The 54,658-nt window shown below is 68.2% G+C and carries 55 protein-coding genes, 1 tRNA gene and 1 other RNA gene; 29 read left to right on the top strand and 28 right to left on the bottom strand.

Annotated features, from left to right (window positions below; translation table 11 throughout):
• The first annotated feature begins 120 nt into the window (after positions 1 to 120).
• The 4 genes from ssrS to EON91_RS04280 all read left to right on the top strand — a co-directional run bounded on the left by ssrS (position 121) and on the right by EON91_RS04280 (position 2,715).
• A non-coding RNA gene (gene ssrS / locus EON91_RS04265) (6S RNA) lies at positions 121 to 281 on the top strand.
• A gap of 133 nt (positions 282 to 414) precedes the next feature.
• A complete protein-coding gene (locus EON91_RS04270; RefSeq protein ID WP_292091838.1) occupies positions 415 to 960 on the top strand; it encodes a 5-formyltetrahydrofolate cyclo-ligase in 546 nt (181 codons plus the stop codon).
• Entirely contained in the window at positions 957 to 1,781 is an 825-nt protein-coding gene (locus EON91_RS04275; protein WP_292091840.1) for a TIGR00282 family metallophosphoesterase, read from the top strand. Before EON91_RS04270 ends, EON91_RS04275 begins: the two co-directional genes overlap by 4 nt.
• An 88-nt stretch (positions 1,782 to 1,869) precedes the next feature.
• On the top strand, positions 1,870 to 2,715 hold the full coding sequence (locus EON91_RS04280) for a DUF5694 domain-containing protein (protein ID WP_292091841.1): 846 nt from the start codon (positions 1,870 to 1,872) through the stop codon (positions 2,713 to 2,715).
• On the opposite strand, the gene EON91_RS04285 is transcribed toward EON91_RS04280, so the two are convergent.
• From EON91_RS04285 to purL, 3 genes are all read right to left on the bottom strand, one after another.
• Positions 2,697 to 3,791 (bottom strand): glycosyltransferase family 4 protein, encoded by a 1,095-nt coding sequence (locus EON91_RS04285; protein ID WP_292091842.1) that lies wholly within the window; start codon positions 3,789 to 3,791, stop codon positions 2,697 to 2,699. The two genes, EON91_RS04280 and EON91_RS04285, sit on opposite strands and share 19 nt — an antisense overlap.
• 96 nt (positions 3,792 to 3,887) lie before the next feature.
• A complete protein-coding gene (locus EON91_RS04290) occupies positions 3,888 to 4,346 on the bottom strand; it encodes a DUF305 domain-containing protein (RefSeq protein WP_292091843.1) in 459 nt (152 codons plus the stop codon).
• Complete coding sequence (gene purL, locus EON91_RS04295) at positions 4,343 to 6,559, bottom strand: phosphoribosylformylglycinamidine synthase subunit PurL (protein WP_292091845.1); 2,217 nt, start codon at positions 6,557 to 6,559, stop codon at positions 4,343 to 4,345. Before purL ends, EON91_RS04290 begins: the two co-directional genes overlap by 4 nt.
• Positions 6,560 to 6,659: 100 nt before the next feature.
• Between purL and EON91_RS04300 the strand changes: the two genes are divergently transcribed.
• The 3 genes from EON91_RS04300 to EON91_RS04310 all read left to right on the top strand — a co-directional run bounded on the left by EON91_RS04300 (position 6,660) and on the right by EON91_RS04310 (position 8,486).
• A complete protein-coding gene (locus EON91_RS04300; protein ID WP_292091848.1) occupies positions 6,660 to 6,815 on the top strand; it encodes a hypothetical protein in 156 nt (51 codons plus the stop codon).
• Entirely contained in the window at positions 6,812 to 7,042 is a 231-nt protein-coding gene (locus EON91_RS04305) for a Tat pathway signal protein (protein ID WP_292091850.1), read from the top strand. Before EON91_RS04300 ends, EON91_RS04305 begins: the two co-directional genes overlap by 4 nt.
• Before the next feature lie 82 nt (positions 7,043 to 7,124).
• Positions 7,125 to 8,486, top strand: coding sequence for an aminotransferase class V-fold PLP-dependent enzyme (locus EON91_RS04310; protein ID WP_292091851.1), 1,362 nt, complete (start codon positions 7,125 to 7,127; stop codon positions 8,484 to 8,486).
• On the opposite strand, the gene EON91_RS04315 is transcribed toward EON91_RS04310, so the two are convergent.
• The gene (locus EON91_RS04315; protein WP_292091853.1) at positions 8,483 to 9,292 is read right to left on the bottom strand and encodes a hypothetical protein; all 810 of its coding nucleotides are present in this window, start codon (positions 9,290 to 9,292) and stop codon (positions 8,483 to 8,485) included. The two genes, EON91_RS04310 and EON91_RS04315, sit on opposite strands and share 4 nt — an antisense overlap.
• Before the next feature lie 119 nt (positions 9,293 to 9,411).
• Here EON91_RS04315 and EON91_RS04320 point away from each other — a divergent pair, with 119 nt between their 5' ends.
• Positions 9,412 to 9,657, top strand: coding sequence for a hypothetical protein (locus EON91_RS04320; protein ID WP_292091855.1), 246 nt, complete (start codon positions 9,412 to 9,414; stop codon positions 9,655 to 9,657).
• A 10-nt stretch (positions 9,658 to 9,667) separates the two neighbouring features.
• Here EON91_RS04320 and purQ read toward each other — a convergent pair whose 3' ends face one another.
• From purQ to EON91_RS04335, 3 genes are all read right to left on the bottom strand, one after another.
• Entirely contained in the window at positions 9,668 to 10,330 is a 663-nt protein-coding gene (gene purQ / locus EON91_RS04325; RefSeq protein WP_292091856.1) for a phosphoribosylformylglycinamidine synthase subunit PurQ, read from the bottom strand.
• 33 nt (positions 10,331 to 10,363) lie between these two features.
• On the bottom strand, positions 10,364 to 11,587 hold the full coding sequence (locus tag EON91_RS04330) for an MFS transporter (RefSeq protein WP_292091857.1): 1,224 nt from the start codon (positions 11,585 to 11,587) through the stop codon (positions 10,364 to 10,366).
• An 81-nt stretch (positions 11,588 to 11,668) separates the two neighbouring features.
• The gene (locus EON91_RS04335) at positions 11,669 to 12,151 is read right to left on the bottom strand and encodes a YbhB/YbcL family Raf kinase inhibitor-like protein (RefSeq protein WP_292091858.1); all 483 of its coding nucleotides are present in this window, start codon (positions 12,149 to 12,151) and stop codon (positions 11,669 to 11,671) included.
• Between the two features lie 129 nt (positions 12,152 to 12,280).
• Here EON91_RS04335 and EON91_RS04340 point away from each other — a divergent pair, with 129 nt between their 5' ends.
• A complete protein-coding gene (locus EON91_RS04340) occupies positions 12,281 to 13,453 on the top strand; it encodes a cyclopropane-fatty-acyl-phospholipid synthase family protein (RefSeq protein WP_292091860.1) in 1,173 nt (390 codons plus the stop codon).
• On the opposite strand, the gene EON91_RS04345 is transcribed toward EON91_RS04340, so the two are convergent.
• From EON91_RS04345 to purC, 3 genes are read right to left on the bottom strand one after another with little or no spacing between them, the layout of a single operon-like run.
• Positions 13,398 to 13,835, bottom strand: a complete 438-nt coding sequence (locus EON91_RS04345) for a hypothetical protein (RefSeq protein ID WP_292091861.1) — start codon at positions 13,833 to 13,835, stop codon at positions 13,398 to 13,400. The two genes, EON91_RS04340 and EON91_RS04345, sit on opposite strands and share 56 nt — an antisense overlap.
• A complete protein-coding gene (gene purS / locus EON91_RS04350; RefSeq protein WP_292091862.1) occupies positions 13,832 to 14,068 on the bottom strand; it encodes a phosphoribosylformylglycinamidine synthase subunit PurS in 237 nt (78 codons plus the stop codon). Before purS ends, EON91_RS04345 begins: the two co-directional genes overlap by 4 nt.
• Positions 14,068 to 14,826 carry a phosphoribosylaminoimidazolesuccinocarboxamide synthase gene (gene purC / locus EON91_RS04355; protein WP_292091863.1) on the bottom strand — a complete coding sequence of 253 codons (759 nt, stop codon included), beginning with the start codon at positions 14,824 to 14,826 and terminating at the stop codon, positions 14,068 to 14,070. The genes purS and purC overlap by 1 nt, the downstream gene beginning before the upstream one ends.
• Positions 14,827 to 15,078: 252 nt before the next feature.
• Here purC and EON91_RS04360 point away from each other — a divergent pair, with 252 nt between their 5' ends.
• The gene (locus EON91_RS04360; protein WP_292091864.1) at positions 15,079 to 15,402 is read left to right on the top strand and encodes a DUF1476 domain-containing protein; all 324 of its coding nucleotides are present in this window, start codon (positions 15,079 to 15,081) and stop codon (positions 15,400 to 15,402) included.
• 69 nt (positions 15,403 to 15,471) lie between these two features.
• Here EON91_RS04360 and EON91_RS04365 read toward each other — a convergent pair whose 3' ends face one another.
• From EON91_RS04365 to purB, 3 genes are all read right to left on the bottom strand, one after another.
• Positions 15,472 to 16,098: a fasciclin domain-containing protein gene (locus tag EON91_RS04365; RefSeq protein WP_292091865.1), complete on the bottom strand. Its 627-nt coding sequence runs from the start codon at positions 16,096 to 16,098 to the stop codon at positions 15,472 to 15,474.
• A 116-nt stretch (positions 16,099 to 16,214) separates the two neighbouring features.
• The gene (locus EON91_RS04370; protein ID WP_292091866.1) at positions 16,215 to 16,715 is read right to left on the bottom strand and encodes a DNA-deoxyinosine glycosylase; all 501 of its coding nucleotides are present in this window, start codon (positions 16,713 to 16,715) and stop codon (positions 16,215 to 16,217) included.
• Positions 16,715 to 18,016, bottom strand: a complete 1,302-nt coding sequence (gene purB / locus EON91_RS04375; protein WP_292091867.1) for an adenylosuccinate lyase — start codon at positions 18,014 to 18,016, stop codon at positions 16,715 to 16,717. Before purB ends, EON91_RS04370 begins: the two co-directional genes overlap by 1 nt.
• A gap of 153 nt (positions 18,017 to 18,169) precedes the next feature.
• Between purB and EON91_RS04380 the strand changes: the two genes are divergently transcribed.
• The 3 genes from EON91_RS04380 (at position 18,170) to EON91_RS04390 (ending at position 19,378) form a co-directional block, all read left to right on the top strand.
• Positions 18,170 to 18,490: a multidrug efflux SMR transporter gene (locus EON91_RS04380; protein WP_292091868.1), complete on the top strand. Its 321-nt coding sequence runs from the start codon at positions 18,170 to 18,172 to the stop codon at positions 18,488 to 18,490.
• A 25-nt stretch (positions 18,491 to 18,515) separates the two neighbouring features.
• Complete coding sequence (locus EON91_RS04385) at positions 18,516 to 19,172, top strand: glutathione S-transferase (protein ID WP_292091869.1); 657 nt, start codon at positions 18,516 to 18,518, stop codon at positions 19,170 to 19,172.
• 80 nt (positions 19,173 to 19,252) lie between these two features.
• Positions 19,253 to 19,378: a hypothetical protein gene (locus EON91_RS04390; RefSeq protein WP_292091870.1), complete on the top strand. Its 126-nt coding sequence runs from the start codon at positions 19,253 to 19,255 to the stop codon at positions 19,376 to 19,378.
• A 3-nt stretch (positions 19,379 to 19,381) separates the two neighbouring features.
• Here EON91_RS04390 and EON91_RS04395 read toward each other — a convergent pair whose 3' ends face one another.
• Together EON91_RS04395 and EON91_RS04400 are read right to left on the bottom strand one after the other, a co-directional pair.
• Positions 19,382 to 21,130: a lytic transglycosylase domain-containing protein gene (locus EON91_RS04395; protein WP_292091872.1), complete on the bottom strand. Its 1,749-nt coding sequence runs from the start codon at positions 21,128 to 21,130 to the stop codon at positions 19,382 to 19,384.
• A gap of 93 nt (positions 21,131 to 21,223) precedes the next feature.
• Positions 21,224 to 22,030, bottom strand: a complete 807-nt coding sequence (locus EON91_RS04400; RefSeq protein WP_292091912.1) for a uracil-DNA glycosylase — start codon at positions 22,028 to 22,030, stop codon at positions 21,224 to 21,226.
• A 187-nt stretch (positions 22,031 to 22,217) separates the two neighbouring features.
• Here EON91_RS04400 and EON91_RS04405 point away from each other — a divergent pair, with 187 nt between their 5' ends.
• From EON91_RS04405 to EON91_RS04435, 7 genes are all read left to right on the top strand, one after another.
• A complete protein-coding gene (locus EON91_RS04405) occupies positions 22,218 to 23,867 on the top strand; it encodes an electron transfer flavoprotein-ubiquinone oxidoreductase (RefSeq protein WP_292091913.1) in 1,650 nt (549 codons plus the stop codon).
• Positions 23,868 to 23,935: 68 nt separating this feature from the next.
• Positions 23,936 to 25,795 (top strand): tetratricopeptide repeat protein, encoded by a 1,860-nt coding sequence (locus EON91_RS04410; protein WP_292091874.1) that lies wholly within the window; start codon positions 23,936 to 23,938, stop codon positions 25,793 to 25,795.
• Positions 25,796 to 25,800: 5 nt separating this feature from the next.
• Positions 25,801 to 26,673, top strand: coding sequence for a 4-(cytidine 5'-diphospho)-2-C-methyl-D-erythritol kinase (locus tag EON91_RS04415; RefSeq protein ID WP_292091875.1), 873 nt, complete (start codon positions 25,801 to 25,803; stop codon positions 26,671 to 26,673).
• 35 nt (positions 26,674 to 26,708) lie between these two features.
• Positions 26,709 to 27,593, top strand: a complete 885-nt coding sequence (locus tag EON91_RS04420; protein ID WP_292091877.1) for a hypothetical protein — start codon at positions 26,709 to 26,711, stop codon at positions 27,591 to 27,593.
• 67 nt (positions 27,594 to 27,660) lie between these two features.
• Positions 27,661 to 29,721, top strand: coding sequence for a capsular polysaccharide biosynthesis protein (locus EON91_RS04425; RefSeq protein ID WP_292091878.1), 2,061 nt, complete (start codon positions 27,661 to 27,663; stop codon positions 29,719 to 29,721).
• 114 nt (positions 29,722 to 29,835) lie between these two features.
• Positions 29,836 to 30,981: a beta-ketoacyl-ACP synthase III gene (locus EON91_RS04430; protein ID WP_292091880.1), complete on the top strand. Its 1,146-nt coding sequence runs from the start codon at positions 29,836 to 29,838 to the stop codon at positions 30,979 to 30,981.
• Positions 30,982 to 31,087: 106 nt separating this feature from the next.
• Positions 31,088 to 31,351 carry a hypothetical protein gene (locus EON91_RS04435; protein ID WP_292091883.1) on the top strand — a complete coding sequence of 88 codons (264 nt, stop codon included), beginning with the start codon at positions 31,088 to 31,090 and terminating at the stop codon, positions 31,349 to 31,351.
• 74 nt (positions 31,352 to 31,425) lie between these two features.
• Here the strand turns inward: EON91_RS04435 and EON91_RS04440 are convergent, their stop codons facing one another.
• The 6 genes from EON91_RS04440 to EON91_RS04465 form a co-directional block, all read right to left on the bottom strand.
• Entirely contained in the window at positions 31,426 to 31,890 is a 465-nt protein-coding gene (locus tag EON91_RS04440) for a porin family protein (RefSeq protein WP_292091884.1), read from the bottom strand.
• A gap of 207 nt (positions 31,891 to 32,097) precedes the next feature.
• The gene (locus tag EON91_RS04445; protein WP_292091885.1) at positions 32,098 to 32,988 is read right to left on the bottom strand and encodes a 2-dehydropantoate 2-reductase; all 891 of its coding nucleotides are present in this window, start codon (positions 32,986 to 32,988) and stop codon (positions 32,098 to 32,100) included.
• The gene (gene ppdK, locus EON91_RS04450) at positions 32,985 to 35,675 is read right to left on the bottom strand and encodes a pyruvate, phosphate dikinase (protein ID WP_292091887.1); all 2,691 of its coding nucleotides are present in this window, start codon (positions 35,673 to 35,675) and stop codon (positions 32,985 to 32,987) included. Before ppdK ends, EON91_RS04445 begins: the two co-directional genes overlap by 4 nt.
• A 172-nt stretch (positions 35,676 to 35,847) precedes the next feature.
• Positions 35,848 to 36,795, bottom strand: a complete 948-nt coding sequence (locus tag EON91_RS04455) for a DMT family transporter (RefSeq protein WP_292091888.1) — start codon at positions 36,793 to 36,795, stop codon at positions 35,848 to 35,850.
• A gap of 181 nt (positions 36,796 to 36,976) precedes the next feature.
• Entirely contained in the window at positions 36,977 to 39,367 is a 2,391-nt protein-coding gene (gene glyS / locus EON91_RS04460) for a glycine--tRNA ligase subunit beta (protein WP_292091889.1), read from the bottom strand.
• A gap of 100 nt (positions 39,368 to 39,467) precedes the next feature.
• The gene (locus EON91_RS04465; RefSeq protein ID WP_292091891.1) at positions 39,468 to 40,358 is read right to left on the bottom strand and encodes a glycine--tRNA ligase subunit alpha; all 891 of its coding nucleotides are present in this window, start codon (positions 40,356 to 40,358) and stop codon (positions 39,468 to 39,470) included.
• Positions 40,359 to 40,470: 112 nt separating this feature from the next.
• Between EON91_RS04465 and EON91_RS04470 the strand changes: the two genes are divergently transcribed.
• Positions 40,471 to 41,226: a polysaccharide deacetylase family protein gene (locus tag EON91_RS04470; protein ID WP_292091892.1), complete on the top strand. Its 756-nt coding sequence runs from the start codon at positions 40,471 to 40,473 to the stop codon at positions 41,224 to 41,226.
• Positions 41,227 to 41,271: 45 nt separating this feature from the next.
• Here EON91_RS04470 and EON91_RS04475 read toward each other — a convergent pair whose 3' ends face one another.
• Genes EON91_RS04475 through EON91_RS04485 form a run of 3 tightly spaced genes read right to left on the bottom strand, consistent with a single transcriptional unit; the run spans position 41,272 to position 43,320 of the window.
• Positions 41,272 to 42,096 carry a CoA ester lyase gene (locus tag EON91_RS04475; RefSeq protein WP_292091893.1) on the bottom strand — a complete coding sequence of 275 codons (825 nt, stop codon included), beginning with the start codon at positions 42,094 to 42,096 and terminating at the stop codon, positions 41,272 to 41,274.
• Positions 42,096 to 42,773, bottom strand: a complete 678-nt coding sequence (locus EON91_RS04480) for an SDR family NAD(P)-dependent oxidoreductase (RefSeq protein ID WP_292091894.1) — start codon at positions 42,771 to 42,773, stop codon at positions 42,096 to 42,098. The genes EON91_RS04475 and EON91_RS04480 overlap by 1 nt, the downstream gene beginning before the upstream one ends.
• A 49-nt stretch (positions 42,774 to 42,822) precedes the next feature.
• On the bottom strand, positions 42,823 to 43,320 hold the full coding sequence (locus EON91_RS04485) for a GAF domain-containing protein (protein WP_292091895.1): 498 nt from the start codon (positions 43,318 to 43,320) through the stop codon (positions 42,823 to 42,825).
• Between the two features lie 262 nt (positions 43,321 to 43,582).
• Between EON91_RS04485 and EON91_RS04490 the strand changes: the two genes are divergently transcribed.
• The 4 genes from EON91_RS04490 to EON91_RS04505 all read left to right on the top strand — a co-directional run bounded on the left by EON91_RS04490 (position 43,583) and on the right by EON91_RS04505 (position 47,775).
• A complete protein-coding gene (locus tag EON91_RS04490; protein WP_292091897.1) occupies positions 43,583 to 45,052 on the top strand; it encodes a tetratricopeptide repeat protein in 1,470 nt (489 codons plus the stop codon).
• Between the two features lie 12 nt (positions 45,053 to 45,064).
• On the top strand, positions 45,065 to 46,522 hold the full coding sequence (locus EON91_RS04495; protein WP_292091899.1) for a hypothetical protein: 1,458 nt from the start codon (positions 45,065 to 45,067) through the stop codon (positions 46,520 to 46,522).
• A gap of 127 nt (positions 46,523 to 46,649) precedes the next feature.
• Positions 46,650 to 47,540: a CPBP family intramembrane glutamic endopeptidase gene (locus EON91_RS04500; RefSeq protein ID WP_292091900.1), complete on the top strand. Its 891-nt coding sequence runs from the start codon at positions 46,650 to 46,652 to the stop codon at positions 47,538 to 47,540.
• Between the two features lie 103 nt (positions 47,541 to 47,643).
• Positions 47,644 to 47,775, top strand: coding sequence for a hypothetical protein (locus EON91_RS04505; RefSeq protein ID WP_292091901.1), 132 nt, complete (start codon positions 47,644 to 47,646; stop codon positions 47,773 to 47,775).
• A gap of 79 nt (positions 47,776 to 47,854) precedes the next feature.
• Here EON91_RS04505 and EON91_RS04510 read toward each other — a convergent pair whose 3' ends face one another.
• Together EON91_RS04510 and EON91_RS04515 are read right to left on the bottom strand one after the other, a co-directional pair.
• Positions 47,855 to 48,682 carry a YadA-like family protein gene (locus EON91_RS04510; RefSeq protein ID WP_292091902.1) on the bottom strand — a complete coding sequence of 276 codons (828 nt, stop codon included), beginning with the start codon at positions 48,680 to 48,682 and terminating at the stop codon, positions 47,855 to 47,857.
• A gap of 152 nt (positions 48,683 to 48,834) precedes the next feature.
• Positions 48,835 to 48,910 (bottom strand) — tRNA-Ile (locus tag EON91_RS04515).
• Positions 48,911 to 49,363: 453 nt separating this feature from the next.
• On the opposite strand from EON91_RS04515, the gene EON91_RS04520 reads away from it, so the two are divergent.
• The gene (locus EON91_RS04520; protein ID WP_292091904.1) at positions 49,364 to 50,119 is read left to right on the top strand and encodes an SIMPL domain-containing protein; all 756 of its coding nucleotides are present in this window, start codon (positions 49,364 to 49,366) and stop codon (positions 50,117 to 50,119) included.
• Here the strand turns inward: EON91_RS04520 and EON91_RS04525 are convergent, their stop codons facing one another.
• Positions 50,120 to 50,857: an SIMPL domain-containing protein gene (locus tag EON91_RS04525; RefSeq protein WP_292091905.1), complete on the bottom strand. Its 738-nt coding sequence runs from the start codon at positions 50,855 to 50,857 to the stop codon at positions 50,120 to 50,122.
• Between the two features lie 48 nt (positions 50,858 to 50,905).
• The gene (panD, locus tag EON91_RS04530) at positions 50,906 to 51,262 is read right to left on the bottom strand and encodes an aspartate 1-decarboxylase (RefSeq protein ID WP_292091907.1); all 357 of its coding nucleotides are present in this window, start codon (positions 51,260 to 51,262) and stop codon (positions 50,906 to 50,908) included.
• Between the two features lie 231 nt (positions 51,263 to 51,493).
• Between panD and sppA the strand changes: the two genes are divergently transcribed.
• The 3 genes from sppA (at position 51,494) to EON91_RS04545 (ending at position 54,493) form a co-directional block, all read left to right on the top strand.
• On the top strand, positions 51,494 to 53,275 hold the full coding sequence (gene sppA / locus EON91_RS04535; RefSeq protein WP_292091909.1) for a signal peptide peptidase SppA: 1,782 nt from the start codon (positions 51,494 to 51,496) through the stop codon (positions 53,273 to 53,275).
• Positions 53,276 to 53,395: 120 nt separating this feature from the next.
• Positions 53,396 to 53,713 carry a hypothetical protein gene (locus EON91_RS04540; protein WP_292091910.1) on the top strand — a complete coding sequence of 106 codons (318 nt, stop codon included), beginning with the start codon at positions 53,396 to 53,398 and terminating at the stop codon, positions 53,711 to 53,713.
• Between the two features lie 15 nt (positions 53,714 to 53,728).
• On the top strand, positions 53,729 to 54,493 hold the full coding sequence (locus tag EON91_RS04545; RefSeq protein WP_292091911.1) for an N-acetylmuramoyl-L-alanine amidase: 765 nt from the start codon (positions 53,729 to 53,731) through the stop codon (positions 54,491 to 54,493).
• Positions 54,494 to 54,658 lie beyond the last annotated feature (165 nt).

A 54,658-nucleotide genomic window follows, 5' to 3' on the forward strand; every position in this document is an offset into this window, starting at 1 on the left:
GCCGAGGGCGTGGCCGAGGCGCTGAACGCCGTCGCTGCGCGTATCGAAAAGATCGCCCACACCATTTGAGCCGGCTCCATTGTTGAACCGGCCGCGACCGCCTATCTTGTCCGGCGGCGGGTCCTGCTGCGGCTCTCGTCGGAGGCGACTTATCCTCGCGACCTTAATTCACTCGAAGGGATCTGTCCCTGTTTGGGCTCGAGGGCCCGGGCACACGGAGCCCACCTGGCTACCCAGGTCGAGAGGATTGAACAGTCCTCCACGGTTCTTGCGGCGCCGCCAACCCTTCTTTCCTTTGAGTGCGCTATCGCTCGGCTCGCGGAGCCTCGCTGCTTGAGCGCGGGCTTGGATCGCCTCCGCAGGCGACGAGACGGAGGGGGCGGCGCAACGCTTTCCGTCTGATATGAACCTCCCATGACCTCCAAACACGAACAGCGCTCGACGATGCGGGCCCTGCGCAAACGACTGGCCGAGGTTGATCCCGATGCGGCCGAACGTGCGGCGTCGCATGCCGGCACCCTGCCATCCGCCGACGCGGTCGCCCTGTATCGCGCCATGGGATCTGAACTCGACACTGACGCCTTGGCCATCGCCTTGCATCGCGCCGGGCGCCGCCTGTGCCTGCCGGTGGTGATTGAGCGGGACGCCGCCATGCTGTTTCGCGCCTGGGCGCCGGGCGAGCCGCTGGAGCTGGACGCCGCCGGCTGCCCCGCGCCCCTGCCGCTTGCCGAGACGGTCACGCCCGATCTGATCCTGACACCACTGCTGGCCTTCGACACCGATGGGGGGCGACTGGGGCAGGGGGGCGGCTATTACGACCGTACCTTCGCGGCGATGCCGGACGCCCTGCGTATCGGTTTCGCCTATGCCGGACAGCATATCGAGCCGCTGCCGCTGGAACCGCATGACGTCCGCCTGCATGGCGTTCTGACCGAGACCGGCTATAGAGCCGTCCCATGAGATTGGCTTTCTTCGGTGATGTGGTCGGCAAGAGCGGGCGTGATGGGCTTTCGGACCATCTGCCGGGGCTGAAGCGCGACCTGAAACTCGATTTCGTCGTGATCAACGCCGAGAACGCCGCGGGCGGTTTCGGTATCACCGAACACACGGCCAACGAACTGTTCATGGCCGGCGCCGATTGCCTGACGCTGGGCAACCACAGCTGGGACCAGCGCGAGGCCCTGACCTATATCGTGCGCGAACCGCGACTGATCCGGCCGCTGAACTATCCGCGCCTGATGGATGCGCCGGGCGCCGGGGCCAATCTGTTCGAGACCCCCTCAGGCCGCACCGTTCTGGTCATGAACGTCCTGGGCCGCATCCACATGGATCCGATGGACGATCCGTTCAGCGCGGTCGAAAAGGAACTGGCCGCCTGCCCTATGGGCATGGCCGCTGACGCGATCATTGTCGATGTCCACGCAGAGGCGACCAGCGAGAAGATGGCCATGGGCCATTTCTGCGACGGCCGCGCGTCGCTGGTGGTCGGCACCCATACCCACGTCCCGACCGCCGATTGCCAGATCCTGCCCGGCGGCACCGCCTATCAGACCGACGCCGGCGGCTGCTGCGACTATGACAGCGTCATCGGCAACGAGAAGGAAGAGCCCTTGCGGCGCTTCACCACCCGCCTGTCCGGCGGCCGCTATTCCCCGGCCCACGGCCCGGCCACGATCTGCGGCGTTTTTGTCGAAACCGACGACCGCACCGGCCTGGCCACCCGCGTCGAACCGATCCGCGTCGGCGGGCGTCTCAGCCAGGCGATCCCGCAGGTCGACTGACGGCCTGTCTTAAACTTAATGTTGCGAGACGCATCCGTTTCGCGTGACGGCGGTCTCTGACTCCCCGAAACTCAACCGGGGATGACCTATGTTCAGAATCCTAGCCGCGGCGGCCGTCTTGCTGCTGCCCGCCACTGCCTTCGCCCAGGCGCCCGCTGCGACACCGCCTGCTCCGGCGCCGATCGAGGTGATGGTGCTGGGCGTCTACCACATGAACAATCCGGGGCGGGACGTGAACAACGCCCGCATCGATCCGGTCACGACGCCCGAGAAACAGGCCCAGATGGTGGAGGCGGCGCAGGCCTTGGCCCGGTTCCAGCCGACGGCCATCGCCATCGAGCGCGTCGCACCCGATCCCTCGACCATGCTGGACGCCGGTTGGCCGGCCTATGATCCCGCAACCCTGACCACCAACGCCGACGAGCGGGTCCAACTGGGCCATCGTCTGGCTGATCTGGCGAACGTGGAGCGCGTCTATGCAGTGGACGAAAAGGATCGCGAGGGCCAGTCCAGCTATTTCCCCTATGGCGATCTGGTCGCTTGGGCGAACGCCAACGGCAAGGCGGACGTGCTTCAGGCCATGAACGGCGAGGTCCAGGCCTTCCTGCGGGACCGTGAAGCCGAGCAGCGCACCAAATCGGTGGGCCAGCTACTGGCGGCCATGAACACGCCGGAAATGGCCCGCTGGAACGGATCGCACTACTACCGTTTCCTGCAGTTCGGCGGCGGCGATGTCCTGCCTGGGGCCGAGCTGAACGGTCGCTGGTACACGCGAAACGCCATGATCTTCGCCAAGCTGATGCAGGTGGCCAAACCGGGTGATCGGATCGTGCTGATGTTCGGCGCCGGCCACGCCTACTGGCTGCGCCATTTCGTCGAGACGACGCCGGGCTTCCGGCTGGTTGAGGCGACCGACTACCTGCCGCCGGCCTGAGCGACTCGCTTGGCATGCACCAGTTGGGCGCGTAGCGCGTCCAACTGGGCGGCGCGAGGACCAGGGACGTGAGTCTCGAAGACATAGGCCTGGGCGCCGCGGGCCAACGCCAGCCGCTCCTCCGGATTGTTGATCAACCGTTCCATGGCGGTTGTCAGATTGGGCGCTGTCAGATCCTCGACATAGAGGGCGTGGGAGCCGCTGGCCTCGCGCAGGCCGCCGCGTCCTGAACTGATCAGCGCCGCGCCCGCCGCATGGGCTTCGAGAGCCGTCAAGCCCAACGGCTCGGCCCAAGTCGAGGGCGTCAGGGCGATGGCCGCCCGCTTGATGACGTCGCGCACCTGACCCAAGGGCGCGGACCGCAAGATCTGGACGCGGTCCCCGTAGCGTTCCAGAGGCGCGACATGCTGTTGGGCCCAGTAGTCGTGATATTCCCAATCGTTCAGCATCAACACCGCGTGCCATTCCGGATGGCGGTCCAGCACGTCAGGCAGGGCCGCACATAAGAGATCGACGCCCTTCTCCGGCATGGCGCGGCCGGCAAAGGCTATGAGCTTGTCGCGATCCTCCACATCGCCGCGCCACAGCTCAGCGTTGATCGGATTGGGAACCGCATGGGCGTGGTGGTCGAGTCCGGGAAAGTCTTTCAGGAAGAGTCGGCGTTCGGATTCGCTGACGAACACCACGCCGGCGACCTTCTGGTAACGCGCCCGGTAGCGCCAGCGATGGATAGGGTTATCCGAGGTCTTGAGCGCATTGTGGCGATACAGGATGGTGGCCGCGCGTGGGTTTCGGGCCGCGATCCATGTGGCCTGGATCGCCTGCTGGTGGACTTCGATCAGGTCCGGTCGGTAGGCGGCCAAAGCCAGATTCAGTGCCTCCAGCCTTATCTTTCTTCCATGAGGGAGGGTCTGGACCGGCAACTCGCCGTGCGCCTCTGCGCCTTCACAACAGAAGACCCTGACCTCGCCTCCCCGTTGACTGGCGGTGGCCAGTGTCCGGACGACGGTTTCCATGGAATTGGGCCGGGTTTCGCAGAAACGGCTGCCGGGCGGCATGACAATGGCGGTCTTCACGCGGCTTCCTGCGTAGGGTGGAGGAAGCTGCTCGTTAATGAGCTATCTGCGGAAACGGCGCTTGCTGCGACGTTCTTGCGATGAAGTGCGTGGCCCCTATTCGCGCGAAGCGGGGCTCCACGCCCTCATTTCGGCGATCTCGCGGGTCTGGGCGTCAATCACCGCCTGGGCCATGCGACGAATTTTCGGGTCGCGACTGCCGCCCAGGGCGACCTCGGCCATCGCCACAGCGCCTTCGTGGTGGGCGATCATCTTTGCGATATAGGCCTGATCGATGGTCTCGCCGGAAGCAGCGGCCATCAGCCGATGCATCTCGGCCTCGGAAGCGGCGAAGGCCCGGTCGCCGGCGGTCGGCGCCTTCGTCTGCGCGGCGCCGTGATCCATGGCGGTGTGATCGATCAGCGCCGGCGGCCCGGACACCTGACCGTCCACGACCGCGGCGGCATGCCGCTGGGCCGAGGCGTCGCGCAGGGCCTGCTGTACCGGATCTCCGCCACCGTCGCAGGCGACCACAAGCATGATAGCCGGCAGGACGGTTAGGGCTCGACGCGTCACGCCCGGCCTTCGATCCAATTCGGCATCCAGCCTTCGTGCCATTCGCGGATGTGGGCCAAGGGGATGCGGAACAGCTCGCCCTTCGGTCCGCTGGAGGCGAAGTCCGCACCCTTGGCCATGCCGACGACCGAGGCGTGCAGGCCGGCTTCCCGGGCCTGCGCCAACAGCGCCTCGGCGTCCGACACGGCGACCAGATAGCGGGCCTGATCCTCGCCGAACAGGAAGGCGTGGGCGTGGGCGGCGCTGGAGGCGTTCAGTTCGATGCCGATGTCCGAGGCCAGGGCGATGTCCGCCGCTGCGCCGATCAGACCGCCGTCCGACAGGTCGTGCACGACCGTCAGATCGCCCGACTCGATCAGACCGCGCACGAAGTCGCCGGTCTTGCGTTCCAGCTTCAGGTCCACCGGCGGCGGCGCGCCGTCTTCGCGGCCCAGCACCTCGCGCAGATAGATGGACGCCCCCAGCTCGCCGTTCGTCTGGCCGATCAGCACCAGGGTATCGCCCTCTGCCACTCCGCCGAAGCCCGTGACGACATCGTAGTTGGTGAGCAGGCCGACCGCCCCGACCGTCGGGGTCGGCGGAATGGCGACGCCGTTGGTCTCGTTATACAGGCTGACGTTGCCGCTCACGACGGGGAAGTCCAGCTCGCGGCAGGCCTCGGCCATGCCGTCGGTGGCGCGCACGATCTGGCCCATGATCTCGGGCCGCTGCGGGTTGCCGAAATTCAGGTTGTCGGTGATGGCGATGGGACGCGAGCCGACGGCGGTCAGGTTGCGCCACGCCTCGGCCACGGCCTGCTTGCCGCCCTCATAGGGATCAGCCTGAACATAGCGCGGAGTGCAGTCGCTGGTGACGGCCAGACCCTTGTCCGTGCCGTGGACGCGGACCACGCCGGCGTCGGCGCCGGTCGAGGAGTCCTGCAGGGTGTCGGCCATGACGTGGCGGTCGTACTGTTCCCAGATCCAGCGCTTGGACGCCATGTCGGGGCAGGTGATGACCTTGATCACCGCGTCATTCCAGCTTTCCGGGGCCGGAACCTCGGACGGCTCCAGGCGCGGCTGAAGTTCGGGCTGGACCCAGGGGCGGTCATACAGGGGCGCGTCATCGAACAGCGGGGCCAGCGGCACGTCGCAGACCACCTCGCCGTGATGCTTCAGCACCAGATGGCCGGAGTCGGTGGTCTTGCCGATGATGGCGAAGTCCAGGCCCCACTTCTGGAAGATGCGATAGCCGACGTCCTCGAAGCCCGGCTTCAGGACCGCCAGCATCCGCTCCTGGCTTTCCGACAGCATCATCTCATAGGCGGTCATGCCCTCTTCGCGCTGGGGCACCTTGTTGAGGTCCAGCTCGACGCCGACGCCGCCCTTGCCCGCCATCTCCACGGACGAAGAGGTCAGACCCGCCGCACCCATGTCCTGAATGGCGGCGACGGCGCCCGAGGCCATCAGCTCCAGCGTGGCCTCGATCAGCAGCTTCTCGGCGAAGGGATCACCGACCTGGACGGTCGGGCGCTTCGATTCCGACTCGTCGTCGAACTCGGTCGAGGACATGGTGGCGCCGTGGATGCCGTCACGGCCGGTCTTGGAACCGAAATAGACCACGTCGTGGCCTGCTTCCGGCGCGGCGGAATAATAGATCTCGTCGGCGCGAGCCACGCCCACGCACATGGCGTTGACCAGGATGTTGCCGTTGTAGCCCTTGTGGAAATTGGTCTCGCCCGCGACCGTCGGCACACCGACGCAGTTGCCATAGCCGCCGATGCCGCTGACCACCCCTTTGACCAGGCGCCGGGTCTTCTCGTGGCCGGGTTCGCCAAAGCGCAAGGCGTTCAGCAGGGCCACCGGGCGGGCGCCCATGGTGAAGACGTCGCGCATGATGCCGCCGACGCCCGTCGCCGCGCCCTGATAGGGCTCGATATACGAGGGGTGGTTGTGGCTCTCCATCTTGAAGATGCAGGCGTCGCCGTCGTCGATGTCGATGACCCCGGCGTTCTCGCCCGGGCCGCAGATGACGCGCGGTCCCGTGACCGGGAATTTCATCAGCTGCTTCTTGGACGATTTGTAGGAGCAGTGCTCCGACCACATCACCGAGAAGACGCCCAGCTCGACATGGTTGGGCTCGCGGCCCAGCCGGTCCAGCAGGACCTGATACTCGTTCGGAGCCAGACCGTATTCAGCGGCCAGTTCAGCGGTGGTCTTTTGCGGAGCGCTCATGGCCGGGGCTTCTAGCCGGACACGGGCCGTCTGTCAGCCCGGGCACGGAACAAGCGGGTTCTGAAGGCGATTGAATCAGCGACAAACCGGAGCCTCCGTCATGACCGACCAGCCCATCGACCCCGCCGCCACCCCCGAAGACGAGGATGCGCCCGAGATCGCCGCCGACGACGCCGGGGCCTCGGCCATGGCCGAACGCGCCCAGAAACAGGCCGCTCATGGCCAGTCGAGCGACGAAATGGAGACGAAATCGTGAGCAAGATCACCCCCGATCACCAGCAGATGGACCGCTCCAACGACCCTGCGGTCACGGCCGAGATGGACGAGGCGGCGGCCGAGGTGGCCATGGAAAGCCGCCGCCAGCGCCTGACAGGCTCGGCCGTCGGCGTCGGCAGCGTCGATTTCGACGACCCCGGCGCCTTCGACGTGGGGGATAGCGAGAGCAGCGAATCCCGGGCCGCAAAGAACTCGCCCGGCGGTTGATCCGTCGATAGCTGGTCGCAGGCTTCCCACGGCGTGACTTTAGTCGACTAGTAGCGTCGCCCTTCCTTCCCCGGGGGCGAACATGGATAGACGTGCATTGCTGCGGGGCGCCCTGGTGGGCGCGTCCGCAGGACTGGCGGCGGGCGCCGCGAAGGCCCAGGTTCCCTATTATTCGTTAGCTCCACGGCCACGTGGACAGGTGGCGTCTGCGGTCTCGCCTGCCTCCCCGCCAGCGCCTGCGGTGTCGGACGACGTCTGGTCGTGGGTGCGGGCCGAGTTCGACCTGGACCCCACCTATGTCGATCTCAGCGCCATGCTGCTGGCCTCGCACCCCCGTGCGGTGCGCGAGGCGGTCGACCGGCACCGCCGCGCCCTGGACCGCCAGCCTGTGGTGGCGTTGAAGGACAATCGCGACTTGCAGAACGCCGGCCGGTCGGCCCTGGCCCGCTATCTGGGCTGCAGCCGCAACGACATCGCCCTGACCGACAGCACGACCTCGGCCGTCGCGCTGGTTTACAACGGGCTGAAGCTGCAGCCGGGCGACGAAATCCTGACGGTGACGCAGGACTACTACGTCACCCACGAGGCCGCCCGCCACACAGCCGCCAAGCGCGGCGCCACGGTGCGCAAGATTTCGATCCACGATGGCCCGGCGCGCAACGCGGACATGGACCAGATGGTCGATCGCGTCATCGGCGCCATCCGACCCGAGACCAAGGTGCTGGGCCTGACCTGGGTGCAGTCGTCGACGGGGCTCAAGATCCCCGCCGGCCGCATCGCCGAACGCCTGAAGGCCGTGAACGCCGACCGCCCGGCCTCGCGACGCATCATCTTCTGCCTGGATGGCGTGCACGGGTTCGGCAATCAGGACGCGGGCATGGCCGAACTGGGCTGCGACTTCCTGATGAGCGGGTGCCACAAATGGCTGTTTGGGCCGCGTGGTACGGGCATGATCGCCGGGACCGCCGCCGGCTGGGCCGCCGTCGATCCGACCATCCCCAGCTTCCTGGATTCCGGCGCCTATTCCGGCTGGATCAGCGGGTCGCCCGCCAGCCGCACGACCGGCAGCCTGATGACCCCCGGCGGCTTCAAGGCTTTTGAGCATCTGTGGGCTCTGCCCCAGGCGTTCGAAATCCACGACCGCGTCGGCCGCGCCGCTGTCGCCGCACGCACGGCCGAATTGGCGGGTCAGCTGAAGACCGAACTGCGCAACATGCGCGGCGTCACAGTTCATACGCCCCAGCTGGCCGACCTGTCGGCGGGCATCGTGTCGTTCGAGGTGGCGGGCGTCACGCCCTCGGCGGCCGTGGACCGGCTGCGGTCACGGCGTATCATGGCCTCGCTGGCGCCCTATGCGCGGCCTTTGATCCGGCTGACGCCCAGCATCCGCAACAACGCCGACGATCTGGATCGCGCACTGGCCGAGGTGCGGGAGCTGGCCTAGCGGCGTGACGCGGGGTCGCGCTCGACGCCGCGCTTCAGGCGAAACACCAGGATCACTGCCGCCACCACGATCAACAGCGCCGCGCCCAGGGCGATGAAACCCAGCGTGGGGTTCCGCTCCTGCTCGGCCACGAAGGCGCCGATCAGGCCCCAGGCGATTGGCAGGGGATAGGCCATCAACCGCAGGCGCGCGGTCACGGCGATCGCCACCAGCGTCACCACGACGATGGCCGCGATGGCCCATCCCGTGGGGGACAGGGCGGCGGGCAGGGCGTCATAGGCCGTCGCCACAGTGATCAGGTTCAGTGGCGAGGCGATGGTCAGCCACCCGGCCAGCGCCGCCAGCGGCCACGCTCCCAGCCACCGGTCCCGCTCGGTCGATCCCAGCGCCCTGATCGTTCCTGACCAGGCCAGAAGCGGCGCCAGCAGGGCGATCAGCGAGGCGAAGATGATGATGACGCTGGCCGCCTTCAGATTCATCGACGCCGCCACGATCCACAGACCGATGCCGATAAAGGTCACGACGGACGGCCAGCCGAACCGGTTCAGAAAGGCGCTCTCGCCCGTTTGTGGCAGGGCCTGACGCACGGCATAGGCCAGCAGGCCCAGATAGATCAGCCCCCAGATGGAAAAGGCGTAGCCCGCCACCCGCAGCGTCTGGTTCCCGTCGGCCGCGAACTCGGCCTGACTCAGGCCCATATCGGCCAGCGACTGGACCATCGGCACGATCACCGCAAAGGCGGCGGCCCCCAGCACGATCATTCGCCGTGTCATCTGACTGGCGGTGGGGCGTTCGATCGAGGGCATGGGGATGTCTCCGGCGCAGCTTCGCCAGCTTTACGCGCGGGAGCGACGATTGGTTCATCCGGAACCGACCGCGGGCCTCACCGCTTGGGACAGCACACCCCATAGATCAGGAGCTGACCATGGCCGACCCGAAACAATCCGACGAAGCGCCGCCCGCCCCCGCCGCTCTCGAAGACGCCGAGATCGAAACCCAGCACGCGCTGGAACAGGGTCTGGGCGTCGGCGCCCGCGAGTTGGCCTCTATCGGCGAGTCCGGCGACCAGGGCACGCTGGAGCGAGGCGAAAACGCGGAAGGCGAGTCCGAAGACGATCTGGAAGTCGACGAACTGGGCCGCAGCGCCAGCGTGCTGGATCGGAAGTTCTGATGAGTGCGGATCAAGCTGCCGCGTAGACGCTCTGGAACAGCACTGCGCCGTCGGCCGAGCCCAACTCGGCCTCGAAGGCGCGGTCCGGGTGGGGCATCATGCCCAGGACGTTGCCACGGGCGTTCTGCAGGCCGGCGATGTCGGCGACCGAGCCGTTGGGGTTGTCGACGTAGCGGAACACCACCTGGCCCTCGCCCTCGATGCGGGCCAGTGTCTCGGCGTCGGCGAAATAGTTCCCGTCGCCATTGCCCTGGGTCATGACGACCTCGCGCTGGCCCTGATAGCCCGAGGTGAAGCGCGTCTGGCCATTGGCGACCGTCAGACTGATCGGCTTGCAGACGTATTTCAGCCCCGCGTTGCGCAGCAGGGCCCCCGGCAGCATTCCGGCCTCGCACAGGATCTGGAAGCCGTTACAGATGCCGACCACGGCCACGCCGTCGTCCGCCGCCTTTTTGACCGCCTGCATGATCGGGGCCTGGGCCGCCATGGCTCCGCAGCGCAGATAGTCGCCGTAGGAGAAGCCGCCCGGCAGGACGATCAGGTCCAGTCCCTTGGGCAGTTCGGTCTCGGCATGCCAGACCATTTCGACCCGCTCGCCGGTGGAGCGTTCGACGGCGACCTTGCAGTCGCGATCACAGTTGGAACCGGGGAAGACGATGACGGCTGCGCTCATGGCCGGGCCTCCTAGCACCCTTCGGCGGCGATGTCAGGACGCCGTCTGAAGGCGCCGACCGGTGATGTACGCCACCACCCAGATCGCGAACCCGCCCAGCGTCAGTCCGACCCCAACCCAGCCGGTCGAGGTCCAGCCCCAACCCGCCGCCACGGCCATGCCGCCCAGCAGCGGGCCGATGGCGTTGGCGGTGTTAAAGGCCGAATGGTTCAGCGCGGCCGCCAGCGTCTGGGCGTCGCCCGCCACATCCATCAGCCGCGTCTGCAGGATCGAGCCCAGACCGCCGCCACAGCCGATCAGCAGCACCACCACCATCATCGCCCACAGGTGCGGCGCGGCGAAGGGATAGAGCGCCAACGCCCCCGCGCTCCACAACAACAGGCCGCCCGCCGCCTTCATCCCGTACCGATCGGCCGCCCAGGCGCCGATCAGATTGCCTGCCGTCATGCCGACGCCGAACACGGCGAAGACCCAGGGCAGAACCTCGGGACCCACGCCGGTCACCGCCATCAGGGTCGAGGCCAGATAGGCATAGACCGCGAACATGCCGCCGAAGCCCACCGCGCCCACGCCCAGCGTCAGCCACACCTGCCCGCGCTTCAGCGCGCCCAGCTCACGCAGGGGGCTGGCGTCCGGATGCGCCGGGTCGCGCGGCGCGAACAGGGCGACCAGCGCCATCGTCAGGACCGCCAGCACGCTGACGATGGCGAACGTCCAGCGCCAGCCAAAGGCGTGGCTGACCGCCGTCGCCACCGGCACGCCGATCACCGTGGCGATGGTCAGGCCCAGCAGGATGGTCGAAACGGCCCGGGTTCTAAGCCGCAGCGGAACCAGCGACGCCGCCACCAGGGCCGCCACCCCGAAATAGGCCCCGTGCGGCACGCCGCTCAGGAACCGGAACACCAGCATCCAGCCATAGGTCGGCGCCAGCGCCGACAGGGCGTTGCCTATGGCGAACAGCGCCATGAACCCGATCAGCAGCGTCCAGCGAGGCAGGCGCGCGCCCAACACCGCCAGAATCGGCGCCCCCACCACCACGCCGGCGGCATAGGCGCTGATGACATGGCCCGCCGTTGGCTCATCGACGCCCAGTCCGGCGGCGAAGTCGGGCAGCACGCTCATAGCCGCGAACTCGGTCACGCCGATGGCGAAGCCGCCCATGGCCAGGGCCAGCAGCACCAGCGCCACCCTGGCCGGGGCGGCCGTGGGGCGGTCCAGACCGGCCGCGTCGATGCAGGGGGCGTCGGTGGGAGCCATCTCGGCCCTTTCGCAAATGCAGCATTATTTCGCTGCGATGCAAAATAGAGCGACGGCCCCGCGCTTCAACCGCGGCCGTGATCAACTCTTGTTTTCGTAGGTCGCCGTCAGCGTCGCCTTGGCCAGCGTGTGGAAATGCAGGTTGAAGCCGAAGACCGCACCCGAATTGTCCGGCCCCACGTCCAGCCGCTCCACATCCACCGCAAAGACAGTGAAGACATAGCGGTGCGGCCCGTGTCCCGGCGGCGGCGCGGCGCCCCCGAAACCCGTTTCGCCATAGTCGGTTCGGCCTTGAACCGCGCCCAGGGGCAGGTTCGCGCCGCCCACGGCGCCGGCGCCGGTCGCCAGTTCGGTGACATCGGCCGGGATATTGGCCACCGTCCAGTGCCAGAAGCCCGATCCCGTTGGCGCGTCGGGGTCGTAACAGGTGACGGCATAGCTCCTGGTCCCGTCCGGCGCGCCGGACCACGACAGGTGCGGCGAGGTGTTCCCCAGCGCCTTCACCTGGGCGTCGGGCAGGGTGGCGCCGTCGCGGATGTCGTTCGAGGTGACGGTGAAGCTCATGGGCGGATCTCCGGAGTTGTCGGTCATGGTCACCGGAACGGACGGCGACACGGGTCGTTGCGCACCGGTAAACGATGCCTAGCTAAGCTTGGTCGCCCTTGCGGGGTGATGACAAGGGTGGAGGGCGGCATGCTGCAATCCGTTATCGACCGGATGTTCCGGACGCGGGCGATCCGCGTTTGTTTGCCGGGAGGGCATGAGCTGCGGGCCGGGCCGGGCGAGCCGGAACTGACTGTCGTCATCACCGACGCCAAGGCCGCCCTGGCCATCGCCGCCGACCCCGCCCTGGGGCTGGGTGAGGCCTATATGGACGGGACCTTCCGGGTCGAAGGCGGTGACATCTACGACTTCCTGCAACTGACCAGTTCACAGATGGCGCTACGACCGCGCGCGTCGCGACTGGGCCTGTTGCAGCGGCTGCGTCGCAGCGCAGAGCAGGCCAATGACCGCCTGCATGCGCGTGAGAATGTGCATCATCACTATGACCTGACGGTCGATTTCTATCGGCTGTTTCTGGACGAGGACCTGCAGTACTCCTGCGCCGTGTTCGAGACGCCGGACGCCACGCTGGAACAGGCCCAGGCGGCCAAGAAACGCCGCATCATCGACAAACTGCTGCTCTCGCCCGGCCAGACCGCACTGGATATCGGCTGCGGCTGGGGCGGGCTGGGCCTGTCGCTGGTCGATCGTGGGGCCCGCGTCACCGGGGTGACCCTGTCGACCGAACAGCACCGGACCGCGAATGCGCGGGCGGCGGCGGCGGGCGTGTCGGACCGGGCGGATTTCCGCCTGACCGACTATCGCGACCTGGACCAGAGCTTCGACCGCATCGTTTCGGTGGGGATGTTCGAGCATGTCGGCGCCCCGAACTACGACGAATATTTCGCCACTGTCGCCCGGCTGCTGGCCGACGACGGCGTGGCGGTGATCCATTCCATCGGCCGCAAGGATCCGCCCAACCGGACCCAGCCGTGGGTGCGCAAATACATCTTCCCCGGCGGCTATATCCCGGCTCTGTCCGAGGTGCTGCCCGCCATCGAACGTGCGGGCCTGTGGGTGACGGACATGGAGATCCTGCGCCTGCACTACGCCGAGACGCTGCGGCACTGGCGCGAACGGTTCCTGGCCCGCCGCGAAGAGGCGCTGGCCATGTACGACGAGCGGTTCTGCCGTATGTGGGAGTTCTACCTGGCCTGCAGCGAGGTCGCTTTCCGCGACCTGGGCCACATGGTCTTCCAACTCCAGCTCACGAAGACCCAGACGGCGGTCCCGCTGACACGGGATTATCTGTGCAGTCATTGACGACGGTGAGCTGTTGGTTGTCAGGCAGCGCCAGGGCGTATCGCGATGAAGGTCCGGCGCGAACAGAGCAGACAATGATCGTGTGGTTGTCCAGCCATTGCATGAAGCGCACATGCTCACCCGCGCCTGCCGGTGTCACTTGCGCGCGTCTGCCGTCAGCCAGTTCGACGAAGACAGTCTCGGATGTCCAACCTGCGGCGCCTCCACCGGCTTCAGCGCGGGCGATGGCGGTCAAATCGCCCGATGGATTGGCGATCCGTTCCTCCTGAGATGAGGGCTTCCCCCAAGTCATCCCGAGGACCAACAGAGCGCCGAGAATGGCCAGAACCATACAGACCAGGGCGATCAGAAATCCGAACGCAACCCTGGCTATCCGCTTCACGCCACTTCGATCCGGTAGCTTTCGATGACCGTGTTGGCCAGCAGCTGCTCGCACATCTTCCTGGCCTCGGCGGCGGGGTCGGCGGCGCCGTCGAGGTCGAACTCGATCAGCTTGCCGACACGGGCGTTGGCGACACCGGCCCAGCCCAGGCCCTGCAGGGCGCCTTCGACGGCCTTGCCCTGAACGTCCAGCACGCCGGGCTTCAGGAAGACATGAACCTTGACCTTGGCCATCAGTGCAGTCCCCCCTGAATCACGGTCGGCATGTCCTTCATGATGCCGAGACGGCGGGCCACCTCGGTATAGCTTTCGATCACGTCGCCCATGTCGCGGCGGAAACGGTCCTTGTCCAGCTTCTCACCAGTCGCGGTGTCCCACAGGCGGCACGAGTCGGGGCTGATCTCGTCCGCCAGGATCACGCGGGCGAAGTCGTTTTCCCACACCCGGCCGAACTCGATCTTGAAGTCCACCAGGGTGATGCCGACCGCGCCGAACATGCCCGACAGATAGTCGTTCACCCGCACCGTCATGGCCAGGATGTCGTCCAGCTCCTGAGTGCTGGCCCAGTTGAAGGCCGTGATGTGCTCTTCGGTGACCATCGGGTCGTTGAGCTCATCCTTCTTGTAGTAGAATTCGATGATCGAGCGGGGCAGGGGCGTGCCCTCTTCCTGGCCCAGGCGCGTGGCCAGCGAGCCGGCGACGATGTTGCGGCACACCACCTCCAGCGGAATGATCTCGACCTCGCGGATCAGCTGCTCGCGCAGGTTCAGCCGCTTGATGAAGTGGTTGGTCACGCCGATGCCATTCAGGCGAGACATGACGAATTCGCTGATACGGTTGTTGATGACGCCCTTGCCTTCCAGCACGGCCTTCTTCTGCGCGTTGAACGCGGTGGCGTCGTCCTTGAAATACTGGATCAGGGTGCCGGGCTCCGGACCCTCGTACAGGATCTTGGCCTTGCCCTCGTAGAGCTTCTTGCGCTTGGTGTTCATGCTCGTTCCCTGACCGGGTCGCGGCGCCGGAAACAGAAATCGGCGCGGCCAGAGGGTATTCCGGGCGGCGCGATCCTGCGTCAGACGTGGCGGGAGGATTTCGTCGCGCCTCCTTAACCGAAGGCGAGCCGGGAGACAAACCGTCGCGGACCCGTCTCTACTCAAAGTCGCTCGGTTGCCTTCCGCCCGCAGAGGCTTATAGACGGCGAATGACGGCGAGCCCTCGGTTCGCGGCAGGAGCTTACGACGCGTATGACGACCTTCGACGATCGCGAAAAGGCCTATGAGGCCAAGTTCGCCCTCGATCAGGAACAGGAATTCAAGGCCGTCGCCCGGCGCAACAAGATGCTGGGCCTGTGGGCGGCCGAGAAGATGGGCCTGTCCCCCGAAAGCGCCGAGGAATACGCCAAGGCCGTGGTCCGCGCCGATTTCGAACAGCCGGGCGAAGAAGACGTCTTCCGCAAGGTCGCCGGCGACTTCAAGGGTTCGGGTCTTACGGTTTCCGAGGGCGAGATTCGCTCCAAGATGGACGAACTGGGCTCGGTGGCCCGCGACGAGATTCGCGCCCAGGGCTGATTGCTCTTCGTGCATGAAAAAGGGCCGCGCCTGGCGACAGGCGCGGCCCTTTCCAATTCCGGTCTGGCGTTACTTCGGCATCAGGACCGTGTCGATCACATGGACCACGCCGTTCGACTGGGCGACGTCGGCCTGGGTGATGGTGGACATACCGCCCTTGGCGTCGGTGATCTGCCAGCGGCCGCCGCCGGCGTCCTTGACCATCAGTTTCTCGCCCTGAACCGTGGTCAGGGTCGCCGTGCCGCCGTTGGCCGTAGCCTGGGCGGCCAGATCGGCGGCGGTCAGGCGTCCTGGCACCACATGATAGGTCAGGATCTTGGTCAGGTCGGCCTTCTGGGCCGGCTGCATCAGACCCTCGCGCGTCGCCGCCGGGATCTTTTCGAAGGCGGCGTTGTCCGGCGCGAAGACGGTGAACGGGCCCGTGCCCTGCAGCGTCTGGGCCAGACCGGCGGCCTGGACCGCGCTGACCAGCGTGGTCAGGTTCGACGCCTTGGAGGCGTTGGTGACGATGTTGTCGGCCGGATTCATGGCTGCGCCGCCGACCATGGTCTCGGTGGTCATCGGAGTGGTGGCGACCGGGGGCGCCGGTTCGGCCGGCATCGTCTCCTTGTTCGCGTTGTTGTCGCCACAGGCGGTCAAGGTCAGCAGGGCGGCGGCCGATACGGTGGCCAGCGTGGCTGTGCGGGTGATCTTCATGGGCGTCTCTCCTGAGCTGCCGCTTGCCGCGGCGATCGCAGGCACTACGGACGAGACCCCCGAAAGGATGCGCCGACGTTCAAATTTTCCGGCGCGACCCGTGAGAATCCGTGTTGTCAGGCGTCCGCCAGAAACGGCTTCAGCACCGCCCACTGCTCCGCCTTCCACGCCAGCGGCCGGGCCATGGCCGGGCTGGAAGAGGGCAGGGTCAATCGGGCCGCCGCGCTGTTCGCGGGGGCCAGGATCCGCTCGCCCAGTTTCGCCGCCTTGCCCCCATTGAACGCCACGGCCCGCAGGTTCGGCAGCGCCGCCATCAGGCCGGGCAGATCGGCATGGGTCGGCAGGCGGATGGCGCTGTCCAAACTGCCGATCCGCTCGGCCTCGGCCACCGTGTCCCACAAGCCTACGCCCCGCGCACGCAGGGTAGCCAGCCGCGCCTCATAGGGGCGTTCATGCAAGTCGGCCTGCTCCAGAAGCGCGGACATCAGCCGCCAGAAGGCGTTTCGGGGATGGGCGTAATACTGCCCCGCTGCCAGCGACGCCTCGCCCGGCAGGCTGCCGAGGATCAGCAGCCGCGTGTTCGCATCAACGACCGGATCGAAGGCCCGCCTGAGCATCAGCCCTCGCCGAAGACCCGCTTGAACACCACGTCGACGTTCTTGGTGTGGTAGCCGAGGTCGAACAGGGCCTCGAGCTGGTCATGGGGCAGGGTGACGCGGGCGTCGGCTTTCAGGAAGTCGAGGAAGGCCCCTTCGCCCCGCCAGACCTTCATGGCGTTCTCCTGAACCGCGGCATAGGCGTCTTCACGCGATACGCCCGCCTGCGTCAGGGCCAGCATGACCCGTTGCGAGTGAACCAGACCGCCCAGGCGGTCGATGTTCTTCTGCATATTCTCGGGATAGACGTTCAGCCGTTCGACCACGCCCGCCAGACGATGCAGGGCGAAGTCCAGATGGATGGTCGCGTCCGGACCGATGCCGCGCTCGACCGACGAATGGCTGATGTCCCGCTCGTGCCACAGGGCGACGTTCTCCATCGCGGGCGTCACGGCCGACCGGACCAGGCGCGCCAGACCTGTCAGGTTCTCGGTCAGGATCGGGTTGCGCTTGTGCGGCATGGCCGACGAGCCCTTCTGACCCTTGTCGAAGAACTCCTCGGCCTCCAGCACCTCGGTGCGCTGCAGGTGGCGGATCTCGACGGCCAGGCGCTCCACCGAACTGGCGACGACGCCCAGGGCGGCGAAATAGGCGGCGTGCCGATCGCGCGGAATGACCTGGGTGGAGACGGGCTCGACGGCCAGACCCATCTTGTCGGCCACATATTGCTCAACGGCGGGATCGACGTTGGCGAAGGTGCCCACGGCGCCCGAAATGGCGCAGGTGGCGATCTCTTCGCGGGCGGTGACCAGGCGACGCCTGGCGCGCTGGAACTCGGCGTGATAGCCGGCCAGCTTCAGGCCGAAAGTCACCGGCTCGGCGTGGATGCCATGCGAGCGGCCCACGGTCGGGGTGTATTTGTGCTCCTTGGCGCGGACTTCCAGCGCGGCCAGGACGCGATCGACGCCGCCCAGCAGCAGGTCGGTCGAGCGCGCCAGTTGCACCGCGAAACAGGTGTCCAGCACGTCGGACGACGTCATGCCCTGGTGCAGGAACCGGGCTTCCTCGCCGACGATTTCCGACACATGGGTCAGGAAGGCGATGACGTCGTGCTTGGTGGTGCGCTCGATCTCGTCGATGCGGTCGGCGTCGAAGGTGACGTCCTTGCCCTTGGCCCAGATGGCGTCGGCTGATTCCCTGGGGATCACACCCAGCTCGGCCATCTTGGTGGCGGCGTGGGCCTCGATCTCGAACCAGATCCTGTACTTGGTCTCTTGCGACCAGATGGCGACGGCTTCGGGGCGGGTATATCGCGTGATCATGGGCCGGTCGTGTCGGTCGCGGGGGCTTACGAGTCAAGGTTCGCCGTTGACTTGCGCTCGTCCTGTCCCACATAGCCGGTTCAGAGGACGACCTCTCCCCTTCGTGGGCATGACCGCCGGGACGACCCGGCTCGCCATGCAAGGGAGACTGTCATGGCCTGGATTTTCCTTCTTCTCGCCGGCCTGTTCGAGATCGTCTGGGCCTTTCTGATAAAGGCCTCGGACGGGTTTTCAAAGCCGTGGGCGACCGTCGGCGCCATCGGCTTCATGATCGTCAGCTTCGGCCTGCTGTCGATGGCGATGAAGACCCTGCCGCTGGGCACGGCCTACGCCATCTGGACCGGAATCGGCGCGGTCGGCGCCTTCATCGTCGGCGTGATGGTGATGGGCGAGGCGCTGACGCCGCTGCGCGTTGCAGGCGTCGTATTGATCGTTTCGGGCCTGGTTGTGCTGAAGCTGGCTTCCAGCCATTGATCGGGCCGTACAGGGAGCGCGCGCCATGGAACTGCTGATCGGACCCCAGATCTATTCGACCTGGTCGCTGCGGGGCTGGCTGGTGATGAAGGCGACGGGGGCGGCGTTCACTGTTCGCCACGGCCGTTACGACACCGAGGCCGACCGCGCCGAACTGCGCGCGCTTTCGCCGTCCGGGTTCGTGCCGCTGCTGCGCGTGGACGGCGAGATGATCTGGGACACACTGGCCATCGCCGAATGGGCAGCAGAACATTATCCGCAGGCGCGGCTGTGGCCGGCCGATCCCGTCGCCCGCGCACAGGCCCGCTCGGTGACGGCCGAGATGCATTCCGGCTTCACCGCCTTGCGTACCTTCTGCACCATGGGCGGGCGACATATGATGGTGGGCGACACACGGTCGGAAACGCCGTCCGATCCGGCGCTGGATCGCGATCTGGGCCGGATCGTCGCCCTGCTGCGCCAGATGCGCGCGCGGTTCGGTGGGGCCGGGCCGTTCCTGTTCGGCGAATGGTCGATCGCCGACGCGTTCTACACGCCGGTGGCGGCGCGGGTCCGCCACTATCAAATAGCGCTTGACGCTCACGGCGACAGCGACGGCGTGGCCCGGGCCTATCTCGACACCCTGCTGGCCCATCCCGACTTCCGCGAATGGGAACGGCAGGCGCTGGCAGGAACCCGTTAACCGCGTCACCAAACGCGGGTTTAACAAGAACGACGTTACACGGGGATCATTCGCGGGCCTTCGCCCGTTGGGACCGTGTGATGACCCTCAGCACCCAGACCCCGTTACAGGCGACCTCGGCCCGGCACCCCGGCCTTCTGACCTATGGCGTGGCCATTCTGGTGGTTGCCTGCCTGCCGGCCCTGATGCTGGCCAGCCTGATCTAGGGGTTACTGACTGACGCCGACGTTCTCGACCACGGCGGCGATCTCGACCGGCGCGGGCGCAGGCGGCACATAGTCCAACGCGATCGGAATGGCGCGCGCGCCCGATGCGACGGCGGCCAGGGTGTTCACGGGGCGGCCCATCATCCGCTGATAGATCCAGTAGGCGGCCACGACCTTTTCGACATAGTCGCGCGCCTGCGGCACCTCGATCGTCTCGATCAGCAGCAGCGGGTCGGCGTCCATGCCCAACTGGCGGATCGCCTTGATCATCGGCCCCGGCCCGGCGTTGTACGATGACGCCATGCGCAGCATGTCGCCCTGAAACGCAGGCAGGTTCAGCATCTTGGTCACATAGGCCTGACCCAGACGCAGGTTCGTGCCGGGGTCGTACAGGCGGTCCGGCTGGCGTGCGAAGCTGGAATCCCCCGCCAGTTCGGCGGCGGTGGTCGGCATCACCTGCATCATGCCATAGGCGCCGACGCTGGAACGCGCGCGGGCGTTGAAGCCGGTCTCCTTGCGCGCGATCGCATAGACCATGGCCTTCTCGATGACGAAGCCGCCGTCGGGCGCCAGTTCGGGCATGGGGTACAGGGTCGCATCGATCCGGCTGGCGTCGCGCGCCTCACGCGTCATGCCCGGCGACATGGCCCGGGCCAGGGCGGTCCACAGGCGGCGCGGCGCGTCCCCGGCGGCGGTGCGCAGCCCGGCGCGCAGTTCGGTCTGGGCGTCCGGCGTCCGTCCGACCTCATAGAAGGCCACGGTGCGGCGCGCGCGCGGATCGTTCTGGATAAAGCTGGCCAGTTCATCCGAACCGACGTCGCTGACCTCGTCCTGGGGCGTATAGACGGCGCGTTGCAGCGCGGGCTCGGCGGCGCCGGGCGAATAGGGACGGGGACCGCCGCTCTCGATCACCGGTTGGCGGCCCAGTTTCTCCAGCGCGATCTGGCCATAGAAGGTGGCGGGCCAGCGCGTGGCGTAGTCCAGCAATTCGGTCGCCTTGGCCGGGCGGTTCAGCGCCTCGGCGGCGCGCGCGGCCCAGAAGGCGGCCCCCGCGCGGACCCAGGCGTCCTCGGTCGGATCATGGGCGACGCGGTCAAAGGCGCCGAAGCTGTCCTCGAACTTCTGCAACCGCCAGGCGGCCAGGCCGACCACCCACCAGTCGCCGATCTGCTGGCCGGTCTCGAAGGCGTTGGTAAGGTCGCCGTTGTTATAGGCCACTCGCGCGGCCTTCAGCGGATCATCCACGCCGCCGCTGGAGGGGATCAGACTGTGCCAGGTGCGGGCCAGGCCCGCCGGGCGCGGCGGCTCGGCTGCGCCGTCGGGGCGGCGGCGCAGCGCCAGCGTATAGACCCGCTGGGCCGGCGCCAGGTCCGGATAGTCGTTCAGCCAGCCTACCAGTTCATCATAGCTGGCGGTGTAGGTCGGGTGGAACATGCGCTCGAACTCGACCTGACCCAGCAGCACGCGGTCGCGGGCGTTGCGGGCGGACGCGCGCGCCTCTTCAAGCTGACCACGACGCAGGGCGTCAAAGGCGGCGGTATAGCTGAGCCGGTCCTCTGGGTTCAGGGCGCTGGGGGCGCCGCGGGACGACGATGCATCCGCCGGGCGCGCATCGGCGGTGCGCAGGGCCGCGCCCACCACATCCACTCCATCGAGGGGGTAGGGCTGTTCCTGGGCGATGGCGGGCGCCGTCAGGGCGGCAAGCGCAAACGCGACGGCGGGCGCGATGATCGCGCGAAGATGTCCACTCATTAAGCGGCGGCCCCCTGAGAGCGGCGCCGTCCCGTCTCGATTCGGGTTGGGCGCGCGTCTGGTGATGGTCGTCAGTGGCAAAGAATGCCGGAATCAGCCTTCGCCCACAACCTTGGCGGCTTCGAGGCGGGCGGCCAGGGCCAGCAGATCCCCCCACACCGCCTTCTTGGCCTGCGGCTGACGCAGCAGGAAGGCGGGGTGCAAGGTCGCCATAACGGGGGCCGAAACCGCGCCCTCGGCCAGGCGCCATTCCTTCCACTGACCGCGCGCGCGCATGATGCCCTCGTCGGTCTGAAGCACCGCCTTGGTCGCCGCGGCCCCCAGCAGCAGCACGACCTTCGGCTGCAACAGGGCAAAGGTCCGCTCGACAAAGGGCGCGCAAACCGCCTGCTCCTGCGGCGTCGGCGTGCGATTGCCCGGCGGTCGCCAGAAGACGGTGTTGGTGATGAAGACCCGGTCGGTCAGCCCGGCGGCCGCCAGCATCCGGTCCAGCAACTGCCCCGCCTTGCCGACAAAGGGTTCGCCCCGCGCGTCCTCTTCCGCGCCGGGGCCTTCGCCAATCACCAGCAGGTCGCCCTGCGGATTGCCGCGTGCGAACACCGCCTGCCGGGCGCCCATCCCGCGCAGGGGGCAGCCCTCGAAGGCGGCGACGGCCTGGGCCAGGTCGTCCAGCGTGGCGGCCCCGGCGGCCAGGCGCCGCGCCTCGCTGGCGGCGTCGCTCGTTTCGACCGCACGGATCGGCGCCACCGGCGACACCGCCCGCGCTACGGCCTGGACCGCAGGCGAGGGGATCAGGGTCCGATCCACTGGCGCATCCGCATAGCAGGCGTCGACGCCCGCATCGCGCCAGAAGGCGAGCAGGGCTTCGGTTGCAGCGAAATCGTCCGTCCGGGCGTTCATCCGCCACAGGGAATAAGCCTTGACCACCGCCGCGTCACCTACGGATAAGGCGCATCACGACTTGTTACGGGGAAGACTGGTTATGGCTGAGGAAGCGATCGAAGGCGGCGCGGCGAATGCGTGGCAGGAAGCCGTGATCGACAAGCTTCCCCCGCTCGAGGCGCTGACCGGCGTTGAGCGTGAAGTGATGGAATACGACGTCGTCATCGTCGGCGGCGGTCCCGCCGGCCTGTCGGCCGCCATCCGCCTGAAGCAGCGCGCGGAAAAGGACGGCAAGGACATCACCGTCGCCGTGCTGGAGAAGTCGGCCGAGATCGGCGGCCACATCCTGTCCGGCGCCGTCATCGACCCCCGCGCCCTGAACGAACTCTTCCCCGACTGGAAAGAGCGCGGCGCCCCGCTGGAGACGCCGGTCACCAGGGACAAATTCCTGATCCTGGGGCCGCAGGGCCAGGCGTCTCTGCCGATGTTCGCCATGCCGCCCTTCATGCACAACCACGGCTGCTACATCGCCTCGCTGGGCAATGTGACCCGCTGGCTGGCCGAACAGGCGGAGGCACTGGGCGTCGAGGTCTATCCCGGCATGGCCGCCAGCCACGTCGTCTGGGAAGAGGACACCGGTCGGGTCAAGGGCGTCGTCGCCGGCGTCTTCGGCATCGACCGCGAGGGTCGGCCGACCGGCGATTTCCAGCCCGGCATCGAACTGCACGGCAAATACGTCTTCATCGCCGAGGGCGTGCGCGGCTCACTGGCCAAGACCGTCATGGCCCGCCACAACCTGTGCGACGGCGCCGAGCCCCAGAAATACGGTATCGGCATCAAGGAACTGTGGCAGATCCCGGCCGACAAGCACCACCCCGGCCTGGTCCAGCACACGACCGGCTGGCCCCTGGACGACAAGACCGGCGGCGGCTCGTTCCTCTATCACTTCGGCGACCGCTACGTGGCCGTCGGCTATGTGGTGCACCTGAACTACGCCAACCCGTTCCTGTCGCCGTTCGACGAGTTCCAGCGCTTCAAGCACCATCCGGCCATCGCCGAACATCTGGAGGGCGGAACCCGCATCTCCTACGGCGCGCGGGCGATCACCGAAGGCGGCTATCAGTCGGTGCCGAAACTCGCCTTCCCCGGCGGCGCCCTGATCGGCTGTTCGGCGGGCTTCGTAAACGTGCCCCGCATCAAGGGCAGCCACAACGCCATGAAGACCGGCATGCTGGCCGCCGACGCCGCCTATGACGCGGTGATCGCCGGCCGTTCGGGCGACGTCCTGACCGAATACCAGACCGCCTACGACGCCTCGTGGGTGTGCAAGGAGCTGCGCATCGTCCGCAACGCCAAGCCGCTGCTGGGCCGTTTCGGCACCGTCATGGGCGGGGCGCTGGGCATGTTCGACATGTGGCTGAATCACCTGACCGGCGGCCTGTCGCTGTTCGGCACGATGAAGCACAACAAGACCGACGCCGCCTCGACCGGCCTGGCCAGGGACCACAAGGCGATCGCCTATCCCAAGCCGGACGGGAAGCTGTCGTTCGACAAGCTGTCGTCGGTGTTCATCTCGAACACCAACCACGCCGAGGACCAGCCCGCCCACCTGAAGCTGCTGGACCCGTCCGTGCCGATCAACGTCAACCTGCCCAAATACGGCGAGCCCGCGCGCCTGTATTGCCCGGCCGGCGTCTATGAGGTGCTGACCGACGAAAAGGGCCAGAATCCGCGCTTCCAGATCAACGCCCAGAACTGCGTCCACTGCAAAACCTGTGACATCAAGGATCCGTCGCAGAATATCGTCTGGACCACGCCCGAGGGCGGCGGCGGCCCCAACTATCCGAATATGTGAGGCCAATATCTGACGAGGCTGCGATGGGGCCTCTTGCGAGGGGCGGACAAAGCGTCAACTGTCCGCCCATGCGCCTGACCCTGCCCGCCTTCGTCGCCCTTTCGCCGCTTCTGGCCGCCCTGGCCCTGGCTCCGATCCTGGCCTCCCCCGCCGCCGCCCAGGTGGCGGAGCAGGGCGGCCCCGTCGCCCAGGGGGCCGAGGCCGAGCTTTCGACCGAGGAGCCGCAGGAAGACCCCGTCGTCATCCCGAACATCGAGGTCGTGCTCGAGGAAGAGGCGGCGGCGACCCCGCCCCCCATTCCCGCCGAATGGTCCCCCGCGCCGCGCGACCCGTATGGCCAGAGCGCCTATGGCCTGTATCTGGCCGGTCGCCTGGCCTTCGCGCTGGGCGAGGGCGAGACCGGCGCCCAGTATCTGTCCCAGGTCCAGCGCCTGACGCCCGAACAGCCCCGCGTCCGCGAGCAGGCCTTCACCACCGCCCTGATGTCGGGCGATCTGGATTACGCCGCGCGCATCGCGCCGTCCGGCGGCGACCTGTCGCCCGTGATCGTCGAGGCGGGCCGCCTGGTCGAGATCGTCCAGACCTATGTCAACGGCGACGCCCGCGCGGCCCTGACCCTGGCCCAGGACCGGCCCGTCGCCTCGCCGCACCGCCGCGCCGCCATCCTGGTTCAGCCGTGGATCGCGGCCGAGGCGGGCGACTGGGACAGCGCCCTGGCCGCCGAGCCGCCGGGACTGGATCCGCTGGCCGCCCTCTTCTACCGTCACAATCGCGCGATGCTGCTGGAAAGTCGGCGCGACTATGCCGCCGCCGAGGCCGAACTGGCGGCCCTGGCCGGTCAGTCCGGCGCGGCCCAGCTGTTCCGTCTGGGTTATGGCGAATTCCTCGAGCGCCGGGGCCGGGCCGCCGAGGCCAAGGCCGTCTATGACGCCGGGATCGGCGCCGCCTCCGATGCGCCGCTTCGCCGGGCGCGCGATCGTCTGGCCGCTGGCGGCCGCCCGCCTGCGGCGCCCGGTTATCGCGACGGCGCGGCCCTGTCGCTGGCCGCCGCCGCCGCACAGGCCTCGGCCGAGGGCGCGCACGAGTTCGCCGTGGTCTATCTGCGTCTGTCGCTGAACCTGCGCGGCGACGATGAAATCCGCATGCTGCTGGGCCAGACGCTGGCCCAGGGCCGGCTCGAGGCCGCCGCTCGCGCGGCGCTGGACCAGATCGGCCCGCAGGACCGCGAAATCTACGCCGCCGCCCGCACCCAGATCGCCATGAGCCTGCAACGCGACGGCGAGGCCGAGGCCGCCCTGGCCGAACTGCGCCGCGCCGCCGCCGCCTCGCCCGACGATCCCCGCGTGGCCTATATGACCGCCGCCCTGCTGTCCGAGATACAGCAGAACGAAGAGGCGCTGGCCCTGCTGAATGGCCCCCTGCTGAACACCGCACGTCAGGGCTTCGACGTGCGATTCATGCGCGGCGCCGTCTATGAATCCCTGGGCCGCCTGCCTGAGGCCGAGGCTGAACTGTGGGCTGCGCTTCAGGCCCGGCCTGACGACGCCACCGCGCTGAACTATCTCGGCTATCTGTGGGTCGATAGCGGTCGCCGGGTCGATCAGGGCGTCGGCCTGATCGAGCGCGCCCACGCGGCCGATCCGGACGACGGCAACATTCAGGACTCGCTGGGCTGGGCGCGCTATCGCCAGGGCCGCTATGCGGACGCAGTGCCGATCCTGGAGGGCGCCGTCGACAAGCTGCCCGCCAACGCCGAAATCAACGACCATCTGGGCGACGCCTACTGGCAGGTCGGCCGCAAGCGCGAGGCCGGCTTCCAGTGGGCCCGCGTCCTCAGTCTCGACATCGACGCCGAACGCCGCGCCTCGGTTGAGAAGAAGCTGGCCGAGGGCCTGACCCCGACCGCCGGGAACGGCGCCGGGCTCTGAGCGCAATGAACGTCCTGACGGCCTTCGCCCCGGCCAAGGTCAATCTGTTCCTGCACGTCGGGCCGGTGGACGGCGAGGGTTATCACCCGCTGGTCAGCCTGACCGCCTTCGCCGATGTCGGCGACCGGCTGACGGTGCGGCGGGGGGAGGGGCTGTCTCTGACGGTCGAAGGCGCGTTCGCCGACGCGCTGTCAGGCGAGGGTGACAATCTGATCCTGCGCGCCTTGCGGGCGCTGGGCGCGGACGGTCTGGGCCTGACGCTGGACAAGGGGCTGCCGATCGCCGCCGGTCTGGGCGGCGGATCGGCCGACGCGGGCGCGGCCCTGCGGCTGGCGCGCGTCCTGCTGGACCTGCCCCATGACGACGCTGCGCTGGAGGCGGTCGCGGCTGCGGTCGGCGCCGACGGCCCCATGTGCCTGCGCGCCCGCCCGGCCTGGGCTGAGGGCAGGGGGGATGTCCTGACCGACGAGCCGCGCCTGCCGCCGCTGCCCTGTGTGCTGGTCAATCCGGGCGTGCCGTCCCCGACCGGCGCCGTCTACCGCGCCTATGACGCCGCCCCGCGCACCGCCGACCGTCCCGTCCCGCCCGCCGACTGGAGCGTATCCGCCGTCATCGCCTGGCTGGCCGAGCAGCGAAACGATCTGGAGGCGCCCGCCGTCGCCCTGAACCCGGTGATCGGCGACGTCATCGCCTCCGTCGCCGCATCCGGCGTTGATCTGGCGCGCATGTCGGGCTCGGGCGCCACCGTCTTTGGCCTGTGCGCCACGCGTCAGGCGGCGCAGGCGGCGGCGGCTCAACTGTCCACGGCCCATCCCGACTGGTGGGTGCGCGCGTGCACCTTGGGTGCGCCCGACATCGAACCGCGTGCGCTGACTTAACCGAATGCACACGGCGGGCGGCTAGGCTGCTCGCCATGGATACGCTCTCAGTTTCCCAGATCGCCGCATTCAACCGGGTGCTGGACCGCCTGTCGCCCGCCGACCGCACGCGGATCGAGGCCTTGGCCCCCCACGCCGCCATCGCCGCCGCCACCGCCGCGCCGCACTGGAATTTCGACCTGCCGTCCCATGCGGTGGATCAACTGCTGGGCCCGGACGCGTCGGACGATTTGCGCCGCGGCCTGATCGCCCTGTGGGCGCAGGAACTGCCCGCCCGCATCGCCGCCGAAGACCTGCCGGATCAGGTGCTGGCCCTCTATCCCGACCACATCGATCGACTGGCCGCCTTCCTCAACGCCGAGACCGCCGCCTACGACCGCGACTTCTGGGCCAAGGACGTGCGGGTGTCGCTGGCGCTCAGCGTGCCGGGCGCCCAGACCCAGATCATCGATCTGTCCTCGCCGCTGGGCGCCGGCCCGGTGGTGCGCAGCGCCCTGGCCGGTCACGGCCTGAACGCCGTCCCCGCCTGGATCGCGGCCGCCGGCTGGCGCCCGTGGCTTGAGGTGCACACGGAGTCCCGCCATCTGGCCGATTTCAACGAGCCCGGCTGGGACCGCGCCTGGGCCACCGCCGCCGCCATCCTGAAGCGTCGCCCGCACATGGCCGGCATGATCGGCTCCAGCTGGTTCTACGATCCGCCATTGGAGAGCATCAGCCCACGTCTGGCCTATCTGCGCCTGAACCCGCTGAAAGGCGGCGCCTTCATGGTCCATCAGGGGCCGGGCGACATCCACACCCAACGCGCCGCCACCTCATCACCGACCCGCGCCGCCCTGATCGAGAAGGGCGGGTATGTCGCGCGATCATGGATCATGGCCTGGCCGCGCGATGCGCTGATCAAGTGGGCGGATGGGCGCTGATCCTGCCCCGCAAGGGGAGAAGGGAGGTAAGCTGGCGCCCGGACTCTACAGACCGTAGACACAACCCATGACCGCATCACCACCAACGCTTGAAAAGACCCGCGCCTGGGTGTGTGCGCCGGGCGTGCTGAAAGTTCCTTTTCTCAAGGCGTTCCTGCCCGATTACGACCTGTCCGCCCTGCCCGGAGCCCAGACGCAGGCGGTGCTGGGCTGGGGCATGAAGCCGACGGCGGCTGCGGGGCGGAAGTGGGCGCAGACGCACGGCAAACCCTATGTGGCGCTGGAGGACGGCTTTTTGCGCTCGGTCGGTCTGGGCGAAAGCGGCGCGACCAGCCTGAGCCTGATCGTCGACGACCTGGGCGTCTATTACGACGCGACGCGGCCCAGCCGGCTGGAGCAACTTATTCAGACAGCCCCCGACTGGTGCGACACGGCGATGCGCGGGCGGGCGCGCGGCCTGATCAACCGGATCGTGGCGTCGGGCGTGTCCAAGACCAATATGGGCGGGCCGCTGGACGAAAGTCTGCTGAAACCCGGCCGCCGCGTGCTGATCGTGGATCAGACGTTCGGCGACGCCTCGATCGGTTATGGGCTGGCGACCGAGGACAGCTTTTCCGAGATGCTGGCGGCCGCGCGGCGGGACGAGCCGGGCGCCCAACTGATCGTCAAGCGCCATCCGGCCGTGGCGGCTGGCCGTAAACAGGGCTGCATCCCGGCGGAGATGCTGAATGGCGTCACCCTGATCGACACCGACGTGCGACCGGCGGACCTGCTGGCGGTGGTGGACGCGGTCTATGTCGTGACCTCGGCGCTGGGGTTCGAGGCGCTGCTGCGCGGCCTGCCGGTGCGGTGCTTTGGGGCGCCCTTCTACTCCGGCTGGGGGCTGACGACAGACGCCGTTCAGACCGGACGGCGCGGCGTCGCCCGCGATCTGGAGCAGGTCGCGGCCGCCGCCCTGATCGCCTACACCCGCTATGTCAATCCGGTCACCGGCAAGCGCTGCGAGGCCGAGCAGGCGCTGGAACGGCTGATCGCCCTGCGCGATCGGGCCGACCGGCTGGCGGGCGACTGGGCCGCCGTCGGCTTCGCCCCGGCCAAGCGGCCGCCGGTGCGCCGCCTGCTGAACTCGCCCAAGGGTCGTGCCCGCTACTTCTGGCGCGCATCCGCCGCCGTCGCCCATGCGCGGGCGACGGGCGGCAGGCTGATCTGGTGGGCCGGCAAGGAGACGCCGCAGATCCGGGCCGCCGCTGATGCGTTCGAGGGGCCGGTCGTGCGGATGGAGGATGGTTTCATCCGCTCACGCGGGCTGGGATCCGACTTCTTCGGCGCCCTGTCGGTCGCCTTGGACGATCAGGGCGTCTATTACGACCCGACCGGGCCCAGCCGGCTGGAGAGCCTGATCCAGGCGGGCGAGCCGTCACCGGAACAGGCGGCGCGCGCCGAACGGCTGAGGGCGCGCGTGGTCGAGGCGGGCCTGTCGAAATACAATCTGAAGGGCGCGGGCGTTCCGGCCAGCTGGCCGACCGACAGGCCGATCCTGTTGGTGGTCGGTCAGGTCGAGAACGACCGGTCGATCCTGATGGGCTGCGGCGACATCCGCACCAACTCCGGTCTGGTGAAGGCGGCGCGGGCCGATCACCCCGACGCCTTCCTGATCTATCGCAACCATCCGGACGTGACGGCGGGCAATCGGCCGGGGCTGCTGGACGCCGCCGCCATGTCAGAGGTCGACGCCGGCGCCGACGATCTGGATATCGTGGACTGCCTGAACGCCTGCGACCGGCTGGCGACACTGACCTCGCTGACGGGGTTCGAGGCGTTGATGCGGGGCAAGGCGGTCAGTGTCTATGGCCGGCCCTTCTATGCGGGATGGGGTTTGACCGATGACCGGATGACGTTCGAGCGACGGACGCGCCGCGCATCCTTGCAGGGCCTGATCCACGCCGCCCTGATCGGCTATCCGGTCTATGTGACGCCGGACGGCTGGCCGTGCGAGGCCGAGGACCTGGTCCAGGCGCTGATCGCGGCGCGGGACCAGCCGCTGCCGGCCCCGCCGCGCGGGCGGGTCAATCGCTGGTGGCGCGGGATCAAGGCCAGTCTCGACCGGAGCCTTCCACCGTCCTATTGAGGAGGTTTGTCATCGCAACGGACCAGTCCGCGCGAGGCGCCCGAACTTCGCCGCGAGGGCCGATTTCCCTCAAGCAGCGAGGCGCCGCGCGCCGAGCGATAGGGAAACAACACAGTGTCTAAAGCCGTCATCGCCGCCACGGGCCTGTTCACCCCGGAACAGTCGATCTCGAACGCGGAACTGGTCGCCGCCTATAACGCCTGGGCCGACGCCTGGAACGCCGAGAACGCCGAGGCCATCGCCGCCGGCGAGGTCGAGATGAAGACCGGCTCCTCGGTCGAGTTCATCGAGAAGGCGTCGGGCATCAAGTCGCGCTTCGTCCTGGACAAGGCGGGCATCCTGGACCCCGAGCGGATGCTGCCCAATCTGGCGGCGCGCTCGAACGACGACCTGTCCATCCTGGCCGAAATGGCGGTCAAGGCGGCGCAGGACGCGCTGAAAGCCTGGGGCAAGCCGGCCAGCGAGATCGGGGCGGTGATCTGCGCCGCGTCGAACATGCAGCGCCCCTATCCGGCCATGGCCATCGAGGTGCAGCAGGCGCTGGGGATCGAGGGCTTCGCCTTCGACATGAACGTGGCGTGCAGTTCGGCGACCTTTGGCCTGAAGACGGCGGCGGACTTCATCGCCTCGGGCTCGGTCAAGGCGGTGCTGATGGTGAACCCCGAGATTTGCTCGGCCCACCTGAACTTCAAGGATCGCGACAGCCACTTCATCTTCGGCGACGTCGCCACGGCCGTGATCGTGGAGGCCGAGGATCAGGCCGCGCCCGGCGGCTGGGAGATCATGGGCACGCGGTTGAAAACGGTCTTCTCGAACAACATCCGCAACAATTTCGGCTTCCTGAACCGCGCCGCCCTGCCGACCGGCGGGACCGAGCCGATCCAGTCGGACGGCCTCAGCGACAAGATGTTCGTCCAGCAGGGCCGCAAGGTGTTCAAGGACGTGGTGCCGATGGTGGCCGAGATGATCGTGGATCACGCCGGCGAACTGGGCCTGGACCCGACCGGCCTGAAGCGGCTGTGGCTGCACCAGGCGAACATCAACATGAACCAGATGATCGGCAAGAAGGTGCTGGGCCGCGAGCCTGACCCCGAGGAAAACGTCATCATCCTGGACACCTACGCCAACACCTCGTCGGCGGGGTCGGTCATCGCCTTCCACCTGCATCAGGACGGGTTCGCGACGGGCGACGTGGGTCTGATCTGCAGCTTCGGCGCGGGCTATTCGGCGGGAACCGTGTTCGTCCGAAAACGGGCCTGATCTCAAAAATCCACTCGCCTCGATCACGAATGCGCGGCTCCGCTTGACTCCCTGCACGGGTTTTTGCGAGGCGTTTCAAAGTGTCGAGAACGAGGGGGTTTCCCGAATGACTCAGAACACGAATCCCTGGGCCAAGGCCCTGGATCCGCTGGCGCAGGACGTCGCCACTGTCCTTCAGAAGATGGGCGGTTCGGCGCATGAGAAGGTCGTGGTCGACTGTGTCGCGGCGCTCAAACGGCAGCGCGGCGAGTCCGTAACCCAGGATCTGGCGGCCAGGATCATCGAAGTGTTCGAACGCTATCGCGACCTGTTCTTCCGCCCGTTCGGCGAGGGGTCGCAGCGCTGGGCCATCACGGCTGAGTTCGCCTGAGTTCGTTTTCCGGTCGGACATGAAAAAAGGCGCGCCCCGCAGGACGCGCCTTTCTCGTATGGGCCGCGCTTCGATCAGAAGCGACGGACGTAGCTCAGCGAATAGACGTCGGCTTCACCGCCGTCGTCCTTGAAGTCGCGACGCGTCCAGTCGCCACGGATGCCGTTCTGGCCATCCAGGAAGTAGTTGGCGCCGACGCCGTAGTTCCAGCTTTGGCCATCGGCGTCCGCTTCGATCCCGCCGACCTCGGCCTTGATCTTGGAGGTGCCGTAACCGCCGCGCGCGAACAGTTCGAAGTTCGGGCTGAGGGGCAGGGTGCCGACCACATAGGCGGCCGCATCGTACTCGTGTTCGACCTTGCCATCGACGCCCGGGGCGACGGTGAATTCATCGTCCTTGACGCCGAACGAGGCTTCACCCTCGACGCCGAAATAGGGGTTGAGCTTGGCGCCCAGTCGACCGGTCACGGCGCCCAGATCACCATCCGAGTGATCAAGTTGGCTGTAGCCCAGTGTACCGTAATAGGTCGGCGAAGACATGCTTTGCGCCATGGCAGGCGCGGCAAGCAGAGAAAGAGCGGCGGTAGCGAGAAGAATGTTACGCATTGTTTCTATAACTCCTAGATGCGGTGACTTCTCCGGTCACCGGCCCCATCCAGCGAGACACTAAATAGGTCAGCGATGATGTCGTTCCAGAGGTCGAGCAATTACATCCACTGAACTGTGGGCCGCGAAACACATACAGCGTTACTCAAGCGCACCCAGAAGCGTGGCCGCCATGCGGTTCAGCGGCGCATCCAGACCGTGCGCGGCGCCCATACGGACGATGACGCCGTTGCGGGCGTCCCATTCCATGCGCCGTCCGGCCAGCCGATCCGCCAGCAGCGAGTTGACCGAGTCCGGGGGCGAAGCGCGGGTGCGCTCGACCACCACGTCGGGCAGGTCGTCGTCCAGCGACGCGCCCTGGGCCCGGCCCACGGCCACGCATTCGCGCACCATGCCGCGCATCAGTTCGGCCATGCCCGGCGCCGCGACCACGCCCGCCGGACGGCCGGTCAGGGCGCAGACCGCCCCGGCGCAGTTCAGCGCCAGCTTGGTCCAGCAGGCGGACAGGAAGTTGTCCGTGGTCGAGACCTCGATGATGCTGTGGTCGAACAGGGCGACAAACGCGCGCCCCGCCTCGCCCGCAGGGACGGTCATCGTTCCGGCCCGGCGGTGGGCGATCCGCCCCGTCGCTGACCGCTCGGCCGGCAGGTCGACCACCACCGGCAGGACGCGCGCGGGATCGACGAAGGGGCTGAAGCGGGCGACATGCTCAACGCCGTTCTGAAGCACCGCCACCCGGGTGTCGGGCCCGACCAGCGGCGCCAGCCAGGCCGCGGCCGCTTCGACGTCATAAGCCTTGGTGGCAATCAGAACCCAGTCGACCGGGGCGGTGACGGCGCCGGGTCGGGTGACGATGCGGGGCGCAGCCTCGATCATGCCGGTGGGCGTGTCCACGACTAGCCGGTCCAGCGGCGTACGGACGCACAGGGTCAGGTCGCGGACCAGCGGACTGCGCGACAGCCAGGCCGCGACCGTACCGCCGATGGCCCCGGGGCCGACGACGGCGACCGTCAGGCCGGCCGGCGGGGTCACCGGTCCTTCTCGCGCTCCTGACCCGAGCGCGCAGACAGGGCGGCTTGGGCCGCGGCCAGGCGGGCGATCGGCACGCGATAGGGCGAGCACGAGACGTAGTCCAGGCCGACCGTCTCGCAGAAGGCGATGGACGACGGGTCGCCGCCATGCTCGCCGCAGATGCCCATCTTCAGGCCCGGCTTGACGGCGCGGCCGCGCTCCTCGGCGATGCGGATCAGGTCGCCCACGCCGTCCTGGTCCAGGCGGACGAAGGGGTCGGTCTCGAAGATGCCCTTGTCCAGATAGGCCTGCAGGAATCGGCCGGAATCGTCGCGGCTGATGCCGAACGTCGTCTGGGTCAGGTCGTTGGTGCCGAAGGAGAAGAACTCGGCGTGCTGGGCCAGGTCTCCGGCGCGCAGGGCTGCGCGCGGCAGTTCGACCATGGTGCCGACCAGGTATTCGACGCTGTCGCCGGCGCCGGCGAACACCTCGCGCGCGGTGCGATCGGTCAGTTCACGCAGGTATTTCATCTCCAGACCCAAGGCGACCAGCGGGTGCATGATCTCGGGGATCGGGGCCTGACCGGACGCCTGCTTCACCTCCAGCGCCGCCTCGAGAATGGCGCGAACCTGCATCTCGTAGATCTCGGGATAGGCGACGCCCAGCCGGCACCCGCGGTGGCCCAGCATGGGGTTGGTTTCGTGCAACTCCTTGGCCCGGCGCTTCAGCTTGGCGGCGTCCAGCCCCTGGGTCGCGGCCAGGGCGTCCATTTCCGCCTCGGTGTGCGGGATGAACTCGTGCAACGGCGGGTCCAGCAGACGCACCGTGACCGGCAGGCCGGCCATGATGGTGAACAGCTCGACGAAGTCCGACTTCTGGAACGGCGCGATCTTGGCCAGGGCCGCGCGGCGACCCTTTTCGTCATCGGCCAGGATCATCTCGCGCACGGCGGCGATGCGCGCGTCGTCGAAGAACATGTGCTCGGTCCGGCACAGGCCGATGCCCTCGGCCCCGAAGCCGCGCGCGGTGCGGGCGTCCAGCGGGGTTTCGGCGTTGGCGCGGACCTTGAGCCTGCGAACCTTGTCGGCCCAGGCCATCAGGGTCTGGAAGTCGCCGGTCAGCTCCGGCTCGATCATGGCCACGGCGCCGTCCAGCACCTCGCCCTTGGAGCCGTCGATGGTGATGACCTCGCCCGCACGGAAGGTGCGGCCGCGCGCCATGAAGGTCCCGTCCTTTTCATCGATCGAGATTTCGCCCGCGCCCGAGACGCAGGGGCGACCCATGCCGCGCGCGACGACGGCGGCGTGGCTGGTCATGCCGCCACGAGCGGTGACGATACCGCGCGCCGCGTGCATGCCGTGGATGTCCTCGGGGCTGGTTTCCTCACGCACCAGGATGACGGCGTCGCCGGCCTGGGCCAGACGCTCGGCCTCGTCGGCGTCGAAGACGATCTTGCCGGTCGCGGCGCCGGGGCTGGCGGGCAGGCCCGCGGCCACCACCTTGCGTTCGGCCTTCGGGTCCAGCGTCGGGTGCAGCAACTGGTCCAGAGCGGCGGGTTCAACCCGGCTGACCGCCTCTTCCTGCGAGATCACGCCTTCGGAGGCCAGATCGACCGCGATCTTCAGCGCCGACTTGGCGGTGCGCTTGCCGTTGCGGGTCTGCAGCATCCACAGCCGGCCCTGTTCGACCGTGAACTCGATGTCCTGCATGTCGCGATAGTGCGACTCCAGCCGGCCGACGACCTCGACGAACTCGCCGAAGACGACCGGCATGGCCTCTTCCATCGAGGGGGCCTTTTCGCCCATTTCCTCGCGCCCCGCGCGGGTCAGGGACTGCGGGGTGCGGATGCCCGCCACCACGTCCTCGCCCTGGGCGTTGATCAGGAATTCGCCGTAGAGTTTGGCCTCGCCGGTCGAGGGGTTGCGGGTGAAGGCGACGCCGGTGGCCGAGGTCTCGCCCATATTGCCGAACACCATCGACTGGATGTTGACGGCGGTGCCCCAGCTTTCGGGGATGTCGTGCATGCGGCGATAGAATTTCGCCCGGTCATTCATCCAACTGGCGAAGACGGCGCCGACGGCTCCCCACAGCTGATCATGGGGATCCTGCGGGAAGGCCTGGCCCATCTCGCGTTCGACCAGCGCCTTGTAGTCGGCGACGACGCGTTCCCAGTTCTCGGCCGTTAGTTCGGTGTCGACCGAGACGCCCAGCCGATCCTTGTGGTCGTCCAGCACTTCCTCGAACAGGTCGTGGCCCAGATCGAGCACGACGTTGGAATACATCTGGATGAAGCGGCGATAGCTGTCGAAGGCGAAGCGGCGGTCGCCGGACAGTTTGGCCAGACCCTCGACCGTCTGGTCGTTCAGGCCCAGGTTCAGGACGGTGTCCATCATGCCCGGCATCGAGGCGCGGGCGCCCGAGCGGACCGACACCAGCAGGGGATTGGCCGCGTCGCCGAATGTCTTGCCGACGATGCCCTCGACCTTTTTCAGGCCGGCCGCGACCTGATCGGCCAAGGCGGCGGGATAGGTCTGGCCATTGGCGTAATAGTGGACACAGGCCTCGGTCGTGATGGTGAAGCCGGGGGGAACGGGCAGGCCCAGCGACGACATCTCGGCCAGGTTCGCGCCCTTGCCGCCGAGAAGGTTCTTCATCGACGCGTCGCCGTCGGCGGAACCGCCACCGAAGCCGTACACCCACTGAGTCATCAATCAGCCCCTGAGCCGTGGAATCAGGCGGGTTCGCCCCGCTCGCAGATGGGTCATGGCTTTAGCGCGCCGGACGGTCCGAGGCCATGGCCGCCTGTAACAATGCGTGAGGAAATGTTGCGTTGCGGCAAGACGCGCAGGACTCCCTTCCTCTCGAGGGGAGGGCTTCAGATTAGTGGCTGCGCGCGATCACCAGCGGCCGGGCGCGCGGGCCGCGCGTCACCAGCCAGATGCCGACGCAGACCAGGATCAGCGCCGCCGCATAGCTCCAGCGCAGCACGCTTTCGTTCAGGAACAGGCCCGACAGGGCCACGCCGAACACTGGGATCAGGAAGTTGAAGGCGGCGATCAGCCCGACCGGATTGTGCCGCAGCAGCAAGCTCCACACCGCAAAGGCGACCGAGGACAGCAGCGCCATATACAGCAGCAGCCCGGCCGAGGCCGCGTCGAACGCGCCCAGCTGACCCCCGCCGATCAGGCCGATGGCCACCAGCACGACCCCGCCGATAAACAATTGCCAGCCGGTCATGACCATGGGGTCCAGCCCGCGCGAGACATGCTTGCCATAGATGGAGGCGGCGGCCAGCACGAAGGCGGCGATGATGACGAACCCCTCGCCCAGCAGGCTGAAGTCCACGCCCATCGGCCCCTTGCCCAGATTGACCGCCATCACCCCGGCGAAGCCGATCACGCAGCCCAGCAGCTTGCGCCCGCTTAACCGGTCGTCGGCATAGATGAAATGAGCCAGGGCGACGCTGAAGAAGACGCCGGTGGCGTTCATGATCGCCGACTTGGCCCCCGTCGCATGGGCCACGCCGATGTAGAAGAAAACATACTGGATCGTCGTCTGGGTCAGGCCCAGCAGGCCGACCTGGCGCCATTGCCGCCCGTCCAGCCGCAGCACCGGCCGGCGCATCAGGGTGATGAACACCAGCAGCAGCGCGCCGGCCAGGGCGAACCGCCAGCCGGCGAACAGCATCTGGGACGCGATGTCCGTGGGCGCCACGGCCAGCAGCCGATAGCCGATCTTGATCGCCGGATAGGCGCTGCCCCACAGCAGGCAGCACAGGGTCGCCAGGGCGAAGACCCACACGCGATTGGTCAGGACGGCGGCGTTCATGGCGCTGCCTTAGCCCTTCTCCCCTCGGGGGAGAAGGTGGGCGCCGAAAGGCGCTCGGATGAGGGGGCGCTGTCAGCGGGCAGACAGGTTGATGTCGAGGGGCCGGTCCGGCAGCCCCCTCATCCGTCTTGCTCCGCAAGCCACCTTCTCCCCCGAGGGGAGAAGGGTCGTTTGGTGCGCTTCAACCCGCGATCTGGGCGAAGTCGGCGACGCGGCCCATGACGGCGCGGATCTGGCCCAGAAGCTTGAGCCGGTTCTCGCGCTCTTCCGGGACGTCCGAATTGACCATCACCTTGTCGAAGAAGGCGTCGACGGGGCTGCGCAGGGCGGCCAGGGCGCGCATGGCGGCGGCGAAATCCTCGGCCGCCAGGGCGGCGTCGACAGCGGTGGACGCGGCGGCGGCGGCGAAGGCCAGCGTCGTTTCCTCCTCGGGCTGACCCGGCAGGCCGGTCTGAACCATGCCGGTCGGCAGCGGCCCCTTCTTCTCCTCGGCCTTGAGGATGTTCGACGCCCGCTTGTACCCCGCCAGCAGGTTCGCCCCGTCGTCCGTGGCCAGGAAGGCGGCCAAGGCTTCAACGCGGCGCACGATGCGGACGAGGTCGTCGTCGCCCAACGCGAAGACGGCGGCGACGAGGTCGTGGCGTTGGCCCTGATCGCGCAGCAGGACGGTCAGACGGTCGGCGAAGAAGGCGAGAACTCCAGCTTGCAACTCGCCTACCGAGACCAACTCGACTAGACGCGCAGTCGCCGATTCAGCGAGCCCTGCCTCGCTGTAAGCGCCGCCATAAACGGCGTCTCCCGGCATCACCCAGAGACCCTTCGAGAGGGCAGCATCGACATCAACAAGGCTGACGATCTGCTGCACTTCGGCTTCGATAGAGACCACTGCGGCACGTTGATTGAAGCTGGTAACGAAGGAACCCAGCGCCGCGGTAATCAGCGCCGCTAGAGGAGCGCGGGCGCCGCTTTCCAGCACCAGCCGGATCACCCCCAGCGCGGCGCGGCGCAGGGCGTAGGGATCCTTGGAGCCGGTGGGCTTTTCGTCGATGGCGAAGAAGCCGACCAGGGTGTCCAGCTTGTCGGCCAGGGCGACGGCGACGGTCAGCGGCGCGGTCGGGACCGTGTCGGCCGGGCCTTGGGGTTTGTAGTGGTCGCGGACGGCGTCGGCCAGCGCCCGCAGGCTCCCCTCTCCCTTGATGGGAGAGGGGTTGGGGGTGAGGGTGACGGCGGCGGCGGACGTATCCGCGCCTGACGCTTCATCGGCCGACGGGGTCACCCCCATCCCAACCCTTCCCCCATCCAGGGGGAAGGGCTTGAGGGCGGCGACGTAATAGCCGCCCATGATCCCCTGCAGTTCCGGGAATTCGCCCACCATGCCCGACGCCAGGTCGGCCTTGGCCAGGCGGGCGGCGAACTCGGCCTGATGCGGGTCGGCGCCGACCAGCGGGGCGATCTCGCGCGCCAGGGCGGCGATGCGGTCGACGCGCTCGGCCATCGTGCCCAGCTTGGCGTGGAAGGTGACGCCGGACAGCTTGTCCAGCCAGGCCTGGAAGCCGACCTTCTGATCCTCGTCCCAGAAGAAGCGGGCGTCGTTCAGGCGGGCCGACAGGACGCGGCTGTTACCGGCGGTCAGGGCCGCGCCGCCGTCGCTCGCCTCGACATTGGCGACGACCAGGAAGTTGGGGGCGAGCCCATCCTTGGCCGGATCGCGGACGGCGAAATACTTCTGGTGCACCTTCATCGACAGGCGGACCACTTCGGGCGGCAGGGACAGGAACTGCGGGTCCATGTCGCCCAGGATCGGCGTCGGCCATTCGGCCAGGCCCGCCACCTCGTCCAGCAGGCCGTCGTCGTCGACCAGCGCCAGACCCCGCGCGGCGCAGGCGGCCTTGGCTCCCTCAAGAATCCGCAGCTTGCGGTCGGCCACGTCCAGCAGGACGTATTCCTTCTCGAGCCTGGCGCGATAGTCGGCGAAATCCTTGACCGCGAAGGGCCGGCCGCTGCCCATGAAGCGGTGCCCCTCGGTCACGTCGGAGGCGACGATCTTGCGGCCCTCGCCGCCGACCGTGCTGCCCAGGTCCAGTGCGTAGGGGACCACCACGCCGTCGAACAGGGCGACGATCCGGTGGATCGGGCGCACCCAGCGGAAGGCGCCCGAGCCCCAGCGCTGCGACTTGGGCCACGGGAAGGCGCGCAGGATCTGGTCCAGGCTTTCGGCGATCACCTCGGTCGTGGCGCGGCCCTGCTGGCTGATCTCGGCGAACCAGACGCCGTCGCGTTCGGTCAGTTGGTCCTGGGTCAGGCCGGTCTTGCGCAGGAAGCCGTCCAGCGCCTGGGCGGGGGCCGAGGTCTTGGGACCCTTGACCTCCTCGTTGCGGTCGGGCGTGGCGGTCGGCAGGCCCTCGACCACCAGCGTCAGGCGGCGCGGCCCGGCGAATGTGGTCAGCGCGTCCCACGTCAGGCCGGCGGCCTTCAACCGCTCGGACGCCATCCGTTCCAGATCGCGCGCGGCCCCCTGCTGCATGCGGGCGGGGATTTCTTCGGAGAAGATTTCAATAAGGAGCTGGGGCATCAGTTTTCGTCCCGCACCCATTGATCGCGGGCGCGCCAGAGAGCCCTTCCCCCTTGATGGGGGAAGGGTTGGGATGGGGGTGACAGCTGGTCGTCAGTCGTCATGCGGTGGCGCGCTCATGCTCGACCTGGGCCAGGGCGCACGCCTTGCACAGGTCGCGGATGCGGCCGATGTAGCTTTGGCGTTCGGCGACGGCGATGGCGCCGCGGGCGTCCATCAGGTTGAACAGGTGGCTGGCCTTGAGCACCTGGTCATAGGCGGGCAGGATCAGCGGCTGGCCCTGCGGGCCCTTCAGCGTCAGGAAGTGGGCGGCCTCGCGCTCCATATCCTCAAACCGGCGCTTCAGCGCGGCGACGTCATAGCCGTGGAAATTGGCTTCGGACTGCTGGCGTTCGTTCTCCAGGAAGACCTCGCCGTAGGTCAGGCCCTCTTTGGTGAATTTCAGATCATAGACGTTGTCGACGCCCTGGACGTACATGGCCAGACGCTCCAGCCCATAGGTCAGCTCGCCCGAGACGACGTCGACCTCAATCCCGCCGACGCCCTGGAAATAGGTGAACTGCGTCACCTCCATGCCGTCGCACCAGACCTCCCAGCCCAGGCCCCAGGCGCCGACGGTGGGGTTTTCCCAGTCGTCCTCGACGAAGCGGATGTCGTGCAGTTTCGGGTCGATGCCGATGGCCGCCAGCGAGCCCAGATACAGCTCCTGCAGGTTGTCGGGGTTCGGCTTCAGGATGACCTGATACTGGTAATAGTGCTGCAGCCGGTTGGGGTTTTCGCCATAGCGGCCGTCGCCGGGGCGGCGCGACGGCTGGACATAGGCGGCCTTCCACGGCTTTGACCCCAGGGCGCGCAGCACCGTCGCCGGGTGCAGAGTGCCCGCCCCCACCTCGATGTCATAGGGTTGCAGGATCGCGCAGCCCTGATCGCCCCAGTATTTGTGAAGCGTCAGGATCAGGTCCTGGAAGGCGAGCGGTTCGTTGGCGGCCACGGTCTGGAATTCGGTGCGATTTCGGGAGGGGGCGGACCATAGGGCCGGCAGCGCTGTCCAGCAAGGCGGGGGCCTTCACCCTTCCTGAACGGCGACGGGGCATGATCGCGCCATGAAGACCCAGTTCGACCAGATGCGCCGCCGGGCGGCGCGCTACCTCGGCGCCCGCACCGCGACCGTCGCGCCGCCGCGCGGGATGCTGAGCGTCAGCTTCGACGACTTTCCCGCCAGCGCCTGGACGGAGGCCGGACCGGTGCTAGCCGAGCATGGGGTCAAGGCGACCTACTATGTCGCGGGCGGTCTGTGCGGCGAGGTGAATATGGGCAAGGCCCAGTTCGACGTCGACCATCTGAGCGCCCTGCATGAAGCCGGACACGAGGTCGGGTGCCACACCTTCGATCACGTCAGCGCCCTGCGGCTGGACCGCGCCGGGCTGGAGACGCAGCTGGCCGCCAACGCCGCCTGGGTGGCCGAGCGGCTGGACGGCCACGTCATGACCAGCTTCGCCTGGCCGTTCGGGGACGTGACCGTGCCCGCCAAAAGGGTGATCGACGACCGCTTCCTGCTGGGGCGCGGGGTGCGCGACGGGGTCAACGTCGGCCGCTGCGACCGGGCCAATCTGCAAGCCATCGGCCTGGAGAGCCGCCGCCTGCCCGGCTACGATCTGGAGGCGCTGGTCGCCGAGGCGGCCGAGCGGAAGGGCTGGCTGATCGCCTATGGGCACGACGTGGAGGATCGGCCGACGGATTACGGTTGCCGACCCGAGGATTTGGATCGGCTGATCCGGGCGGCCACGACGGCCGGGCTGGAGATCTTGCCAGTCGGGGACGCGTGGGCGCGACTTTCCGGCCAGCCGCGCGAACTCTGACCTCAATCCCACCGACGCCGTTGCAGCTCTGGCGGAACAAAGGGCTCAGAGGCCCATCAGCAACGCCTGCGCCTGCGCCAGATGCAGCCGCTCCACCATCTCGCCCTCGACCTGGATCACGCCAAGCGCTTCGGCCTCGGGTGCGGCGAAGGCGGCGACCACCTTTTGCGCCCAGACGATCTCGGCCGTCGTCGGGCCGAACGCGGCGTTGGCGCTGTCGATCTGGCGGGGGTGGATCAGGCTCTTGCCGTCGAAGCCGTACAGCCGGCCCTGCGCGCATTCCGCCGCAAACCCGGTCTCGTCCTCAAAGCGGTTAAACACGCCGTCCAGCGCAGTCAGGCCGTTGGCCCGCGCCTGGGCGACGACAGCGGCCAGCCACGGCTTCAGCGGCTCGCGATCCGGCGACATGCCTGTCTTCAGGTCCTTGGCCAGATCGTTGACGCCCAGCATCAGCCCGGCCAGCGCGCCCCCGGCCGAGGCGACCTCGTCCAGGCCAACCACGGCGCGCGGCGTTTCGATCATGGCCCATAATCGGGCGTCGGGCTGCATGGCATCGGACAGCGCCCGCACCGCCGCCGCACTCTCGACCTTGGGCGCGACGATCAGGTCGACTGGCGTGTCCCGCAGCGCCGTCAGGTCGTCGGCGCCCCACGGCGTGTCCAGCGCGTTGATCCGCACCGCCAGCCGGGGGCCGAAACCGCCCGCCCGCGCCGCCGCGACCGCCGCTGCCCGGGCCTCGATCTTCATGTCCGGCGCGACGGCGTCCTCAAGGTCCAGCACCGCCACGTCGCAGGGCAGGGCCCGCGCCTTCTCGATCGCCCGCGCGTTCGAGGCGGGCAGAAACAGGACGCTGCGGACCCGCCCGGCCATCAGACCCGGCCCGTGACCGGCACCAGCGCGCCCGTGATCGCCCGCGCCTGCGGCGAGGCCAGGAACAGGATGGCGTGGGCCAGATCGGCCGGCGCGACCCAGTGCGAAGGGTCCGCCTCGGGCATGTCCTTGCGGTTGGCCGGGGTGTCGATGATCGACGGCAGCACGGCGTTGACGGTGACCGAGCCGCCTTTCAGTTCCTCGGCCATGGCCTGCGTCAGGCTGTGCACGCCCGCCTTGGCGGCCGCATAGGGCCCCATGCCGGCGCCCGCCTTCAGCGCGGCGGCAGAGCCGACGTTGACGATCCGTCCCTCGTCCGATGCCTGCAGATAGGGCAGGGCCGCCCGGCTGGCGTTCAACGCCGTCAGCACATTCAGCGCATACATCCGCTCCCACGCCGGGTCGGCCGCGTCGGTCGGTTGCCAGATAAAGCCGCCGGCGATGTTCAGCAGGGCGTCCAGCCGCCCGAATCGTTCGGCCACCGCGTCGATGGCCTGCTGGCCCTGCGCCGCGTCGGTCAGGTCCACCCCGCCCAGCGCCAGCACACCGTCCGGGACCGTGTGGCCGCGCGCGTGATCGATCACGGCGACGCTCAACCCGGCGTCCAGCGCTGCCTGCACGACGGCGCTGCCCAGGACGCCGTGTCCCCCCGTGATCGCCACAACCCGTTCGCTCATCGTCGTTCTCCGTTATCGGAGCGGGACCATAGAGCCAGACCCGCCCCGATCAACCGGCCGCGAACACTCGCGCCATCAGCCGTTCCAGCGCCTCGGCGTCCACGGCGTCGAAGGCGGCCTTTTCGGTCGCGTCCACGTCCAGCACGGCGATCAGGTCTCCCGACGCATCCAGCACCGGGACCACGATCTCGCTGGCCGAGCGGCTGTCGCAGGCGATGTGGCCGGGGAAGGCGTGGACGTCCTCGACCACCTGGGCCTGGCGCGTCGCGGCCGCCGTGCCGCAGACGCCGCGCCCGAAGGCGATGCGCAGACAGCCCAGCGTCCCCTGATAGGGTCCAACCACCAGTTCGTCGCCCTTGGCCGGATCGACCACATAGAAGCCGGTCCAGAAGAAGTTCTCGAACGCGTCGTTCAGCATTGAGGCGACCGTGGCCATGCGCGCGACCCGGTCCGGCTCGCCGTCCAGCACCGCCAGAATCTCGGCCTCGACCTCGGCATAGCAGGCGGCCTTGTCGGCGGGGCGGTCGGTGCGGGCGACGTAGGTCATGGGATTCTCCGTAAGCCGCGCATATAGGCCCTGCACCTGCGACCCGCGAGAGGCGCCGGAATTCCCCTGACAGGCGAGTGACAACCAGCTGATTCGTCGCGTGTTTGTCGAATTTGTCTCAATTTGACCCAAGTGCGGCAACGCTTTGTCGCAAACCAGCGTTAACCTTGACAGCGAGTTAACTGGACCAGACCATCGTTATTCAGGATGGTTAACGGCTGGGCGTCGCAGGGGCGGCGCGGACCTGAGGGACGAGGGGCGTATGGGCGACCACAACGTCATGGACGACGAGCGCCGCGGCCGGGGCCGCGGTCGCGCGCCGCTGGCCGTCGGGGCCGTGGCCGTCGTGCTGGCGGCCGCTACGCTGACCGTCGCCGCCTGCGATACGCGGGACGTGCAATTCTGGCGCAAGGACGCCGCCGCCAACCAGTGTCCGCGCCCCGCCTCGATGACGGGGTCCGAGTTCAACGCCCAGGAAACGGGCCTGCGTCTGCTGCGCCGCGCGGCCTTCCGCGGCGACTTCTTCGCCCAGCTTGAGCTGGGTTCGCGCTATGCGGCCCAGCGTGCAACCGACAAGAATATCGAGGACCCGATCGAAAGCTCGGTCTGGCTGGCCATGGCGCTGGCGAACGAGCAGGGGTTCGCGCCGATCAACCGCGTCGATCGCGGCTGGCTGGGCGGCTGGCGGCCGCTGTCGCGCTATGACGACTGCCGGGCGTGGGAACGCCAGATGGCCTATCAGCGGCTGGACCGCCAACTGGCGCAGATGACCCGCGACGAGCAGGAGGCGGTGCGCGACCGGGTCATCTATGTCCTGTCGACCCAGGACGCCCAGGGTTTCCGCACCCTGGCCCGGCTGCACGACAGCCTGTACGGCCCCTATGGCGAACCCGAGGATAACCCCCAGGCCCGCCGCGCCATCGGTCGCGGAACCAACGAAGGGCCCGGCCCGCGCGTCGGCCGTCGCGGCTATCCCACCGCCGCCAGCCTGTTCCAGCGCAACGACGTGGACGCCTATCTGTACAACTATCTGGCGGTCCAGACCGGCGACGTGGGCGCCTATGTCCTGCTCAAGGATTTCGAGAAATCCTCGCCCGGCCGCTCGCAATACGGCCGCTTCGTAGAGGCCAAGGCGCGCCAGTGGGTGCCGCCGTTCGAATTCTATCCCAACACCGCGCCGCAGTCGGGCGTGCCCTTCTCGGACGAAAGCCGCCCGCGCGGCGACGCCTATGAGTACGCCCTGACCCGGATGAGCGACCTGCCGTTCGTCCACGTTGGCCGGGCGCTGCGCTACCTCGGCGTCACCGACACGGTCGCCGCCCGCCCCGAGGACCTGTCCAAGCGCCAGATCGAAACGCTGGAGGCCATGCTGGGCCATCCGATGGAATCGCGCCTGTCGTGGCTGGAGCGGGTCCGCGCGATCCAGCTGGCCGCCGTCAACGGCTCGTCCGAGGCGCAACTGGTGCTGGCCGTCATGTACGCCGAAGGGATCGGCGTGCCGACCGACTACGCCCGCGCCTTCCACTGGTTCGAGGAGGCCGCGCGTCAGGGCAGCCCCGAGGCGAAGTTCGCCCTGTCGACCTATTTCGCCCTCGGTGTCGCCGGCGTGTCCGATCAGGACAAGGCCCAGGCCGTCGTCATGCGGATCGAATCCGCCCTGTCGGGCTTCGGCCCGTCCGCATCGCGCCTGCAGGCCGTCCTGGCCCAGGTGTCCCGCTCGCAGCGCCGCTAAGGAGGCCCGGGAATGATCCGCCGCTTCGCCGTTCTCTCCGCCCTGATCGCCGGCGCCGCATTGGCCGTCGGCGCGCCCGCACCCCAGGCGCAGGCCCAGACCGCCGCCAAGGTCGAAAGCCAGACCCGTCCGAATTTCGGCGTCCTGCTGGACCCGCCGACCCGCAGCCGCGCCCGGCCCCAGCATCGCCGCTGGAGCTATGGCGACCACCGCCCCGGCTGGCGTCCGCCCTACCCGGGCCGCCCGCCGTATCAGGAAGAGGTCGTGCTGGTGGATTGCGGCGGCAATCCCGGCACGGGCGCGGTCGAGGGCGCGGTGCGCCGCGTCCGGCCCGGCGGCACCCTGATCCTGCGTGCGCGGGGCGGGCCCTGCGTCGGCTGGCTGAACATCGACAAGCCCATGACCATCATCGGCGAGGGCGGCTTTGACCCCCGCGACTGGAACCGTCATCCGACCCCCACGCTCCAGGCGCCGGACGGCCTGCCCTGCATGACCGTGGGCCAGGGCGCGCGGGTCGAGATCCGCGACGTGGTCTTCGCCTCGCCGCGCGGCGGCGACGCCGCCTGCATCGTCGGCTACGGCGCCGAGATCGTCATGAACCGCGTCGGCTTCCGCCATGCGGGCGACGAGGCGGCCATCTATGCCGACGGCGGCCTGCTGGACATCCGCAACGCCATGATCGAGGCTCAGACCGTGGCCCCGGCCATCGTCGCCGACCGCGCGACCCTGACCGCCTATGAGGTCGTGGTTTCGGGCGCCCAGGTGGGCATGGAGCTGACGCCCGGCGCCGGCCAGACCGCCACCATTTCCGCCACGACGTTAAAGGGGTCCGAGGCGCCGAACAGCTTCGGCCCGCGCTCCATCGGCGTCATCGTCCGCTCCAGCCGCGACTACGGCCGGGTCGAGATCGCCAACACCGCCATCTGCGGCTACGTCGAGGGCGTGGCGGTCGAGGGCGCCTCGGTCGACATCAAGAACAGCCGCATTTGCCGCGCCGACAAGGGCGCCGTCCTCTACAACGGCGAACTGCGCCTGACCGACAGCCGCATCCGGGCCCAGACCGTCGGCGTCGCCGCCGCCTCGGGCCGGGCGGTGGTCACCAACAACGTCTTCGCCGGCGTGCGCCAGGTCATCTTCGCCGAACCGCGCGCCAGCATCGAGGCGCGGGACAACCGCGTCTGGTCGCAATACGCCTGCCGCCCGCAGTTCCGCCCCCGCTGGCGCGACCGCTATGAGCCGCACTGGGGCGGCGGTGACGGCTGGTCCTGCGCCTTCGGCCCCTATCCCCGCGACTGGTGGGAACAGGAAGACGGCATCCTGGGCTTCGCCTACGCCGACGACGGCTATTCACTGCAAGGCTACGACCAGTATCAGGACGGCTACGGCTGGTACGACCGCGACGGCCGCTATGTCGAGGATCGTCGCTATCAGGGCGAAAGCCGTTGGTCCGGCGGTCGCTGGGGCCGCTGACCCCGGCATTCAGGTGACGGATTTGTAAGCCGGAATCGCGTGGGGCCGCTTGCGTCCCGCCCGGCCAGGGTCCAGCCTCCTGTCGGGGAGTATGCGGATGATGTCCGCACTCGGGGAGGATTGAACCATGACTGATTTCCGCGCCTGGGGCGTGCCCGTCACGCTGGGGGACCGCCGCGTCCTGCATCCGGGACCGCTGCGCTGGCTGCGCGCCGTCGGCTGGATGGTGGCGCTGTTCTTTGCCGTGGCGTTCGCTTCCTACGGTTCCATCGGGGTGCTGGACGCCTTGGTCCCGCAAAGCGGCCCGACCCACATCCTGACCAACGGGACCGGCGCTTTGGTGTCGCTGATCCTCTACGCCCTGATCGTCCGTTTCGGAGAGAATCGCCCGGCGGACGAGATCGCCCTGCGCGCCGCCCCCGGCGGCCTGCTGGCGGGCTGGATCACCGGCACGGTGATGTTCTCGGCCGTCATGGCCATCATGTTCGCTTTCGGCCTGTACGAATTCGCCTGGAAGGGCCCGGCCAGCGCCTGGGAATCGGTCGGCCTGACCCTGCAGTCCGGCGTGATCGAAGAGGTCATGACCCGCGCCATCGTGCTGCGCCTGATGTGGCGCGCCTTCGGCCCCTGGGTCGCCTTCGCCTTTTCGGCCGCCCTGTTCGGCGCCCTGCACCTGTCGAATCCGAACGCCACCTGGTTCGCCGCCGTCTGTATCGCGGTCGAGGCCGGGATCATGCTGGGCGCCTTCTACGCCCTGACCGGCCGCCTGTGGGTCTCGATCGGCGTCCACGGGGCCTGGAATTTCGCCCAGGGCTATCTGTTCGGCGCCGCCGTCTCGGGCACCCAGTTCGGCACGGGCATCGCCGTCAGCACCGCCCGCGACGGCTTCTCGCCCTATCTGACCGGCGGCGCGTTCGGGCCCGAGGCGTCGATCCCCGGCCTGATCGTCGGCACCGGCGTGGGCGTCGTTGTCCTGTGGATGGCCTGGCGCGCGGGCCGGTTCGCACGCCAGCGCTAGAGGCCGTGTCAAAGGGCCGCCTTTCGTCAATGGTTGTCGAAGGCGGCCCGACAGGCCAGATATAGCGGGCCGGTCTCTTCCGGCGCCCATGTCAGGATCGCCGATGGCCCGCAAGCCCAACTACAGTTTCGAACGCCAGGAGCGCGAACGCGCCGAAGCCGCCAAAGCCGCCGCCAAGGCCGCCGCGAAAGCCGAAAAACGCGCCGCCGCCAAAGAGGCGCCGTCGGAGGACTGACGCCTTTCGAACGCGCGGCCTGAACGACAAAAGCCCGCCCCGACGACCCGGAGCGGGCTTTGCTGTGAAGACGGCTGGCTTAGAAATTGAAGGCTACGCCCACTGCGCCACCCGAGCCGCCACGGTTGGCCAGGCTGGCGCTGCCGCGGATGCTGATGCGTCCCGAGTCCAGCAGATGAGATGCGCCGATCGAAAGCGCTGACTCACCGCGCCAGTGACCCAGGCCCGCCCCGATCGACGTTCCGCCCGGTGCGAAAGCCTGCGGAATCGTCGCGGCGGCCATGGCGGCCGCGGTGCCCGAGTTGGCGTATTCCTGCATGGCCTTTGACCCGCCGGTCACCGCTGCGATCTGCGCGTCGGTGTAGGCGTTGGCCGCCTGAAGGGTCTGTGCGTCGCCCTCGTCGGCATAGGCGCGGGCTGCGACAGCGGCAGCGGCCAGCCGGGTGTCCAGTTGTCCCACCGTGGCGCCGTCAGTGGCGGCGATCCCGTCGGCAAGATTGGTCACTCGACGCTTGATGTTGGCGTTGCCGAAGGAGACGGTGTCGGCTTCACTGGCGATGCTGCCTGCTCCCAAAGCGACACTGTTGGTCCCTTGGGCCCAAGAACCCGTGCCAATAGCGGTTCCTCCTTCTCCGGCTTCAGAAACCGCTCCGATAGCGGTGGATGCTGCTCCGTTTGCCTTGGCCAGATGGCCTAGCGCAGTCGCATATGTGGCGCCGGCCGTGGATACCGATCCGACGGCGGTCGACCCGAAACCATCTGCATTCGCTTCACGCCCGCAGGCCAGCGCATAATTTTCAGTCGGCGTATTCGCCGAAGTGCCAGCGCACGCTTCTTGGGCCGAGGCGTGGCCAGTTGTAAGCAGGCCTGCGGCCAACACTGCAGCTGTAACGATTCCGAGTTTCATGAAGGACCTCTTTGTTTGAGGCCATCGGCTATTGCTGCGCTTGCCTGCGAGCTAACCAATTTCGACGGATCGACAGCCTTTCGACGCGTTTGCGTCTAACGCCGGATCGACTGACCCGCAGCCGATGTCACACTGAATTTCAGAATGCGCGCTGGTAGGCCCGGAGGGACTCGAACCCCCAACCAGACCGTTATGAGCGGTCGGCTCTAACCATTGAGCTACGGGCCCCTCCGGCGGATTCCCAGCGGGGAGGTTTCGCCTAGCAGAGGCGGCGGCGGCTGCAAAGCGCCGCGCGGAAAGCGATAGCTCGAACCGCTCGGCCATCCTATCGCGGCGCGCCACGGCGTTGAAATCGGGCCGGCTTTCCGTTCGCCGAGGCCTTCGGCCCGCCTGGGTCGCGGGCGCGTTCATACTGAGCGGATGTCAGCTCCGTCGCCCCGCGCCGCCTTCGCTCCCCGCCCCGGCGTTCTCGACGAGCCATTGCACTGATTGCACTGCATGCACTCTTTTTTTTCGCGGAGTGCAGTGCAATCCGGCACCGAACCTTTCGTCGATTTCACGCCGATGAATGGAACCTGCACGCCCATCCTGTGCGTTCATTCAGGCGCGAAAGGCCAAGGTTCGGCCATGACGCCGCGTCACGCTGCGTCGCTCGACGGATCGTCCTCACTGGAGACTGACATGACCCGCAAATTCCGCGCTCTTGCGCTTGGCGGCGCCCTTCTGGCCGCGACGGCCCTGACGGCGCCGGCCGCCCTGGCCCAGACGGCCCCCATGGACCATGGAGGCATGCACATGATGCAGCCCGCTCCGTCGCTGAACCTGTCGGCCTATGGCGAGGTGAAGGCCGCGCCCGACATGGCCACCATCACCTTCGGCGTGGTGACCGAGGCGCCGACCGCCGCCGCCGCCATGAGCCAGAACGCCGAGCGCATGACCCAGGTCATGACCGCCCTGCGCCGCGCCGGCATCGCCGAGCGCGATATCCAGACCTCGGGCCTGAACCTGTCGCCGCAGTATGACTATGTTCAGAACGAGCCGCCCAAGCTGCGCGGCTATCAGGCCAACAACCGCGTGACGGTGACCATCAACGACCTGACCCGTGTCGGCTCGACCGCCGACGCCGTGGTCGGCGCCGGCGTCAACCAGATCGACGGCATCGGCTTCGCGCTGAAGGACCCCAAGGCGGCCGAGGACCGCGCCCGCCAGGAGGCTGTCCGCGCCCTGCAATCCAAGGCCCAGCTGTACGCCCAAGCCCTGAACGTCCGCCTGGGCGGCATCCGCACCCTGACCGAGGGCGGCGGCTATACGCCCCAGCCGCCGACGCCGATGTACCGCATGGCCGCCATGGATTCGGCCGGCGCCAGCACCCCGGTCGCGCCCGGCGAACTGACCGTCCGCATCGATGTCACCGGCGTTTACGACATCGTTCGCTGATCACTCGATCTCGAACGTCACCTGAATTTGCGCCTCCGTCCTCACGGGCGGAGGCGCTACGGTCAGGGAAATGGTTGGTCTAGCTAGACTGCCCGTCACTACGACATCGTCGACGTAGCCGTAGCCGTACATTTCCCTGGCTACATTTCGGTCACCAGGGTTCTGCAGCTTCAATACTCGCACAATCCGCTGTCCGGCGGCGGTCGCCAGCGTTTCGGCCTGCCGACGGGCGTCGGCGAAAGCCGCGCGCTGCGCCTCAACGGCCTGTCCGGCGTCGTCCCCCAGATAGAACGATGTGACATTTGCGCTCCGCGCGCCCCGTTCCGAGGCCAGCGACACCGCATCGCCCGCGCGTGCGACCGGGCTGGCTTCGAGAGTCAGGCTGCTGGAGGCGACGTAGCCGGTGATCGGGCAATCGTCCTTATCGCCATAGTCGTCCTTTTCGCACGCGGGATCGAACGTCGGCGATACGCTGGGCGAACCGGTCGTCAGGCGCGCCCGCTCAAGGCCTTCCAGCGCCTTGATGTCCTCGACCCGCGTCTGGACGGCCGCCAGCGCGCGAAGGGCGTCGACCTGGTTCGCGCCCTGGCCTTCGATCTCGGCATTGATGCGGAAGGTGTCGGGCGGCGTCTCGACCTTGCCGCGCCCGGTCACGGTGATGGAGGGGCGTGTCGGGGCGTCCTGCGCCACGGCAGGCGTGGCCAGCAGCAGCGCCATGGCGGCGGCGTATCGGATCATTAGTGTTCTCCCCTGTTCGGCACAGGGGAGGTTACGGCTAAGCCGGCGTCAAGCCGCGCGCTTGATGGCGTTGCCGTCGTCCAGCAGGACCACGATGGGTGTGTAGTTGCGGGCTTCCTCGGCCGGCAGCTGGCCATAGGTGACCACGATCACCTTGTCGTTCTTCTGGACCAGGCGGGCGGCGGCGCCGTTGACGCCGATCACCTTGGAACCGCGCGGGGCGGGGATGGCGTAGGTGGTGAAGCGGGCGCCGTTGGTGATGTTCAGCACATCGACCTGCTCGTGCGCAAAGATGCCCGCCGCGTCCAGCAGGTCGGTGTCGATGGCGATAGAGCCTTCGTAATCCAGGTCGGCCTGGGTCACGGTGGCCCGGTGCAGCTTCGACTTCATCAGGGTGACCAGCATGGGAGCGCGGTCTCCGACAATACGCGGGGCGATGGGCCCCCGCTCGCAGAAGGCTGATATAGGGATTGAACCGCAGCGCATCAATCACGTTTGCTGCATTGCACACGCGCGGCCTGACCTGGGTCTGCGTCCCGGTTCGCGCATGACGCGACCTTCATTTGACGGTGACGGTTCGGGGCCTATGGTCGGTCCCGGCCGCGCCCGGCCGAACGATCGGATAGCCTTCCAGCGATGAAACAGTTCTTCCTGACCGTGCTCGGCGTCTTTACCGGGCTGGTGCTGTTCGTGATCGTCCTGCCGGTCTTCCTGATCACCCTGATCGTGGCCAGCGCGTCAAAGCCCGCCGCCACCACGACCAATACGGTGCTGGAGCTGGACCTGCGCGAGGGCCTGACCGATCAGGCGCCGACCAATCCGTTCGCCGGTTTCGGCGGCTCGGGCCTGTCGGTGGTCGGCGTCGTTGACGTTCTGGCCCAGGCCGAGAAGGACCGTCACGTAAAGGGCCTGCTGATCCGCCTGCCGGAGGCCGGGATCACCCCCGCCGCCGCCGACGAGGTGCGTCAGGCCATCCGCCGCTTCCGCGCTTCGGGCAAGCCGGTGATCGCCCACAGCCAGGGCTTCATGCCCGTGGGGACCAGCGTCTCCAGCTATATGATCGGCGCCTCGACCGGCGAGCTGTGGATGCAGAACACCTCGAACTTCCAGCTGGCCGGCCTGTCGGCCGAGACGATGTTCCTGGGCCGGGCCTTCGACAAATACGGCGTGCGCGCCGATTTCGAGCAGCGCTACGAATACAAGAACGCCGTCAACCAGTTCACCCGTAAAGACTATACCGAGCCGCACCGCGAGGCGATGCTGGCGTGGATGGGCTCGATCTACGACACCGCCCTGACCGCCGTGGCCCAGGATCGCAAGACCACGCCCGTCGCGCTGAAGACGGCGATCGAGGCCGGGCCCTGGTCCGCCCAGCAGGCGCTGGAACGCAAGCTGATCGACAAGATCGGCCAGGTCGAGGAAGCCGAGGCCGCCATCAAGCGCCGCGCGGGCCGCAACGCCGAGATCGTCGAATTCCATGACTACGCTTCGGCCCGGGGCGAGCGGAACGGCTCGGGCCGCGACGCCATCGCCATCGTCGGCGGCGAAGGGGCCATCGTCACGGGCCGTGGCGGCGCCGATCCCTTCGCCTCCAGCTCGGACATGCGTTCGGATGACGTGGCCGAGGCCATCTATCAGGCGATCGAGGACAAGGACGTGAAGGCCATCGTCTTCCGGGTATCCTCGCCCGGCGGTTCGCCCGACGCCTCGGAACAGATCCTGGCCGCCGTGCGCGCGGCCAAGGCGGCGGGCAAGCCGGTCGTCGTGTCCATGGGCGCCTATGCCGCGTCCGGCGGCTACTGGATCAGTTCCGAAGCCTCGGCCATTGTCGCCCAGCCCTCGACCCTGACCGGTTCGATCGGCGTCTATGGCGGCAAATTCGTGCTGGCCGACGCCCTGGGCCGTTTCGGCGTCGATGTGCGCGACCTCAGCGTTGGCGGCGACTACGCCTCGGCCTATTCGACCGTCCGACCCTTCACCCCGACCCAGCGTGCGGCCTTCGCGGCTTCGATGGACCGGACGTACGAAGCCTTCGTCACCCGCGTCGCCACGGGCCGTAAACTGCCGGTCGAGCGGGTCCGCGAAATCGCCCGCGGCCGGGTCTGGACCGGCGCCCAGGCCAAGGAATTGGGTCTGGTCGACGAACTTGGCGGCCTGACCGAAGCCATCGCCCGCGCCCGCGTGCTGGCCAAAATTCCGGCCGAAACCTCGGTGCGGTACAAGCGCTATCCGACGCCCAAATCGCCGTGGGAGGCGCTGTCCTCCGCCTTCGGCGTCCAGAGCGAGAGCGCGCGCGCCCTGGTCATGCTGGGCGGCGTCATGGCCGACCCGCAGGTCCAGACCCTGGCGCGCGAGGTTCGGACCGACCGGATGCGCGGGCAGGGGGCGACGGTTCTGGCCGACCAGCCGGTTCACTGAACCGGACCGGAAAAAAGCTGCGACACACTCGCCTGTGAAGCGTCCATCCATTGACCGTTCATGTCAGTGGACCGACATTGCGCCCAAGGCGTTCAGTATGAGCGTCCGAAAGGGAAATCGATGACCCAGTCCCGGAAGGTGTTCCACCTCGGCTTCCAGTCCCGCCGCCGCGGCGCCGGGCTGATGGCGCCGATCATGTGGCTGGGCGGACTGATCGCGGCCTGTGTGGCCATGACCGTGGGCGCCGTTCTGGCCGTCATCACCGCCGCCGCCGTGGCCGTGATCGCGGTGACCGCCGGGGTCGTGGTCTTCTTCGCCGGTCTGGCCGTGCGCGCGCGTCGCCGCATGGCGCCGGCCCCCGCCGCCGAGGGTGTGATCGACGCCCGCAAGGTCGGGGACACCTGGGTCACCTATGGCTGGGAGCGGGAAAGCCGCTGACGCGCGCGCTTCGCCATGCCGCCCTTTGATCTGACCGACGCCCCATCGCCCAATTTCAACGCCCGGCGCGGGCCGCCGGACATGATCGTCCTTCACTACACCGGCATGCAGACCGCCGAGGGCGCCATCGCCCGCCTGCGCGATCCCGGCACCGAGGTCTCGGCCCACTATGTCGTGGACGAGGACGGGCGGGTTCTGTCCCTGGTCCCCGAAGAGCGGCGCGCCTGGCACGCGGGCCGGGGCGAATGGCAGGGCGAGACCGACGTCAACGCCGCCTCCATCGGTATCGAGATCGTCAATCCGGGGCACGAATTCGGCTATCGCCCCTTTCCTTCGGCGCAGATCGACAGGGTCATCGACCTGGTCGCCGACATCCGCACGCGCTGGACCGTCCCGGACGCCCGCATCATCGCCCATTCCGACTGCGCCCCCGGCCGCAAGCAGGATCCGGGGGAGCTCTTCCCCTGGAGACAACTGGCCCAGGCCGGCCACGGCCTGTGGTTCGAGCCGGCGACCGAGCGGATCGCGGCGCTGGGTGGCCCGCTGTCGCCGGGCGACGAAGGGCTGGGCGTCATCGTCCTGCGCTCGGGCCTGCACAGGCTGGGCTATGGGCTGAAACCCGGCGGCGATTACGATGACCAGACCCGCCTGACGGTCGAGGCCTTCCAGCGCCACTGGCGGCCCGACCGCGTCGACGGGATCGCGGACGGCGAGACCCGCGCCCGCCTGGTCGGCCTGCTGCAGCTGGCCAGCGCCGAGAGCGTGACGGGCGTTCTCTAGCGTCATGGCTTGATCCGGGCGCTCAAAACGCGCATCTGACGCCCACCAGACGGCCGGGCGGTCGCGGCGGGGCTTGCTCCGTCGAGGAAAGTCCGGGCTCCACGGTGAAAAGGCGGCGGGTAACGCCCGCCCGGGGTGACCCGAGGGATAGCGCCACAGAAAGCA

Origin of the sequence: Brevundimonas sp. (assembly GCF_004210735.1) — a bacterium.
Classification (GTDB): Bacteria; Pseudomonadota; Alphaproteobacteria; order Caulobacterales; family Caulobacteraceae; genus Brevundimonas.

Coding starts and splice junctions, on each gene's coding strand:
- EON91_RS04270 (WP_292091838.1), top strand. CDS start 415: ATGACCTCCAAACACGAACAGCGCTCGACGATGCGGGCCCTGCGCAAA.
- EON91_RS04275 (WP_292091840.1), top strand. CDS start 957: ATGAGATTGGCTTTCTTCGGTGATGTGGTCGGCAAGAGCGGGCGTGAT.
- EON91_RS04280 (WP_292091841.1), top strand. CDS start 1,870: ATGTTCAGAATCCTAGCCGCGGCGGCCGTCTTGCTGCTGCCCGCCACT.
- purL (WP_292091845.1), bottom strand. CDS start 6,559: ATGAGCGCTCCGCAAAAGACCACCGCTGAACTGGCCGCTGAATACGGT.
- EON91_RS04300 (WP_292091848.1), top strand. CDS start 6,660: ATGACCGACCAGCCCATCGACCCCGCCGCCACCCCCGAAGACGAGGAT.
- EON91_RS04310 (WP_292091851.1), top strand. CDS start 7,125: ATGGATAGACGTGCATTGCTGCGGGGCGCCCTGGTGGGCGCGTCCGCA.
- EON91_RS04315 (WP_292091853.1), bottom strand. CDS start 9,292: ATGCCCTCGATCGAACGCCCCACCGCCAGTCAGATGACACGGCGAATG.
- EON91_RS04320 (WP_292091855.1), top strand. CDS start 9,412: ATGGCCGACCCGAAACAATCCGACGAAGCGCCGCCCGCCCCCGCCGCT.
- purQ (WP_292091856.1), bottom strand. CDS start 10,330: ATGAGCGCAGCCGTCATCGTCTTCCCCGGTTCCAACTGTGATCGCGAC.
- EON91_RS04330 (WP_292091857.1), bottom strand. CDS start 11,587: ATGGCTCCCACCGACGCCCCCTGCATCGACGCGGCCGGTCTGGACCGC.
- EON91_RS04335 (WP_292091858.1), bottom strand. CDS start 12,151: ATGAGCTTCACCGTCACCTCGAACGACATCCGCGACGGCGCCACCCTG.
- EON91_RS04340 (WP_292091860.1), top strand. CDS start 12,281: ATGCTGCAATCCGTTATCGACCGGATGTTCCGGACGCGGGCGATCCGC.
- purS (WP_292091862.1), bottom strand. CDS start 14,068: ATGGCCAAGGTCAAGGTTCATGTCTTCCTGAAGCCCGGCGTGCTGGAC.
- purC (WP_292091863.1), bottom strand. CDS start 14,826: ATGAACACCAAGCGCAAGAAGCTCTACGAGGGCAAGGCCAAGATCCTG.
- EON91_RS04360 (WP_292091864.1), top strand. CDS start 15,079: ATGACGACCTTCGACGATCGCGAAAAGGCCTATGAGGCCAAGTTCGCC.
- EON91_RS04365 (WP_292091865.1), bottom strand. CDS start 16,098: ATGAAGATCACCCGCACAGCCACGCTGGCCACCGTATCGGCCGCCGCC.
- EON91_RS04370 (WP_292091866.1), bottom strand. CDS start 16,715: ATGCTCAGGCGGGCCTTCGATCCGGTCGTTGATGCGAACACGCGGCTG.
- purB (WP_292091867.1), bottom strand. CDS start 18,016: ATGATCACGCGATATACCCGCCCCGAAGCCGTCGCCATCTGGTCGCAA.
- EON91_RS04380 (WP_292091868.1), top strand. CDS start 18,170: ATGGCCTGGATTTTCCTTCTTCTCGCCGGCCTGTTCGAGATCGTCTGG.
- EON91_RS04385 (WP_292091869.1), top strand. CDS start 18,516: ATGGAACTGCTGATCGGACCCCAGATCTATTCGACCTGGTCGCTGCGG.
- EON91_RS04390 (WP_292091870.1), top strand. CDS start 19,253: ATGACCCTCAGCACCCAGACCCCGTTACAGGCGACCTCGGCCCGGCAC.
- EON91_RS04395 (WP_292091872.1), bottom strand. CDS start 21,130: ATGAGTGGACATCTTCGCGCGATCATCGCGCCCGCCGTCGCGTTTGCG.
- EON91_RS04400 (WP_292091912.1), bottom strand. CDS start 22,030: ATGAACGCCCGGACGGACGATTTCGCTGCAACCGAAGCCCTGCTCGCC.
- EON91_RS04405 (WP_292091913.1), top strand. CDS start 22,218: ATGGAATACGACGTCGTCATCGTCGGCGGCGGTCCCGCCGGCCTGTCG.
- EON91_RS04410 (WP_292091874.1), top strand. CDS start 23,936: ATGCGCCTGACCCTGCCCGCCTTCGTCGCCCTTTCGCCGCTTCTGGCC.
- EON91_RS04415 (WP_292091875.1), top strand. CDS start 25,801: ATGAACGTCCTGACGGCCTTCGCCCCGGCCAAGGTCAATCTGTTCCTG.
- EON91_RS04420 (WP_292091877.1), top strand. CDS start 26,709: ATGGATACGCTCTCAGTTTCCCAGATCGCCGCATTCAACCGGGTGCTG.
- EON91_RS04425 (WP_292091878.1), top strand. CDS start 27,661: ATGACCGCATCACCACCAACGCTTGAAAAGACCCGCGCCTGGGTGTGT.
- EON91_RS04435 (WP_292091883.1), top strand. CDS start 31,088: ATGACTCAGAACACGAATCCCTGGGCCAAGGCCCTGGATCCGCTGGCG.
- EON91_RS04440 (WP_292091884.1), bottom strand. CDS start 31,890: ATGTCTTCGCCGACCTATTACGGTACACTGGGCTACAGCCAACTTGAT.
- ppdK (WP_292091887.1), bottom strand. CDS start 35,675: ATGACTCAGTGGGTGTACGGCTTCGGTGGCGGTTCCGCCGACGGCGAC.
- EON91_RS04455 (WP_292091888.1), bottom strand. CDS start 36,795: ATGAACGCCGCCGTCCTGACCAATCGCGTGTGGGTCTTCGCCCTGGCG.
- glyS (WP_292091889.1), bottom strand. CDS start 39,367: ATGCCCCAGCTCCTTATTGAAATCTTCTCCGAAGAAATCCCCGCCCGC.
- EON91_RS04470 (WP_292091892.1), top strand. CDS start 40,471: ATGAAGACCCAGTTCGACCAGATGCGCCGCCGGGCGGCGCGCTACCTC.
- EON91_RS04475 (WP_292091893.1), bottom strand. CDS start 42,096: ATGGCCGGGCGGGTCCGCAGCGTCCTGTTTCTGCCCGCCTCGAACGCG.
- EON91_RS04480 (WP_292091894.1), bottom strand. CDS start 42,773: ATGAGCGAACGGGTTGTGGCGATCACGGGGGGACACGGCGTCCTGGGC.
- EON91_RS04485 (WP_292091895.1), bottom strand. CDS start 43,320: ATGACCTACGTCGCCCGCACCGACCGCCCCGCCGACAAGGCCGCCTGC.
- EON91_RS04490 (WP_292091897.1), top strand. CDS start 43,583: ATGGGCGACCACAACGTCATGGACGACGAGCGCCGCGGCCGGGGCCGC.
- EON91_RS04495 (WP_292091899.1), top strand. CDS start 45,065: ATGATCCGCCGCTTCGCCGTTCTCTCCGCCCTGATCGCCGGCGCCGCA.
- EON91_RS04500 (WP_292091900.1), top strand. CDS start 46,650: ATGACTGATTTCCGCGCCTGGGGCGTGCCCGTCACGCTGGGGGACCGC.
- EON91_RS04505 (WP_292091901.1), top strand. CDS start 47,644: ATGGCCCGCAAGCCCAACTACAGTTTCGAACGCCAGGAGCGCGAACGC.
- EON91_RS04510 (WP_292091902.1), bottom strand. CDS start 48,682: ATGAAACTCGGAATCGTTACAGCTGCAGTGTTGGCCGCAGGCCTGCTT.
- EON91_RS04520 (WP_292091904.1), top strand. CDS start 49,364: ATGACCCGCAAATTCCGCGCTCTTGCGCTTGGCGGCGCCCTTCTGGCC.
- EON91_RS04525 (WP_292091905.1), bottom strand. CDS start 50,857: ATGATCCGATACGCCGCCGCCATGGCGCTGCTGCTGGCCACGCCTGCC.
- panD (WP_292091907.1), bottom strand. CDS start 51,262: ATGCTGGTCACCCTGATGAAGTCGAAGCTGCACCGGGCCACCGTGACC.
- sppA (WP_292091909.1), top strand. CDS start 51,494: ATGAAACAGTTCTTCCTGACCGTGCTCGGCGTCTTTACCGGGCTGGTG.
- EON91_RS04540 (WP_292091910.1), top strand. CDS start 53,396: ATGACCCAGTCCCGGAAGGTGTTCCACCTCGGCTTCCAGTCCCGCCGC.
- EON91_RS04545 (WP_292091911.1), top strand. CDS start 53,729: ATGCCGCCCTTTGATCTGACCGACGCCCCATCGCCCAATTTCAACGCC.